Source organism: Pseudogemmobacter sp. TB195, from assembly GCF_058313095.1.
The window spans coordinates 1-51,441 of the sequence record NZ_JBZEGG010000034.1; the positions used below are offsets into that span (position 1 = coordinate 1).

The following is a 51,441-nucleotide window of genomic DNA, read 5'->3' on the forward strand; positions in this document are numbered from 1 at the left end:
CAGGTCACAGTCTGCGAATTGATCCCGGCGATTGCAGAATGGAATCGCGGGGTTCTGGCCCCGCTGGCCGACCATCCGCTGCGTGATCCCCGCGTGGACCTGCGGGTCATGGATGTTATGGACCTTCTTGCCGAAAGCGGCCCGGGCTTCGATGTGATCCTGATGGATACAGACAATGGGCCGGATTTTCTGGTCCGCGATGACAATCAGCGCGTCTACGGACAAAGCGGTCTGAACGCGGTATGGGACGCCCTCCAACCAGGCGGGATCGCGACTTTCTGGTCCGCAGAAATCTCCGATCCTTTTGAGGACAGGCTCAGCGAACTTGGCTGGGACTGGCAGCGCGAGGACGTGCAGTTGCCCGGCGGGCGGGTCGATGCATTCCACTATATCTATCTGGCGAGGAAAGACCGCGTAGGCTCGGTATCGCACCATCAGCGCGTTCCAACCGCCTGCCGGACGCGCCGCAACTTGTGCGATGCGGCGCAGGCTGATTGCGGTGACACGATCAGTGCTTTCCGATGCAGAAGAAGGATCTAATGCTGCTGCCTGAGCGTCATTGGGCATTGTAGAAGCAATGCGAAGGCCCCGGTCTTTCGACCGGGGCCTTGTTGTTGGGGGATCAGTCCCCCCGGTTGCCGTTGGGGCGCGACCAGATCAGGCTGTAGCCCTCGCCGTCCTCGTCATCGAAGAGGTTCGCGAAGATCGGGTGCGAGAAGCTCGGATCGTCCAGCTTCAGGCCCAGATAGTCCCGCCCCTCGGTCGAGCGCTTCGACCAGGCGGCGCCGATCTCCGCGCGGCCTACCAGGATCCGGTGCGAGGGCGCGTTCTCGCCCGAGGCCCGCAGGTCGGGGACGATGCGCACGCCCTTGGCCTGAACGCTCAGGGTGACGATTTCGCCGGTGTATTCGTTGCCGGTCTTCTTGAAGGTGCCGATGGTCGCCATTGTCTGTCTCCATTCTCTCGTGTTCGGGCCCGCTCCATTGCGGCCTCGATGGCGATCGACAGGCCGGGGACGACGGCCGGCGCAGTCCCTTCGGGACCCTGACAGCAAAGGCAGGGCTTTCTTGTCTTCCGCGAGGAATGGGCGAAGCCCAGGGGAAGAAAGTCCCACGACGCTGTTGCGCCGAGACGTCGAAGCGCGGCTTCCGCGCTGCTCTTCGGCCAGATCAGCCCATCACAGAGGACGCAGGCGAACGGTCCCGTCACCCCCAGAGAGACAGGAGACAGCGGCGATCCTGAAGGATCCGGCAGGAAGACCCGACAGGCAACCACCGGCGATTATCACCCGGGCTGCGAAAAGGCAGGCTTGCGCCCCTCCCTGCCGACCTGCCGCCATGGGCACCGCACCGCATCAGGCCGGATACTGGGCGGGCCACCGGATCGGCACCTGCCGCCCAAGTGCTCGACTGGGAAGAGGGACAGGGCAGGAAGCGCGATCAGAGCGCGCCACCGATCTGCGAACCCATGATCCAAGAGGCCGGAAAGAGGGAATGACTGATCCCTGCACGCTCATGACGACCCTGGGGAAAAATGCCAACCAAAACGGCCCGGTCAAACGGCCGGGGTGACCGTTTCAGGCCACCTCATCCCACAGCCCCTCGGCGATCTCGCGCGCAAGCATCGTTCGGGCTTGCAACAGCAGGTCCGCGCCACAAGTGTCTATGTGACCATAAAATCGGGCACGAAAACCGTCAGCCAGCCAGTCTGCATAGTGGCAGTACTCCCGCTGATCGAGCCGGAATACCCGCAAATCGTCCGCCCAGTGAGGCTTCGGTTCCACGACGACAGCAAGGCCATCGCGGGTCTCCTCCCAGGGCAAGCACCGCTCGGTAGGAGGGTTACTGCGATCTTCGGCGAAGATCGTGTCGATATTGATCGAACGCGACATGGGGACGTGCTCCAAAAGAAAAGCCCGGTCACGAGGACCGGGCAGGCTGGACTGAGAGGGCACAGGGCGGCCGGAGCCGCCCCGCGTGAAGGTCATTCGGCAGCGATGCGATGCGCCGGATCCTGCTCCTCATCTTCGGAGGGCTCTTCGTCCTCGCTGTCTCCCGAGAGGAAGTCAGGCAAGGCGTCGACTTCGGAACCGGCGGCATCCGCCGCATCTGCGATGCCATCCTGGGCGTCCATCCGCAGCGGCTCCGGCAACCAGCAGCTGCCTGCCAGCAGCCGTTCGGCTTCCGTGGCCATCTCGCCTTTCTTCAGATGGCCGATCAGTTCCACCGCCTGATCGCCCACACCTTCACGCACCGCCTCGAGGATGCGCGCCTTGGTCACGCGGCCGAAATAGTTGGCGACGGTCGGCTTCCAACCCATCTCGACCAGATCGAGGCTCGTCATGCGCGCGAGACGATCCGCCTCCTGCATCCGGCGATCCAGGCCATGCTGGCTGATGCCATTGCCGCTATAGGAGTTCGGCCGCTCATAGAGGGCGTTGACCCCGAAGCTCAGACAATGTGCCAGCAGCGCCTGACGGCTGGCCTCGTCCAGCGCATGCAGCCAGTCCCAAAGCCGGTCATCGCCATCATCCAGCGGGATATCCGCCCGCCATGCCGCATGGCGCTCGTCGATGGCCTGCGCCGGGATCGAGTCGCCAAGGTCAGGAGCCTGCACCGACAGATGCACTTCGCTGATGCGGGCCTGCAGCGCATTGCCCGCACTGCGGATGCCGAAGCAATCGAGCACCAGCCGGTGCAGCAGCGCCGTCATCGCAATGCGCGGGTTGTTGGCCACTGCATCACGCAGCGCCAGGGTCCGATGCGCGGTCAGTTCGATCACCAGCCGTTCCGGCAGCGGCTTGATCGCCTCGCCTTCGTCTTCCTCCTCTTCGGGCGCAGCGGCCGTTTCACCCCCGAGGGTGATGATTGCACGCTGATGGCTGGTTTCCAGCTCGGCGCGCGGCAGCACTTCGCCGGTCTCGGGATCAACGATCTCGGGCTCCGGTTCCAGCGGTGCCTCGTCCTCAGCCCGGACATAGCCGCGCTCGATCAGCAGCGTGCCGTCGACATCAAGGCTGACGAAGACCCCGGCCCGCGCCATCTGCGCCGGATCGTAGATCATCGGCCGCATCTCGAAGGCGCCGAGGATCTTCCCGATCTCGCCCAGCCGGGCATCGACCTCATCGGGGTATTCTTCCGCTTGCGCATATTCGGCCTCAAGCCGGTCGTATTCATCGCGCAGCGCCTCGCGGGTGGCGCGCTCGTCCTCGGTCAGATCGACCGTGGTGCCGATCAGCTGCCGCATGCCATAGGCGTGGCTGTAGGGGAAGCTGACGGCAACCTCGATCCATTTCCAGCCCTCGGCGGCGATGGTCGCCGCATCGGCCTTCAGTTTCTCGTTCACCAGCCGATCGAGAAGCACCGGATCCTGCAACCAGCCGCCATCGTCCTGCTGGAAGAGGTCGCGCAGCACATAGCCGCCCGCCGCCTCATAGGCATCGATGCCGACAAAGGTGACGCGCTTGTCGGAGGCCCGCACCGTGGTCTCGGTCAGCATACGACGGATGTTGAAGGGCTCCTTCGACCAGCTGTCCTTCACCGCATCCCAGACCTGAACCTGGCGATCATGGTCCGAAGAGATGGTGAAGGCCATCAGCTGCTCCAGCGTCATGCCGTCCTCAGCATAGATCTCGAGCAGTGCGGGTGCGACCGAGACCAGCCGCAGGCGCTGTTTGACCACTTTGGCATCGACGAAGAAGGCGGCCGCAATGGCCTCCTCGGTCATGCCCTTCTCGCGCATGGCCTGGAAGGCACGGAACTGATCCACCGGGTGCAGTGGTGCGCGTTCTATGTTCTCGGCCAGCGACACCTCGTCGATCAGCACATCGTCAGTAGCAGCGGACACGATGCAGGGGACCGGTGCGGTTTTGGCGAGGCGCTTCTGCTTCACCAGCACTTCCAGCGCCCGGAAGCGGCGGCCGCCGGCGGGCACTTCGAACATTCCGGTCTCGGTGCCATCCTCGCCCAGAACCGGGCGGACATGCAGGGACTGGATCAGCCCACGCCGCGCGATGGACTCGGCCAGCTCATCAACCGAAACGCCAGCCTTGACGCGGCGGACGTTGGACTGGCTCAGCACAAGTTTATTGAAGGGGATGTCGCGCGAAGACGACAGGGTGATCTTCTGAACGGCAGTGGCCATGTCAGATACTCCGAGGACGGGCGCCGGGGAGACCCTCTCTCCGGCTACCAACCCGTCATGGAAACCCCCTCCCCTCTCTCCCTCTAGCCGTCTGATCTCGGGAAAGGCCGTACAACGAAGGACCCGGATCACCATCGGCGGAAACAAAAGAATTATAGGCGGCCCGAGGAGAGAAGGAGCATGGAAATCCTCCCGGAAAGCGAGGGGCGGCCTCACGATGCCGTAGCAACGTAGAACCACCGCAGAATTGGCCCTGCTCGCGCGGGATCTGCGCGTAAGAGCGCCCGGCGGCGGCATTCCCTTGATCAGCGCCTTGCCGCGAGGGATAGTAATGTTGTCCCCCCGGCAGGTCCCTGCCGCGCATACCGCCGGGGCTTTCTTTTTACAGCCCGACGGGGCGTGCTCAGATATCCCCCCGTGCCCGCAAGCTGATTTCGCGGCCAGCACCGACGATGATGTGGTCATGCAGGGTAAGACCCAGCGTTTTGCAGCCCGTCTGGATCTCCTTCGTCATCTTCAGGTCGGCATCAGACGGTTCGGGATCACCACTGGGGTGATTGTGGACCAGGATCAGCGCCGATGCGTTCATCAGAAGCGCACATTTCAGCACCTCGCGCGGATAGACCGGCACATGATCGACGGTGCCGACCGAGACCCGAACATCGGAAATCAGCCGGTTTTTCCGGTCCAGGTAGAGTACGTGAAAGCACTCGACCTCGCCGCGCACAGCCAGAGCACAATAGTCCAGCACGGCCTGCCACGAGGAGAGCATCGGGTTCTGGTTGAAATAGCGCGCCAGAATCTCACGCGCCTCAAGGATGACGGTTTGCTCCTGCTCAGTCATCGGCCCGGCCTCCGGGCCCGCCGGCAAGCCTTGCGCCCCCATTGTCGTCATCATCTGACACGACGAATTGGAATTCCTGGGTGATGAAATCGTTGAGCCGGATCGCCAGCTCCATATTCGTGGCAACCGAAAGGCCAAGTGCCATGAAGGCGGCGTAAACAGCGGTATCCACTTTTTCGTCGAAGGTTTGCATCAGGGGTCTCGCGGAATGAGAAGCCCGCCGCCCGCGCCTATAGGACTGCGGGCCTTTAGGCCGGGATGGGAAGGCACGCGGCAACCGAGGGCCAGAAGCCGGGCTGCCGCGAGGTGAAGGGAAGAATGAGTGCGCGAGGGGCTTCAGACCGCGCGCTCGAGTAGCTTCTTGGCCTTGCCCTCCAGCTCAAGCCGGGTGTCCTGCTGAGTCTTGTCCCGCGCGAGGCGGGTAATCCCCTGAACAAAGTCAAAGATGCTCTCGGCCGGGTGACCCTCCTCGACCAGGACCTTGTCGATGATCTTGCCCGCCTCCAGCTTCGAGAAACCGCGCTTGCGCAGGAAGGTCTCGCGGTCCTCGTCGGTCCGGGCCACGATCTGTTGGCGGGCCGCCTTGATCCCGTTGATGAACCCCGAGGGCGAGGAATTGGCAAAGCGGGTCAGCGCCGGGGCTGCCTCATGCGCGAAGCGGGAGGCGGCGTATTTCGAATGGCGGATGGTGATCTCCTGGAATTCTTCCTGCCCCCAGATGTTCCGGTTCTGGCACACGGCGCGCAGATAGAAGCTGGCGATACCGAGTGTCTTGGCCCCGACCTCCGAGTTCCAGCAGTAGAAGCCGCGGAAGTAGAGATCCGGCGATCCATCGGGCAGCTTGCCCGCCTCGATGGGATTGTGATCATCCACAAGGAACAGGAATACATCGCGGTCCGAGGCATAGAGCGTGGTCGTGTCGCGGGTGATGTCCACGTCCGGGTTATAGACTCCCGTTGACCAGTCGAGCGTGCCGGGCACCTTCCAGCGGGTATCACCGGTGCCATTGCCCGCGATGCGTTGCACGGCCTCGACCAGTTCATGGTCATAGATCCGACCGTAATCCGGGCCGGTCACCGCCCGCAATTCCGTCCTGCCGTCCTCGGTCTCGAAAGTCTTGATCTGCTCGGCCCGATGGCCGGAGAGGCCATACTGCAGATTGATCCCCGCCAAAGGCGCGGGCAGCTGACGCAGATAAGAAGCCGGCGCGCCGACCAGGCTTGCAAGCTGACCAAAGGCCCAATGGGTCGGCGCCAGCGGCGCATCCGCCTTCGGCAGGATCAGTTGCAGCCGTTCAGCATTGTCCCGGCTGGCTTCAACCTGGATCTTGGCCGTCTCGACGATACGGGAGGTGCTGCGCTCCGAACGCGCCTTGACCGAGGCCCAAAGATCATCGAGCGAAAGATAGCGCTCATCATCGGGCCGGTTGAACCATTCGGATGACACCCGGCCGTTGCGCTCACCCCGGCTGACATCCACCTTGTAGCCGCCGCGCGACAGTCGCGCGGGTTCCAGAATTTGCATGTTGTTCATGACAGTCACTCCGCGACGGGCCGCCGGAGGCCTCTCCCCCAGCCCGGACCCGTCACGGGCAAACCACCCGCGCTCTCACTCTGAATCCGACAGGACTGCCCTCACCAGTATCGGCCGCACAATCCTTCCCGGATCATCTGTGCGGCCACGTCACGCCCATCGGGCAAGGTACAGCGCCCGATGCTGCGATCATAGCTGGTGCGACCATTCAGGGCGCAGGTGAGGGGCTGCCCGGCAACCAGCTCCCGCATCCGTCTGGTAGACGCGTCGCCTCGCACTGTTCCGCGCTCGGCACAGTCAAGGGATCCAAACCGGACAGGCGTGCCCGCCACCTCAATCGTATCGCCGTCGCGAATATGTCTGACCGGACCTTCAACCACACGAATGGCGGTCAATTCCGGCAGCGCCCCGAGATGCTCGGGAAAGCGCTCTACCGCCATAAAGCCAAACAAAAACACGCAACCAACAACGGCCAGACTTTGGAAAGGCCAGTGGCGCCTGCCCCTTGGTCTGCGAAGTCCAGATGCTGATCGTCGCGCAATGGCACGCGTGGATGGCCGGGACTCTCTTCTTCTGCTCATGCGGCAGCATTAGACCACACAGCCATGTCTGGCCATGTCCCCCATTGGGGAATTGCCTGTCACCGCGCCCTGCCCTATCAATGTTGCAGAACAAAGGGGACTTTGATGACCGAGATCAACCTCGACGCGCTTTCGCTGAGCGAACTGAAGCAGTTGGAAAAATCGGTGGCCAAGGCCATCTCCTCCTTTGAGGATCGTCGCAAGGCTGAGGCGCGCGCCAAGGTGGACGAGCTGGCCCGTGAACTCGGCTATTCTTTCGAGGATCTTGCGGAGGCCGCACCAACCCGGAAGCGCTCTCCTTCTGTCGCGAAGTATCGCCATCCTGAGAACCCGGAACTGACATGGTCCGGGCGCGGACGCAAACCCGGCTGGATCGGCGACGCGCTTGCCGCCGGAAAATCGCTCGAAGATTTCGCTATCTGATCAACAGGGCGGGGAACGACGGGCCCTCGCTCGCATTGCGAGACGAGGAAGCCATGCCCAACAACCTTGAGCGCAAAATTGCCTCTTTCTTATCAAAGGCCATGGCGCTGATTTGCGTTCGCAACACGTGCCTTGAAACTCTGCATGCGGGACCCGGTGTGGTCAGTCATACCGGGGACTATTCCGATGTAATTGTGACCGACGCCAATGGACGACAGATCCTATGGTCGGAGGTTTCCAGGATCAGCGATGACGAGATGCGTGACTTGATGCGCGAAATCGTCAATCGGCTCTACACATTCCAGTTGCGGGTCGGTGAGCAAGAGTTCCGCGACTACCTGGACCGCCAGCTCACCTCGACCCAAAGCTGGGATGAGCCCAGGCACGACTGGAACCTGGCAGGTCGAAAGCTGCGCGAGTCGCTCGGGCCTGATGCACCAGTTGCCCCCGCGACCGAAGACCCTGGCGCCTGAGCAGAGCACTCTGGAACCGAGCAACGCTACATCTTGCTCCTAACCCCCTGAAACCGATACACTGCCCTTGGGGACGCCACGCGTCGTCCCTGGGGCGTGGAAACCCCTGAACCTGTCGGTATTGGCGTCGGCCGAAACGGCGCCGATTCCTTGACCATGCGGTCGAGGAGCCTGTGACGTATGTCCAGGCGCTCCGGTGCTAAAGGTCATAGGGACCGGACAGGTTCGGTTTTCCAACTTTTATGTTCTCCTTGGCATTCGAAATCGATCCGCGTTGGATAAAGGATTTCGCCAAAGCGACAGGGCATCGTGCCAAGAACGATCAGCAAGATGCTCGGCTCATTGCCTTCTACGGCGCGATGATGAAACCCGAACCGAGCCGTCTCTCCGATCAGAAGTCCGAGATTTTCAAGGCTTTGTGCGCACGTCGGCGGCAGATAATCCACATGCGAAATCAGGAGCTGAACCGTCACCAGCAATCACGCGAACGCCAGATCAGTCTAATGATCAGGCAGACGCTGGCGTTTCTGGACAAGCAACTCGCGGCGTTCGAGGTCGAGATCGACGCCATGATCCAGCGGGATGAGGACTGGCGGCGCCGGCCCGAGATCATCGAAAGCATTCCCGGCATCGCAGCAACGACAGCCCGCACGCTGATTGCCGATCTTCCCGAGCTCGGCTCCTGGACCGACAAGCACGCCGCAACTCTGGTTGATGTGGCGCCGATCAATCGCGACAGTGGAAAGCGGCAGGGTGATCGCGCGATCCGCGGCGGTCGACCACGTGTCCGCCGTGTTCTCCACATGGCCACTATGGGCGCCGCGACACGCAACAAGCCGCTTCCTCGCAGATCATTCTGGCCAGGCATTCACCTATTCTTATGGCTGTTCCCGGGACGCGGCTCCTGCAACTGACCCGTTACGGCTTTGACACCGTGGCCTTGGAAGACACGCACCATTGCGGCCTTTACCGCGACTTCTGCCTCGCACCCGGACTTCATCGCCAATGAGTTGCAGCAACATCAGGCTGAGGATGATTTCTGAGCGCCCCCGTCCGGCGCGGGAATAGCCACGGCCGACAGATAAGACCGGCACATCACGACAAGCTGGCTTTGGACGGCACAGGCTGCATTGTCAGGAAGATTACGCTCGAACACGCTGCGGACAGCGCCAAAGATCGTGTTCAGGAGCGTGCGGTTGACAGTTGCCACATCTGGCACGCGTGCATCGGACGCGCTTGCCAGCATGGCCGCGGTTGCGACGTCGACGCGCTGCGCAAAGGCGGCGATCAGGGCCTCATTATCCAGGTCGATAACCGACCGGTAAAGCGCGCGGGTCACCTCGGGGCGCTCCATCTTTGCGGCCCAGTAGACTGCGATCAGCGCCTCGGCCATCCTGGCCAGGGGGGCACCCCGATGTGCCAGACAACAGGCCTCGATCTGATCGGCGAGCGCCACGAGATAGCGTTCGTTCAGGGCATAGAACAGCGCCTGTTTATGCGGGAAGTATTGATACAGCGTGCCGACCGAAACTCCTGCCCGCTCGGCCACGCGGGTGGTGGTCAGTCGGGCTGGTCCTTCCACCACCAAAACCTGAATAGCCGCCTCGAAAATCGCGTCCACCGTCACGGCGGCACGCGCCTGACGCGGTTTTTTCCTTGCGCTCAGCCGGGTCGGGGTCTGGTCGGTCATATGCGAATGCCATATCTGAAGCATCCTTCATATCATGAGCCTCTGTAACCGTCACCACTTCAGAGGACCAGATGACCCAGACAACCCCCATCGCCCTTGTCACCGGTGCCAACAAAGGCATCGGCCTCGAGATCGCCCGCCAGCTCGGTCAGTCCGGCGCGCATGTCGTGATCGGCGCCCGCAGCAGTGAACGGGGGCAAGCAGCCGCAGCGATGCTTCGGGCCGAAGGACTGCAGGCAGAGGCCCTGCTGCTTGATGTGACCGAGGCCCCCAACATAGACGCCGCCGCGCGGCGGATCGGGCAGGACCATGGGCGGCTTGATATCCTTGTCAATAATGCCGGTATCGTCGATCCGGCCGATGCTGCGCCCGGCAAGGCCTCTGTCGAAGCCGTGCGGCGCATCTTCGAGACGAATTTCTTCGGTGCACTGGCCGTCACCCAGGCGATGCTGCCCCTTTTGCGCAAGGCGGTTGCGGGCCGGATCGTCAATCTGTCCAGCTCACTCGGGTCGCTTGCCGTCAACGGCGATCCGAACTCGCCATATTATTCAGCCCGGCTGATCGGCTATAACGCCTCAAAGGCGGCCCTGAACATGCTGACGGTCCAGCTGGCGGCTGAGCTGAGCGACACGGCCATTGTGGTGAATTCGGTCAGCCCCGGCTATGTGCAGACCGATCTCACCGGCGGCTCCGGCTTCATGACCCCGGCGGAGGGCGCAAGGCTGCCCGTCGAATACGCGGTTCTGGGCCCGGGCGCGGCATCAGGCCGCTTTGTCGAACCCGGAGCGGAAACCCCCTGGTAAAGCCGCAGACAGATCAGCCCGTGCGGCGGATGGCGTGAACATGGTCCACCATTGCGCGCAGCTTGGGCGACAGATCGGCGCGACGCGGATAATAGAGGTAGAACCCGGGAAAGGGCGCAAGGTAGTCATCCAGCAAAGAGACGAGCTGGCCGCTCTCGACATAGGGCTGAAAGCTGTCGGCGGTGGCAAAGGTGATGCCGCCGCCTGCCAAAGCCGTGCGCAACAAAAACTGCAGATCGTTTGAGGTGATCTGCGGCTCCACCGCGATGTCAAAGGGCTTTCCCTCTTTCCTGAACTCCCATCTGTAAGGCGCCAGTCGAGGGGCAGGACGCCATCCGATACAACGGTGATGCAGCAGATCGCCCGGGGTTTCGGGCCTACCGTGACGCGCCAGATATGCGGGGGCTGCAACAACCATCTCGCGCTGATCGCCGGTCAGAGGGACTGCGATCATATCCTGTTCGATCACCTCACCCAGCCGGACCCCAGCGTCAAACCCCTCTGCAACGATGTCAAATTCCGCATCGGTGACGTTGATATCCAGCGTGACCTGCGGATAAGCGATCGCGAAGGAGACGATGAACTGCCCCGAGAGAAACCGCTCGGCAATCGAGGAAACCGCGATCTTCAGATGCCCACGAGGGATGTGATCATCCCCGCTCCGCTCCATCGCCCCGGCGATCTCTGCCAGTGGACGCACAATCGCATCACGGAGCCGTTGACCAGCCTCGGTGAGGGTGACGGCGCGGGTGGTGCGGATCAGGAGCGGCAGGCCGAACTGATCCTCCAGCCGCCGGATCCCCTGGCTGACTGCGGAACGCGTGACGCCAAGGCGGTCAGCCGCAGCCCGGAAATTGCACTCCTCGGCCACGGCGATGAAGAGAGGCAGAAGGTTGAGATCCGGCGTCATTGGTTAGCTACGCTTTACACAGAGGTAATAGGTGAACGGATAGCAGCGACAATTCCGGCAGTCCACTATGTCCCTCTGCTCTCCCACAAGAAAAGGACGCGATGATGAAAACGCTGATGATGACCGCCACGCTCGCGATGGGGTCAGCCGGTCTGGCGGCGGAGGCCCTGCCAAAAGGCAACCCGCATCAAGGCAAGGTGGGTGCCAGTGCCGGATCCGACAGCGGTCCGCCCGAAAGGACCGCCGAAGACTTCACCGGCCTCTGGCTCACCTTGGACGGCTATATCCGGCATGAGCTGCTGGCGAATGGCCGCTATGTCGAGGCCCGTGGCACCCGAGAGCGTGCCTATGAAGGCCGCTACGAGATCACCGGAAACCATATCGAATACTGGGATGATACCGGCTTTACCGCCGACGGCGACTTCATCGACGGTGTGCTCTATCATGCAGGCATGATCCTGCGTCGCAACTGAAACCCACCGCTGCCCGCCCGTTACAAGGCGGGCACAAATTCAGCCTTTACCCCCGATGCCACCAGACAAGACATCCGCCCGCAATCTGGAAAACTTCATCGCCGGTCGAAGCCTGTTCACGGGCGACGGTCCCGACTGGGGCGGCCTGTTCGTCCAGATCCATGCGCGCGATACCCTGCAACAGCCTTTCCTTGTCCCCGCAGTGGCCGAGCCGCTGATTGTCTGGGTCATGAGCGGTGAAGCTCTTGTTGAGGAACGCGAGCCCGGCGGCAGCTGGCAGGCAAGCCATGTCAGGGCGGGTATGTTTTTCCTTGTCCATTCGACTGCGCCTTATGAGTTGCGCTGGCAGGTCCGGGGCACGGCGCCGTTCAGGGTCATGCATCTTTCGCTCCCGATCCCGCTTTTCTCACGCGTGATCGCCGAGGTGCTGGGTCAGACAGTACCGGCAATCCTCCGGGAAATTTCAGGCGGACATGACGCGCAGCTGTCCTCGCTTTTGGGCCTGATCGCCCATGCGCTGGACAGGGATGCGCCCGGGGTTCAGCTCTTTGTGCAGGGCCTGGCCCAGAGCCTCGCAGTCCATCTGGCGCGCAACTATGTGGCACGAGCTGCGGGTCCACCTCGGCCCGCCGCCCTGCCGGGGTTCAGGCTCCGCCGCGCGATTGCCGATATGGAGCAACATCTGGCCGAGCCCTTCGATCTGGGGCGGCTGGCAGAGCTTGTCGGCATGAGCCCCTTTCATTTCAGCCGCCTCTTCAAACGCGCAACGGGGCTGGCGCCGTCGCGATATTTCATCGGTCTGCGCATCGCCCGGGCGCAGGCTCTGCTGCAAGAGACTGATCTGAGCGTGATCCAGATCGGCCTTGCCATCGGCTATTCCAGTCCAAGCCATTTCGCCATGGTCTTCCGTCGCGAGACCGGCCTTTCCCCTCTCGCCTATCGGCGCGGCTGAGCGATCCCGCGCAAGATCGCGACAGTTCGCACAAGGCTCCGCGAGAATGACCTGACCGCGCCGATTATCTTCTTCCTTGTCGAAACGCAACCGATTGCTGCCTCAGGAAAGAAGACAATGGCAAATCTAAACGGAAAAACGGCGCTGGTGACCGGCGCATCAAGCGGCATCGGTGCGGCCACCGCGATCAAGCTGGCCGCTGCCGGCGCAAGGGTCGGCCTTGCCGCGCGACGGGTTAACAGGCTGGAGGCCGTCCGGAAGGAGATTGAGGCCAATGGCGGTGAGGCCATCGTGATCGGCATGGATGTCACCGACCCCGCTTCGGTCGAGACCGGCATCGCGGGTTTGGTCAACACCTTTGGCGCGCTGGACATCCTCGTGAACAATGCCGGGCTGATGCCGCTGTCCGATATTGATCAGTTCAAAACGGATGAATGGAGCCGCATGGTGGATGTGAACATCAAGGGGCTCTTGAACACCACCGCCGCAGCACTGCCGCAGATGATCCGGCAACGCTCGGGCCATGTGTTCAACATCTCGTCTATTGCGGGGCGCAAGGTGTTCAAGGGCCTGTCGGTCTATTGCGCCACCAAACATGCGGTAGCGGCCTTTTCGGACGGGCTTCGGATGGAAGTGGGGCAAAAGCACAATATCCGCGTGACCTGCATCCAGCCCGGCGCGGTCGAATCCGAGCTTTTCGAACAGATCACTGACCCCGGCTATCGCCAGCAGATGGAAGCGCTCTCCGGTCAGATGACCTTCCTGCAAGGCGGGGATATCGGTGACACCATCGTCTTTGCGGCCCAGGCCCCGGCGCATGTCAATGTTGCGGAACTGTTCGTTCTGCCGGTTGAGCAGGGCTGGTAAAGGACAAATCCCGACCAAAGGCCCGGCATTCTGCCGGGCCTGCGTTCTGCAAAACTTCCAGCCATTGGAGCCGCGAATGCGTGCACTCTACACGGCTTGTACCGCAGGGTGCCCGGCGGAATTGCAACCCGATGCGGCACGATGCCAAATAGATTGACAGGATAAGAAACCGGTATTACCAAACAACTGATTGGTTGATAGGAGGGCGGCTATGACGGAGGGAGCGGGCACAAAAAGGGCCCTTCGATTCACGCAGGAGAGAATCGTGATCGGAACGGCCGCACTGCTGTTCGTAGTCTTCTCAATCTCGGCGAGCGGCTTCCTCTCTGTCGGGAATCTGTTGTTCCTGCTGAAGAATGTGGCCATACTTGGCGTGCTCGCCCTCGCCATGGCGGTGGTCGTGATCGGCCGGGGCATTGATCTTGCCCTTGTCGCGACGATGGTCATCTCAACAGCCTTTTTCCTTGTCCTTTACAACAAGGGAGTGAGCCCGGTCCTCGCGATGGCGGCGGGCCTGGGAATTGCGCTCGCCGTGGGGCTGTTGCAGGGCTATCTGGTCGCCTATGCCGAAGTGCCGGCGATCTTTACCACCCTCGCCGGGGGGGTGGCGGTCTATGGATTTGGGCAGTTCTTCCTGATCGAGCAGGATGTGAACTATCTGCCCGAGGGCGCAATTGCCTTCAACTGGGCCGGATCGGCGACGATTTTAGGCATTCCCGTCATCATCTATGTTGCGGCCCTCATTGCCGCACTCTTTTACGTTTTCCTGAAATTCACACGGCAGGGGCGCTTCATTTACGCTCTGGGCGACAATCCCGCCGCTGCGCGGCTGGCCGGCATTTCGGTCCGCCTGGTTACCGTTTTCCAATACGTGCTTTCATCGCTGATCGCCTTTCTGGCGGGGCTGATGACCATAGCATCGGTTTCGAGCATGAGCACCCGCATCATCAGTTCGACCATGGTCTATGACGTTATCCTTGTCGTCGTGATCGGAGGTATCGGCCTCTCGGGTGGCAAAGGCGGCATTCGCAATGTGGTCGTGGGGACGATCCTGATCGGCATCCTGCTCAATGGCCTGACGCTGCTCGACGTGCCCTATGCGACGCAAAGCATCATCAAAGGCATCACCCTTTTGATTGCGATCATCATCGATTCCCGGATCAACCCGCGCGACGAGCAAACCGAAAAACAAGGCGATATCTGACGGATCCCGACTCACCCCGGGGAGGGGGTGGCGGCATCTCAACACCAAGGAGGGGAGGACTTCGTGTCAAACTGGAAAACCATTCTGGCCACCGTTCTGGCAACGGCGACCTGCGCAGGCACAGCCGGCACGGCGCTTGCCGAACGGCCGGACGACGGCATCAGCGCGGAATCCTACGCTGCACTCGCAGGCAAGCGGGTCTATTACATCCCGATTGCCATGAGCTATGACATCGCCCAGGCTTGGGGCGGCGGGCTGCAACACGAAGCCGAACGCCTGGGGTACGAGATCGTCATCCGCGATCCGAACTGGAACACCGACAACTTTGTTCAGGCGATGCAAAGTGCCATCCGCGAGAAACCCGATCTCATCGTGATCCAGCCGCCCGATGTTACCTCGCTGTCACGCATGGTAAAAAAGGCACAGGACGAAGGTATCCAGGTGATCGAGATAAACCAGATGACATCGGCCCTGCCTGATGTCTTTGTCGGCACCGATTTCTATTCGATCGGAAAGCAAAACGGGGAGCTGGTTGCAGCCGCCTGTGGACGCGACGGGCGCAGCAACAAGGTCGCGGTCATTACCGGCCTTGCAACTGCACCGGCCAGCATCAATCAGATTGCCGGAATCAATGACGCCTTTGCCGGATCAGAGATCGAAATCGTCGCCACCCAGGCAGCCGACTGGGACCCGAGCAAATCGAACGCCATCGCAGCCACCGTGTTGAAACAGCATCCGGACCTCTGCGCGATCATCGACGCATGGGATGGTCAGGCCACCGGTGCCGCAGCCGCCATCGCCAGCGCCGGCCTGAAAGGCAAAGTCCTGCTCGCGACCGAGGGCGGCGGTGAATCCGGCGCCTGCAAGCTGGTCAGCGACGGCTCCTATGACTTCTATGTCAGCATGGATACCGCCATGCAGGCTCGCGACCTGAACACAGTCACAAAATTCCTGCTGCAGAATGAATTCGGGGCGGGATCCATCAATACCGTCATCTATTCCCGCAACAAGATCATCACCAAAGAGAACCTGCGGCCGGATTCATGCTGGACGGTCGAGGACATCCGCGCGAACGGCGGCTGAAACGGCTCCGTCCAATGCTCCCTGGGCGGATTCGGACCGGAGCGTGCCCCGGAGAGGGTGCGCTCCGGTAACGACTGCCATCTGCCGGAATCCTCCCTGTGTCCCTCTGAGAGGCTGAAAACATGTCGCTGGCCACAACTATCAAGAAATTGCGCTATAAATACGTGCCCGATCACCAGCTGGGAGAGGCACTTTCAAAACCATGGATCGACACTGCGATCCCGGTGACGATCCTGCTGTTGATACTCGCCGTTTTTTCGACCTTTGTTCCGGGGCTTTTCGATCCCTATGCCATCTCGGACACCGCCCGACAGCTGGGCGAGACCGGGCTGGTGGTGCTGGGACTGGCAATTGTTATCCTCTGCGGCGGCATTGATCTCAGCGTTGGCGCAATTTTCGGTCTGTGCAATTTCACCGCCCTCGCGCTGATCCAGGGCCTCGGGCTGCCGATCCCGCTGGGCATCGCCGGCGCGATTGCCGTTGGCGGGCTAATAGGGCTCTTCAACGGAGTACTGATCGGATATCTGCGGCTGCGCGCCTTCCTGACCACTCTGGTAACGCTGATCATCGGGCGTGCGCTTTTGCAGAACCTTGTCATGGATTACGGCAGCGAAGTGATCCGCGAGCCCGAGAACTGGCAGCTCTGGGCCTTTATCGGAGAAGGAGAGGTTCTCGGGCTGCCGGTCAGTTTCATCGTGCTGATGATCGTCGCGGTCTTTGCCCATATCCTGCTGACACGGATGAGGCCCGGCTGGCATATGCAGGCGGTCGGCGGCTCGCGCCGTTCGGCACATAATGCGGGCATCAATGTGCGCTGGACCGTCTGCCAGAGCTATATCATCTCGGGCCTTTGCTGTGGCGCGGCCGCGTCCCTCTATGCCGCGAGACTCACCAATGCCGGGCCGGATGTCGGGAACGGACTTGAGATCCTGGCGCTGACGGCGGCGGTGCTGGGCGGCAACAGCCTCGGCGGAGGGCGCGGATCGGTTTCAAAAGCCATCATCGGCACCCTGATCGTTCTGATCATCACGAATTCGATCATTACGCTTGGCCTGCGCAGCGGCGGCACCAATCTGGTGATGGGCATCGTGCTGTTGCTTGCGGTGGTGATCGACGTGCGATGGGTCAAGAATCGCGAGAAAATCCTGTCGCGGATCTATATTTCACCGACCTATTACAAGGCCGAGACCATCCCGGAAACGCGGCAGGGCACGGCAAGTGTCTATGCGATCAACGACCGCCTGGCCTCGGCCGAGGCGCTGATGCTGGACAAGGTGGATGGCGCCGAGGATGTGGTCTTTGACAGCAAGGGCTACATGTATACCGGCAGCCGCCATGGGGATGTGCTGCGCCTTTCGCCGCCGCATTTCGACAAGGCTGAACATTTTGCGCATATTGGCGGCGCAACGCTTGGCTTTGCGGTTGACCGCAATGACCGGATCCATGTCTGCGTCTCGGGGATGGGGCTCTACGCCGTCGATCAGGATCGCAGCGTGCTCAAGCTGTCCGACCAGACCAATCGCAGCCTGCTGTCGATCCGCGATGACAGTCGGATCCGCTTTGCCGATGACCTCGACATAGCACCTGACGGCAAAGTCTATTACAGCGAAGCCACCGTGCGTTTCGACATTTTCGAATGGGCCTCGGACTCGCTTGAGATGCGAGGCAACGGGCGAATCCTGTGCTACGATCCGGCGACCGGGCTGACCCGAACAATGGTAAAAAACCTGATATTCCCGAACGGGATCTGCGTAACCCATGACGGCCAGTCACTCTTGTTCGCCGAAACCTGGGCTTGCCGGGTGCGCCGTCTGTGGATCGCCGGCCCGAAGACGGGGAAGGTCGAAATGGTGGTCGACAACCTTCCCGGCTACCCCGACAACATCAACCGCGCCTCAGACGGGACCTATTGGCTCGCCTTGATGGGGATGCGGACCCAGGCACTGGATCTGGCGCTGGAGATGCCGGATTTCCGGCGACGCATGGCGCAGCGTGTCGCTTTTGACGAATGGATCTACCCCAATCTCAACACCGGCACCGTTCTGAAAATCAACGAAAAGGGTGACGTGTTGCATTCGCTTTGGGACAGCACAGGCGAATATCACCCGATGATCACCTCGATGCGCGAACATCAGGGTCATCTCTATATCACGGGCATCTTCAACAATCGGATCGGGCGGATCCCGATACCCGGCGCCGATCCTGCGTGGACCGGGGTGAAATCCTACTGGGAGGGGGCGTGATGTTTACACGGCTGATGGATCGCATCCGGGGCGCCGGGACACATGCCGTCACCATCCCTTCGCTGGATGGGATGCTGAAACCCAATGCAGCACTTGACCAGGCCGAAAGCCTGACAAGGGTCACGGCCCCCGACAATCTGGTGTTGCACAGCGGAGAGGCGGGCGGGCAAGTCCTGTTCACCACCGGCGACGCAGTGTGCGGCATAGCCGACGGGGCCGCGAAGACGCTTTTCCGACTGGAGGCCGATATTGCCTCAATGGCCAGCGACGGCGGCGCGGCACTGGCCATCGGTCTGGAAAAGAACGGCGTCATCATCCGCGGGGGCCACCATGACGGGAAGCGGTTCGGAAACACCGGTGACCGGCCCCTTCTGTGCCCGACGGCGCTGATGTTCGACGGGCCGGACCATCTGTTTATCGCTTTGGGCAGCCAGGTCCACGCGCCGGCCCGTTGGAAACGCGACCTGATGGAGCGCAATGCGCAGGGGTCTGTCTGGCGTCTCGATCTGGCTTCCGGACAGTTCGAACAACTGGCGGATCGCCTGGCCTGGCCAGCCGGGCTCACGACAGATCGCCATGGCAAGGTCGTGGTAGCTGAAAGCTGGAAGCACCGACTGCTGGCGCTTGGCAAAGATACTCCGCAGGATATCATCCAGGACCTGCCAGCCTATGTTTCGCGCATCCATAAAACCGGCAATGGCTATCTTTTGGCCGCTTTCGCTCCAAGGCGGCAGATGGTCGAATTCGTCCTCCGTGAACCGGCCTATAAGAAGCGCATGATGGCCGAAATCCCCGAAGAGTACTGGATGGCACCCGCCTTGAGCAGCGGCTTTGACTTCCGCGAGCCATTGCAGGGCGGGCAGATCAGGCATCTTGGCGTTCTGAAGCCCTGGGCTCCGACCAAATCATACGGCTTGGTCATCACCACCGACCCCGATTTCCGTTTTATCAGCAGTTTACACAGCCGCGCCGGCGGGCGACGGCACGGTATTACCAGCTGCCTGCAACAGTCTGGCCGCATCATCTGTACCTCGCGCGGCGGCGACGAGGTCTTGTCTTCACCCGTAGCCGGGGAAATCAACCATGACTGAGCCAGGCAGCCTCGCAGGCGAAACGATTGTCGAGCTTTCGCAGATCACCAAGGAATATCACGGCGTGCCGGCGATCCGTAATGTTGACTGGACATTGCGGCGCGGTGAAATTCACGCGCTGCTTGGAGAAAACGGCGCGGGCAAGTCTACCCTGACCAAGGTCATCAGCGGGGTGACCGGCCAGAGCGCGGGCCGGTTGTCGGTCTTTGGGCGGGAGGTGAAATTCGCATCTCCAGGCGACGCGCTGGAATGCGGTATCGCCATGGTGTTCCAAGAAACCAATCTCGTGCCGACGATGACCGTCGCGCAGAATCTCTATCTCGGCGATGAAAGGGCGTTCAACCGGTTGCGCGGTCTCTATATTCAGGCGCAACAATTCATGCAGTCGCTGAATTTCGACGTGGATCCTTGGGCGCAGGTTTCAACCCTGGGCGCGGCCAAAAAGCAAATGGTTGAAATCGCCCGCGCCGTGCTTAAGCAGGCAAAGATCATCATCTTTGATGAACCTACGGCCACACTGACCCCCGAGGAAAAGAAACATTTCTTTGCTTTGATCCGCCGGCTGCAAGCTCGGGGCGTGTCGATCATTTTTATTTCGCACGCGTTGGAAGAAGCGCTGGAAATTTCTGACCGCATCACCATTCTGCGCGATGGCCAGGTGATCATCAGCGATCAGACCTCTGCCTTTAATCGCCATTCGATCGTCACCGCGATGGTGGGGCGTGAGATCAGCGAGGGTTTCGATGATGGCCCCCGCATCAGCCGCAAGCCGGGTGAGCGGATGCTCTCGGTGCAAAACATCTCCATGGGGCGCTTTGTGCGCAACACCTCGTTTTCCGTCTATGGCGGGCAGATCACCGGCATCTTCGGCCTGATCGGCTCGGGCCGCAGCGAGACGGCGAAGATCATCGCCGGGGCCTATAAGCGTAATTTCTTCTTTGGGGGCGAGGTCAGCTTCTTCGGGCGCAAGATCCGCTACGCGATACCCCGGCCCGGGGTGCGCGACGGGATTGTCTATGTCACCGAGGACCGAAAGCTGGAGGGGTTCTTTGAGCATATGTCGATTGCAGAAAACCTCTATGTCAACGAGCTCGCCGCCGAGCCCCAGGCAGGAACGGTGGTCAAACTGGCTGATATGCGGCGGCTGGCGAACCACTGGATCGGCAAGCTGAAGGTCCGGGCGCTGAACGCAGCCGAGGCGAAGGTGATCGAGCTGTCGGGCGGCAATCAGCAGAAGGTGGTAATTGCCGCTGCGCTGGCGAAAAAGCCGAAGCTGATCATCTTCGACGAACCGACGCGCGGCGTTGATGTCGGCGCGATTGCGGATATTCATGCGCTGATCCGCGAACTTGCAGACCAGGGGCTGGGCGTGGTTGTGATCTCTTCCTACCTGCCCGAAGTGCTGAAACTGTCTGACCGTATCCTCGTGTCCCGCGGTGGTCGCGTCGTGGAGGAATTCTCGGGCGAGGATGCCAGCGAGGAAAAGATCATGTTTGCGGCCGTGCATTGATCGCCAGGCAGGACAAGCGCCCGCCCCGGAGCCGATGGCGCCGGGGCGGGCTTTCGCTTGTTGTATCATTGCCCGGCTTCCCGGTGCCGGGACGACCTGGCAGTCCGAGTTTCTGGAGGAGTGCCAAAAAAACGCCCACCGGACATAGTCGGCGGGCGTTGGATCATGACCGGGACTGCGGTCGTTTCGTCAGCTTCAGGCGATCCCGAGAAAGGACTCGCGGATCCTCGGATCCTGGGCGAGTTCCTTGCTGGGCCCGCCCATTGTGACCATTCCCTTTTCGATAACGAACACCTGTTCGCTAACCTCAAGGCCGCGTCCGACATCCTGTTCGACCATCAGGATCTGCATCCTCTCGCCCGCCATGGCGGGGATCAGCTCGAAAATCTGGTCAACGATGATCGGGGCAAGCCCTTGCGATGGTTCATCAAGGATCAGCACCCGGGGATCACTGATCATAGCACGACCAATCGCCAGCATCTGCTGCTCACCTCCCGACAGCAGGCCGGCAGTCTGGCTGCTTCTTTCACGCAGCCGGGGAAAGCGCGCGAATTCGCGCTCGATCCGGTCGGCCACGACAGAACGCGGCAGCCTGTAGCCCCCGACCTGAAGGTTCTCCAGCACGCTCATGGAAGGCAGGGTACCACGCCCGCTGGGGACCATCCGCACGCCGCGACGGGCGATTTCATGGGCAGGTTGCTGGTCGATCCGCTGGCCATCAAGCGTAACCTCGCCGCTGTGCCATTCCAGCAAACCGCAAAGCCCGCGCAGCAAGGTCGTCTTGCCGGCACCGTTCGAGCCGACAATACTTGTCACCGGCGTCTTGCCCAGATCCAGCGTGATGTCCGACACAATGGGCGCGCCTTTTTTATAGCCTCCGGTGAAATTAGATATTCTGAGCATAGCGCCCCCCCAGATAGACCCGAATAACCTCGGGTGAGCGGGCAACCTCATTTGGGGCGCCCTCCGCCAGTTTTTCGCCCTGAGCGATCACGATCACCCTGTCAGACAGCGCCATGACCGATCGGACATCATGTTCGACAAAAATGATACTGATGCCGCGCTCGCGCACTTTGCGCAAAATCGCAAGGATCAGCTCGCCATCCGCAGGATTAAGACCCGCAAGGATTTCATCAGTCATCATGAGACGCGGATCAGAGGCGACAGCCCGCGCGATTTCGACCCTTTTCTGGTCACCGATGGTCAGGGAGTCTGCAAATTCATCCTTCAGGTGCTGCAGGCCGCAAAGCTCCAGAGCCTGGCGGGTGCCCTCTTCGGCACTGACACCTGGCCTGGCACTCTGGCCGCGAAACAGGCTCGCAACATGGACATTCTCCCAGACCGTCATGCCCGACAGCAGCGAGGCCGCCTGAAAGGTCCGGACGGCCCCCAGCTCACAGATCCGGTCAGGCCTGGCCGAGGTGATCGAATGACCATCCAGAATGATCTCGCCCCCGGAGGGCGGAAATATCCCTGAAATAAGATTGAACAAGGTGGTCTTGCCTGCACCATTGGGGCCGATCAGGCCGACAACCTCATTGCGGCCAATGGTGAAAGACACGTCCTTCAGCGCGATCACGCCGCCGAAACGCCGCGAGACCTGACGCACCTCAAGCAAAGGGGAAGCACTCGCCATGGTCATTTCTCCGTGTTCGGGGGGATCGGCGCGGATTTGCTGCGCCGGGTAACCGACCAGAAAATGCTCATAAGACCGCCGGGAGCAAAGGTGATGATCGCGACGATCAGTGCTCCGTAGATCAGCCGGTGATATTCAAGAAAATTACCCCAGGTGAACTGATCAATTACGCTGAGACCAATCGCCCCGATAATCGGTCCGATCACGGTTCCGGCTCCGCCGAACACCGTTGCCAGGATCATGTTCAGGGTGAATTTCATGTCGAGCACGCTTTGCACCGAGACAAAACTCAGGAAGGGTGCAAAGGCTGCTCCCAGCACACCAGGCCAGGCCGCGCTGAAGACAAAGGCGATGACTTTGTACTTGAGTATCCGGATGCCCATCGACTCGGCAAGCGTTTCGTCTTTGCGAAGTGCGTGGAGCGCAAATCCAATCCTGGATTTTGCCAGCCACATGACCGAGGCAACCAAGAGGCTGACAGTAATCAGAAAGATATAGAAATAGGTCAGCAGGCTGTAATCAAGATGCACGCTCCAGCCGACGTCATATTCGTTCAGACCTCTCGTGAAGGTCCAGCGCTGCAGGATGTTCTCGAAAATCAGCATCACCGCCAGGGTCGACAGCGCAAAGTATAGCCCCCGCTGCTTGAAGATCGGCGTAAAAAACAGCGCGATCACGCCCGAGACCATACCCCCCAGCAGCATGACAACAGGTAAAGGCAGGCCAAAGCGAACGATGCCAATAGCGCCCGCAAAGGCACCGATCCCAAAGAACACTCCATGACCAAAGCTCGCATAGCCGGCAAAGCCACCGATCACATTCCAGGCCGAAGCGAGGCCGATATTGATCAGAATAAAAACTGCGACCCGAATCCAGTAATCGTTCACAAAGAGAGGCAGCAGAGCGGCGGTGGCAGCGCTAAGAACAAGTACCGCGATCTGGACGGCAAGCCTGCTCTGTCGCAGCGACCAGGCAAGTTTTCCTATTTTTTCGAGCATGGGATCACTTCCTTGTAGCGTGGCCGGTTCCAAACAGGCCTTGCGGCCGGAACAACAGGAACAGGAGAAGAACCGAGAAAGTAACGGCGGGGGCGATGGTCGGAGTGAAGAAGGCCGCCGCGAATGACAGAACGCCAAAGATCAGCCCGCCTACCAGAGCGCCGGCCATTGAGCCAAGACCCCCGATGACGATCACAAGGAAAGAATCCACCGTCCAGTGAAAGTCCATGTAAGGGGCGAGCGGCGAGAGGGTGATGAACATACCGCCCGCAAGCCCGGCCCAGACCCCCGAGACGAACATGGTTTTCTCGAAAGTTGCCGCGAGGTTGATGCCGTTCAGCTGTGCCGACTGGCGCTCATCCCGGCAGGCCCGGACGGCGCGACCGAACCCGGTCTTTTGCAGCAGGAAATAGAGTGCGGCGGCAGACAGCAGGCTGATCACGAAGATCACCAGATCGAAGGAGGGAATGAAAGTCTTGCCCAGGAAGAACCCCGGCGGCAGCCCGATATCGATGCGCAACATCCGCTCTTCGGAGCCCCAGTAATGTATCCCCAGTTCGGTGATCACCGTCGCGATGCCGAAGGTCTGGACGAGGACCATCAACGGCTCCAGCTGAAAAGTTCTGGCGATAAACAAACGCTGGGTGATGGCTGCCAGCACCCCGGTGCCAAGTGCACCAAGGCTCAGCGCCAGAACGAAATGCAGGCCAAAGCGGGTCGCAAGGTAATGGGTCAGCAAACCTCCGAAGACGACCAGCGCGCCATGGGCAAAGTTCACGATACCGATCACGCCCAGCACCAGGCTGAAGCCAAAGGCCGCCAGCGCATAGATGCCGCCGCGTAAAAGCCCATAGATGATCACATCTTCCATCGGGGAATAGTCCTTTCGGTATTGTCAGATCCAGAGCGTCCGCTCCCGGAGCAGTGTGCGGGGCTGTTCAGAACGCGGCCTTGGGATAGACGCCCTGCGCCTGCGCCAGCTCTGCCGGATAGACAACGAATGGGGCGGGCCCCGTACCCTGCCATTGGATCACCGGCATCACCTCGCGCTGGATACGACCCTTTTCGTTGAAGGTGACGGGCCCCCAGACTGTCTCTGCGTCGATCGCGAGCAGCGATTGCCGGATCGCCTCCTGATTGAACGGATCGGCCGGATCGGCATCCCTGAGCACCAGCTCGTAGAGCAGCGGAAGCGCATAGGCCATTGCTGCGTGATAGCCGGGCGCATAGCCGTATTCTGCCTCAAAAGCCTGGTAGAAGGCTTGGGGCGAGGCGAAATGCGGATCACTATAGGCGAGCTGCGGAGTCCAGAGAGTGGCCCCGATTACATCCGTCAGCATGGGACCGAGAGTTTCCCGCACCACAGCATTCGTGGTCAGGTGCCCGCCGATAAATGCCTTTGGCTGCACCCCCAGGGTGGCGAGTTCCTGCACCAGTTTGATGCAAACGACATCCCAGGCCGGAGTGGCGATAATATCCAGATCGCCCGCCGATTTGAACCTCAGCGCGGCAGGCCGGAAATCCTGGGCATTCATTGGCAGGACGACTTCCACAACGATCTCGATCCCCGCCGCCTCGCAACGCTCTTTGAGACCGGCAGCGTGTTCGTGATAGACAGGATCATCCATCACCAGAAGACCAAGCGTCTTTGGCGCAGGCGACAACCCGGCAAGGTAGTCAATCGAGGACTTGTAATAATTACGGGCATTTCCGACCAAAGTAAAGGCGGTATGGCCTCCGATCTCTTCATCGACCCTGACCGAGGCCGCGCCGGCCTGTACCAGAACGCGCCCATAGCGGCTGGCGATGGCCCCCTGTGCCAGAACGGTATCGGTACCATAGGCGCCGACGATACAATCCACCCGATCATCGCTGATCAGCTTTTCTGTCAGCTGCGCGGTGCGAGAGGCATTGTTCTCGTCATCGTAGATGGTCCATTTGACACCCATCTCACGGCCGCCGACAGAAATAGCCCCTCCGACCGTCTTCTCCCAGAAATGCCAGGCGTCGCGGTAGATCCGGGCGACTTTTTCATAGGTACCGGTCAGGGGCAGCGATGCACCGAAATGCACGGTCGATCCCTGTGCATGGCCCTGCCCCGGCGGCAGCGCGAGAGATGCCGCCGCCGCGCCCGCCGCTCCGATCAGGGAACGGCGGGAGACTATGGCTTGCGCCAGCTTATATGTCATATGGGTCCTCCTCCCCGGCAGACAGATCTGAACGGTTGCCCGGGTTACCAGGCGGGTTTTGGATAGACCCCCGCCGATTGCGCCATCTCAGAGGGCGCGATGATACTGTATTGCAGGTCCTCACCAAGGAACTGGACAGCGGGTGCCAGATCGCGCCTGATGCGCCCGACCTCGTCAAAGGAGACCGGCCCCCAGATGGTGTTCTCGCGGTTAAGCGAGGCAAGACCATCACGCAGGAAATCCTGGTTGAAAGGATCAGCCGGATCAGCGTCTTTCAACACCTCCTGATAGATCCACGGCAGGATATAGGTATAGGCGACGTGATAGGTGGGGTCGTACCCATATTCCTCTGCGAAACGGGCGGCAAAGGCCCGCCCGGAGGCAAAGGTTTCATCCTTGTAAGGAAACTCCGGCAGCCAGACCGAGGTTCCGATCACACCCTGCATCCTGGGTCCGAGCGCCTCGCGAACAGCGGGATTGGTCGCAAGGTGCCCCCCGACAAAGGCACCCGGATTCACGCCGAGCGCCGACATCTCCTGTGCGAGCTTGATACAGATGGTATCCCAGCCGGTATTGTAGACGATCCCAAGATCACCCGCGCCTTTCAGCCGCAAAGCTGCGGCCCGCAAATCCTGCGCGTTCATCGGCAGAACAATCTCTTCGACAAGCGCGATCCCCAGTTCGGCGGCCTTATCCTTCACGCCTTGGGCGATTTCGTGATAGACGGGATCATCCATTGTGACGATGGCGAGCGTTTTCGGCCCATCGGCAAGGCCACTGAAAAAGCTCATTGCGCCAAGCCCGTATGTGCTGGTCCGGTTGATACAGGTGAAGGCGGTTTTTCCGCCGATCTCATCATCGACCCGCCGCGACGCCGCGCCCGATTGCAGCAGGACGCGGTTGTATTTCTGCAAGATTGAACCCTGGGCCAGGATCGTATCGGTGCCATAGGTTCCCAGAACAAGATCAACATTATCGTCGCTGACCAGTTTCTCCGTCAGCTGTGCCGCGCGTGAGGCGTTATTCTCATCGTCATAGATGGTGAGTTTGATCTCACGCATCTCACCCGCCACGTTCATCCGGCCCTGATTCACCTTCAGAAAGAATTCATAGCCATCGCGGCAGATCCGCGAGACTTTCTCATAGGTTCCCGTCAGTGGCAGTGATGCGCCGATATGCACGACACCGGAATTGGCCGAAGCGTGCCGGGCATAAAAGGGCGTAGTGAGCGCAGCGGTGGCGGCCGCAACCACAGAACGATTCACAAAGGCGCGGCGGGTCAGACCCCGCGCTGTCTCGATTTTTGTCATTTCATTCCTCCCGGTCTGGCACCTCATTTTGGTTCGTGGCGCCTTATAAACCAAACGATAGTTTGTTTTTTGTCCCAGGTCAACAGATCTGAGCTTTATAGCTTATATATAGCTTATATTCTGTAGTGACTTGGATTCGCAGAGCCACGGCATTGCAACTTAAGATAAAACATTGGTTTGTTTGATATCTCCTGGCAGTGGTGCCCTTGCAGCCCGCGTCAGGACTCAGCGATCCGCGCGTTGATCAACGTAATCGCGCCAGATTTCCAGTCGCGCTGCCAAGTATCGCAATCGGTTCCAATGCCACGCATACGATTCTTCTGGACCTTCTGATTGGCGGTCCGCGGCATATTCTCGCGGATCTCGAGATAGGACGGCACCCAGAACCGTGGCAGCCTCAAGATGCAGAACTCCCAGAAATCACCCGGGTCAAGGCTTTCGCCAGGAACAAGGCAAAGCACAATTTTCACATCGTCCTCGCCCATGTCAGAGACCACAGGCACAGCCGCGCTTTCCAGCACCGCCGGGTGGCGGTTGATCGCATATTCCAGCTCGAAAGATGAGATATTCTCACCCCGCCGTCGGATCGAGTCGGTCATGCGGTCAATGAACCAGAGGTTTCCCCCGGCATCCAGCCGACAGGTATCGCCCGTGTGGAACCACAGATTGCGCCAGGCCTTTACCGTGGCTTCAGGTTTGTTGTGGTATTCGCTCAGCATAGCGGAAGGCTTACGCGGCCGGACCAGCAACTCGCCTGCCGTCCCTGTCGGCAGTGGCCGGTCGTCCTGATCCACGACCTGCACCTCAAATGTCTCGCTGTTCACACGCCCGCATGAGGTTCCCAGCCGAGGCGCTCCAAACGGGGTTCCCGCGACGATTCCTGTTTCGGTTGCCCCGTAAGCTTCGATGATCTGGCACCCGAAGCGGGCTTCGAATTCCGGGTTCATATTGCCATTGTAGAAGGCACGGGCGGGCTGGCTCGCGTCGTCGGGCCGTGACGGCTGCTTCAGAAGGATTGGCACCATCGAAAAGATGCCATGCGCGATGGCGGCATTGGCCGCGCGCACCTCATCCCAATAGGCCGAGGCGGAAAAGCGCGGTGCGACAAAAACGCTGTTCCCGAAAAGCAGCGAGGGCAACACGCCCATCCAGGCACCGATCGCATGGAAAAGCGGCAGCGGCGTATAGATCGTCTCGCCCGGTTGCAACTGCATCAATGCGCTCCAGTCCAGCGCATAATTTACCAGATGCGCGTGGCTCGACAGCACGCCTTTTGAAGGTCCGGTAGTGCCCGAGGTGAACGAAATCGCCACCGGGTCGGAGAACCTCAGGTTTGGGCCCGCAAAATGGGCTTCTCCGGTGAGAAGATCGGCCAGTGTCACGAAGTTGAAGCGCATGGCCAGATCTGCAGGCACATTGGTGGCCCGAGTAAGTACGATATGACGCAATCCGGGCACCTGATCGACGATTTCCGAAAGTCGGGGCAGGTATTCGTCATCAATGACAAGATGGCTCACGCCGGTGCTGGCCAGCTGATAGGCAAGAATTTCGCCCATATAGGCGGTGTTAACCGGCACATAGATCGCGCCGAGCCGCGCTGCCGCAAACCAGGCCAGAACGAAGCCGAAGGAATTCTTCGCCAGAATACCAAGCTTACCGCCCTGGGTCAGGCCAAGCCGGGCCAGCGTTGCCGCCGTCTGCCTTGTAGCAGCCTCAAAACTTCCGAATGTATGGTTCCCATCGGGAAACATAAGAAAAGTCGCGTCCGGCGTTTTTTCCGCCATCCGGGTGAGCTGCAAAGGCAGCACCCGATCGTCGTAGTCAATTTCCAATCGCGTCATCGCGGTTCGCTCCTCCGGCCCGCCACTGGGGTTCACAGCCTCAACTGCGCCCTGCGGGTCTGTTTCAGTGGACAGCCGCATACATGATGCGTTTTTCACTCGCGGTATGGGCGGTCATTTCCTCGACAATCTTGCCTGCCCGCGCCACGAGGATACGGTCAGAAAGGGAAAGGATTTCGGGGAGATAGGAAGAAATCACGATGACCGCGATCCCCGAGTCTGCCAGCCTGTTGATCAGATTGTGGATCTCGACGATGGCCCCCACATCCACGCCCCGCGTCGGCTCGTCAAAGATCACCAGTTTCGGCTTTTGGATCAGCGCTTTTGCGATGACCACCTTCTGCTGATTGCCCCCCGACAACTCGATCACTCTGGCCGAAGGGTTGATCGCCTTGACATTCAGATCGCCGATCCACTGCCTGGCAACCTTCTGCGCTTCGGCCATTGAAACCAGGGAGACCGGGTTCATCCGTGTTGCCAGCGCGCCCATATGGATGTTCTGCGCGATGGACATCGTCTCGAAGAAACCCTCGATCTTCCGATCCTCGGTGATGTAGACAATGCCGTCGCTGATGGCCCTGCGCGGGACGCGGTAGCGCACCGAGCGGTCATTCAGCCGGATTTCGCCACCGTGGAAAAGATCGCGTTTCAGCACCCCCGCCACGATCTTCATGGTTTCGGTCCGCCCCGCCCCGACGAGGCCAAACATACCGGTGATCTGGCCACCATAGATTGAGAATGAAGTATTCCGGACGATCTTGCCCATCGAGACATTGTCAACGCTAAGGACCTTGCGACCGCGCGGTCTGATCGGCAACTCGACCCCCTTTCGCGCCCCGTAGAGCTCGCCGGACAATGATCGCCCAACCATGGCCTGAATGATCTTGTCGCGGTCCAGATCCCGTGTCGGCGCTGTCAGCACCTTCTCACCGTCGCGCAGGATGGTGATACGGTCAGAAAGTGAAAGCGCCTCTTCCAGGGCGTGACTGATAAAGATGATCGAGACGCCGCGCTTTTTCAGCCTGCCGATCAGACCAAAGAAATGATGTTTCTCTTCGGGCGTAAGGGTGGCGGTCGGCTCGTCAAATATGATGATCCGGGCCTTGTGATGGGTGGCACGGGCAATTTCAACGAGCTGTTTTCGGGCGGCACCAAGAGAGCTGACCAATGCTTCAGGATCAACCTCGAAGTTCATGCTGTTCAGGAATTGCTGCGCCTCGATATAAAGCCCGCGCAGGCGGTTGAAGACCTTTTCGCTCCCAAGATAGATGTTTTGCGCGACGGTCATACCACCGACCAGGTTCGTCTCCTGAAACACCATCGCGATACCGCTGCGCAGAGATTCCGCAGGGCTGTTCAGCGCCAGCGGTTTTCCATCAAGCAATATCTGCCCGCGTGTCAGGCGATGCACCCCGGCCAGCGCCTTGGTGAGCGTTGACTTACCTGCGCCGTTTTCGCCCAGGATCGCATGGACCTCACCCTCTTCGAGGGTGAAATCAACATTGCTGATCGCCGCCACACCGCGAAACTCCTTGGTCGCGCCCCTCAGTTCCAGAATTGCCGCCATGTCAGGCCTCCTCGAGTTCGGGATGTGCGAATTCCACCTTTACCGCGCGCCCCCTGCCCTTCGCCCCGACAAGAAAACCGGTGCCGTGTGACACAAGGGAAACCGTGCCATGCGCCTCGCCATCGGCGCGACTATGCCAGCTCAGCATCGGCTGCATCGCAGCGTCGCAAAGGGCCACCAGTCCGTAAGACCGGGGTGGTGCCCAGGGTTTGAGCACCCCCATCATTTTCACGGAGTCGCCCTGGATTTGTTCCTTGAAGGACAGATTGCTTTTGAGTGCCGGGGCCATCCAGTAGTCTTCGTGGATTTCGGCCATCATGCGGCGGCAATAAGCACGCTCGCGCAGAACGAATTCATAAAGCTGATTACGAGCGGACAGAAAGCTGAGCAAATAGCCCTGCGCTCCGACCGGAATGATCCGCGCGGGGTAGCCGGGCAGATTGCCTGCCACAAGCTCGGGCCCGCCCTTCCCCTCGCAGGACAGCCGGGAGATCTGATATTTCCAGCTTTCCGACACATAGACCCCCCCGTCAGGGGCCAAAGCCAGCCCGTAGGGGAATGCCAGCCCATCGCCAAGCAGTCTCCCCGAGCCGGTTCTGAGGTCAATTCGCCATACCGAGCCAGAGCGCCCCAATCCAACCATGTCGAATTTCCATCGTGCCGCAGGATTGCTGGCCGAGCCATTCGCGACCAGCACTTCATCGGCGGACAGAAACAGTATCGCCGTGATGCAATTCAGCGCGTGACCGCCCTCAAGGCTGTTGACCCGGCGCCCATCATGCGCGCCACCTCTGATCAGCAACCCCTGACCGTCCAGCCCGATCGCAAGAACCCCCTCTCGCAGCGCCAGAGCCGAGATCGGCGCAGGGCCGGCGTATTCAGCCTGAGGTGACGCCCCGAGATCCGCCTCGGGCACGCTGAACACTGCCATTCCGGTCGAAAACCAGACCCTGCCGCCGTCAGAGCTAAGATTGTCGAGACCAGGTGCTTCGAAAACCTGTTCGCCTTCCTCTAACAGCTGATTGGGCAGGAACGGGCCATCCATTACGGGAATGGTCACAGCATATTCCCCACGTCCCAACAGAGCGTTGAAACGCTCTCTGGCAAAACCGATCATGGTGTAGTCCCCCAGTAATCTGCCGGTCCGCTCCAGTCGGGGTCAGCGCCCGGGATCTTCCATTTCCCGATACGGTTGTTCGAGATACCGCCAAGATAGAGATAGCCCTTATGTTCTTTGACCGAGCAGACCATCGGATGATTGGTACCCACTTTGTCCCAAAGCACATCAAGCACGCGGCCATCGGCGGTGATTTTCACGGCACAGCCGACATTGATATTCGGCATCATCCAGTTGGATGGCCCCATCCGACGGGTCATACGGCGCCGGAAACCCGGCATGGTTGCGGCCAGATCCCAGGCGGGCGAACGCATTCCGACCAGCGTCGTCCAGTAGTGCCCGTCAGAGGCGCGGTTGATATTGTCGGGCAGACCCGGCAGATTTTCCAGTACGCGTTCGACCCGGCCTTTCTTTGGCCCGTCGAACCAGTACCGCGAGATACGGCAGGCCCAGGTCTCGGCGAAAAGCAGCGATTCCTGGTCGGGCATCACGCAGACCCCGTTCGGGAACATCAGGTTTTTCAGGACGGTGCGGGTGGTTTTCGTACGGGGATCATAGCAGATCAGTCGCCCGTTCCCACGCATCTCAAGGGAATCGAGCGGCCAGTCGACATGGTTGTAGCGGATGGTGGCCTCAGAAAAGAAGATACGGCCATCTGCCGCGATATCCAGGTCGTCGGCCAGTCGCATTCTTGTGTCATCGACGATGGAAAAACGCGAACGGTTGGTCTCATCGGTCAGTTTGACGACCTCGCGCCCTGGTGTGATCATGTACAGGCCCATGCCAGAGACACAGCAGACCAGGTTACCCGCGCGGTCAAACTGCATACCAAGGGGATGGCCGCCAATATGGGCATAGACCTCCCAGGTCTTATGATCGGGAGCGTTGAACTTAATGACCTCGCCCTGGCGATTGCCGGCATAGACATTGCCTTCCCGGTCGATCAGCGGATCCTCCGGGCCTTCGATCTCGCCGAGGCCGATCAGTTCTACATCATGCAGGCGGTTGTTCACCGCCCAGACACTGTCACTGCCCTCATCGGTCTCGGGAACGGGGGGCAGCTTGCAGAAAGTTGGCGAGACATAGAGCTTGTTCAGCAACTTGTCGCGATGCTTCAGCCAGTGCACATCCACAAAGACGGCAAGGATAAGAACGACACCAAGGATCAGAGCCGCAGTCGGGCCGGGAACCGCCATCTGGATCATGCTGTTCGACAGAACCAGGAAGATGACGACCCCCATCAGTGCTTTGGGAACCGAACCGCGCCCCCCGCCCAGAGAATTGCCACCCAGAACCACTGCCGTCAGCGCAGCGATCTCAATTCCGACACCGGTATCTGACCCTGCACTGCCAATCCGGGCAGAAAACAGGATTGCCGCGACAGCGCAAAGCACGCCCGAAAGCACATAGGTCAGAAAGAGCGTCCGGCGCACATTGATCCCGGCATTGTAAGCCGAACGGCGTTGGCCGCCGACCGCGAGGATATGCCAGCCCGGACGCATCCTCGAGAGCATTATGTGCAAAACGACCGCTATGAACGCGAAAATCCAGATCGCAGGCGGCAGACCCAAAATCCGCTCATAGCTGAGAAAGTCCCAGATCACGGAGTCACTGGATCCGGTGACGATCTGTGTCGAGACCATTGGCCAGAACAGTTCAAAGACCGAGCGATAGATGATCAGCATCACCAGCGTGGTCAGGAACGCCCTTAACCGCAGATAGCCGATCAGATATCCGTTGATCGCCCCGCAGATCGCGCCCAGGCCGATCACTGAGAAGAGCGTTGCCGGAAAACTCCAGCCCAGGACGTTCAGGCAGGTCAGGGTCGCCAGAATGGCAAGCCCATAGATGGCACCAACCGAAAGGTCGATGCCGCCCGACAGCATGACAATTGCCAGCGCAATCACGAGCAGTCCGAATTCCGACCCCTGCTGACCAAGGTCGATCAGACCGCTGGCGCTGAGAAACGCCGGATTCAGGGTCGCAAAAACCGTGATCGCCAGGACCATGGTGGTGAAGGGGATGGCGTTGTCGATCCAGCGCTTGGCGAGCACTTCCCCGACCAGATGGTCGGGAAAAAGCCGGTAGCGCAGCCGCGTAATCGCCTCGGCGGTGGTCATGGCATTCCTCCGATAAGGGAATTTCGGTCAGCGCAGATCGTCCATCGTCCAGCAATTGCGGCCGGTGTTGTTGCTGGCATCGACGACATTGAGCAGCGAGAAATAGGTCACCTTGTGGTCGCCGGCCGGCAACGCTGACTGCAACAATTCGGCGATCTGCTGGTTGAGAACCGGGCCCTGCGCAGGGAGATCATAATTGACGACCTTGGTCAGCAACCCCTTGTCGATATTGTCGCAGGTGGTCTTGCTGCCCGCGCCAAAGGTCGCGATCATGACCTGACCCTGTTTGCCTGCCTCGACCACAGCGGAGCCCGCGCCGATATCGGAATTGTCCCAGGGACCCCAATAGCCGCAAAGATCGGGGTGCTGCTGCAGGACCGTCGCCATAATCGAGCGGGTCTTCACCGGATCGTAATTGGCCGATTGCTGCGCCACGACCTCGATCTCGGGGTGCTGATCAATAACATTATAGAGGCCACGCACCGAATAGAGAGTGCTGGCACCCGTGGGCGGGCCCAGAATGATCGCAATCTTGTTCGACGGGCCAGCTCCATCCTTGCCGCAATATTTCGCCAGCTCTTCGCCACCCTTCTCGCCAACCGCGATCCAGTCGCCGCCGACATAGGAATCGGATTTGACCATCGATTCCATGTTCAGCTGCAAGACCTTGATGCCAGCGCGCTGAGCGCGCTCAACCAGTTTCGCGTAGGACTGCACATCGGGATTGTGCAGGACGATAAGATCGACGCCATCGGAAATGGCGGAATTCATCGCGCGGATGCCGGCTTCGGTACTCCAGTTCGGATCGCGGACCTCAAGCGTGTAGCCAAGCGCCTCGGCCTGACGCTGCATCATCAGATACCAGGCTTCAGTCAGGTCAAATCCCATTGCGATCGGGATAAAGACCACGCGTTTGCCCCTGAGCGCCTCGTAATAGGGCTCGCGGCCCGGATTATCGAGACCCTTGTCCTGCGCGAGCAACGGCGCAGTGGACAGGGTCATGGCAGCGACCGTCAGGCAGGCCTTTAGTGACCAGTTCATGATTAGCCTCCCAGATGTTTGTTTTTTAGATATCGCCCTGCTGAGCAGTCTGCTCGTCGCGAGGATTGATGATTGTATCGACAATCAGCGCCCCCAACAGAATGACGCTTTTGATCAGATTCTGCACCGTGTAGCCGATATCCATGATCGTCATGCCGTTTTGCAAAATGCCGACCATAAGCGTGCCGACCATGACATTGCGGACACCGCCCTTACCGCCGCTGAGGCCAATGCCACCCAGCACCACGACCAGCAACACATCGTAGATCATGGTCGAATTGTAGATGCGGGTATTTATGCTGGAACTCGAGGCCGTCATGACAAGCGCCGCGAGAAAGGCGATGACCGCAGCGAGCACATACTGCGTCACAATGACCGGGCGGACGGGAATTCCGCTCAGTTTTGCGGCCTCGGGGTTATCTCCTACCGCATAGACAAAGCGCCCGAACAGGGTTCCGCGCAAAATCAGGGTCAAAAGCAGCGCTGTTCCGGCAAAGGCAAGTATCACCCAGGGAATACCGAACAGCGAGCCATAACCCAGTGCCTCCAGCCAGGCGATATTTGCGGGCGTGTTCTGGACGTCGGTATTGAAGAAGAACGCCCGACCGACGCCGAATACAATGGAACCCATCGCAAGTGTCGTGAAGACCGCCGGGATCTCGGCATAGGCGACCACCACCCCGATCACGACGCCAACAAGCGCCACAAACAGCAGCCCGAAAAGCAATGCTTGGGTCAGGCCATAGCCCGCAGCCGAAATGGCAAGCGCGACTGACATACCCGTGACAAGCGTGGCCACCATCGAAAGGTCAACGCCGCGGCCAATCACCACGAGTGCCATACCAAGGCTCATGATCCCAAGGATCGACACGCTCTTCAGCAGAGCAGAAAGATTTCCAGTAGTCAGGAAGCCATTAAGAATAATAGAAAAAATGATGAAGAGTATCAGTCCGAGCAGCAGGACCACACCCTCCTGCGTCATGGCGGGTAATCGCATAACGGCCTCCCTTTCCGTTTTGATGCGTCAGATCATGAAGGTCGCTCCCCGTCTCAGGTCTGCGCGACAAAGGTTTTTGACGCGTTGGTCGCAAAGCTTTTCTCGGCGATGAAGCCGCCATCGACCGGCAGCACGGCACCGGTGATGAAAGCCGCCGCCGGTGAGCACAGAAATGCCACGACATCGCCGATTGCCTCTGGTGTGCCAGCGTTGCCCTGCGCCACCGCGTGGTTGAGATCATTAAGAAAGACCTCGTCAGAATAGTAACGCTCGGTCATCGGGGTCGGAATCGCTCCAGGGGCGACCGCATTCACACGGATGCCGTATCCCGCCAGATCATAAGACAAGGTTTTGGTGAGCCCGATCACTCCATGCTTGCTTGCGCAATAGGCGGCACGACTCCGAATGCCGATCATGCCGGCAACGGAGGCAATGTTGATGACGCTGCCGCCCCTTTTCTTAAGCAAGGGCAATGCGCCTTTCGTACAATAGAAGGGTCCATTCAGATTGACCGCGAGAACCTGATCCCATTCAGCGGCTGGCAGGGTCTCGATGCTTTTGATCTCACGGATGCCGGCGTTATTGACCAGAATGTCAAGCTGACCGACCTCTTCCCCGATCCGGGCAAAGGTCTGTGAAACCGCATCCCATGAAGCGACATCCAAAGCGGCGACATGCCTGATTTTGCAACCAGCATCAGCCAGCCGCCGAGCTGCGGCCTCCGCCCGTGCCTCGTCAAGATCCAGAACGACAAGCGCGGCACCGGCCTTTGCAAGGGAAGAGGAGATCGCGTGACCGAGCCCCCCGGATGCGCCTGTTACGGCAGCAATTACGTCCGTCATCATTTCCTCCCGAAATGCTACCAAACGATGGTTTGTTTTATTTATTGATGCCGATCAGTGTCAATGCCTTTGTCGCAACAGCAACGGTGTCGCAAACAATCTGATGCCCGAACACGGGCGTTCCGCGGCGCGCTCTTGCCGCAATGACGCGATCACCCAACAAGAGGAGGGTCCTGGTCCAACCCGCCTGTGGATCAGCTTGCCCCCTCGTCAGGTCGGTGCGCCGATACCCCGGCGGCTGATCCGAAATCCGGCGCGTTCACAATCCCAGCACCCTGGGCCGTTGCCCTCATTGCGCAACTCGGTCTTGAGCACTTTCATCGTCGGAGTTCGCGGCAAGGTATCGCGGAACTCGATAAAGCGTGGAACCATGAAATAGGGCATCGCCCCGGCAGCGTAGCGGAACAGCTCCTCTTCGCTGATTGAGCCGGGCTCCTTCAGGACAACAAAGGCCTTCACCTCATCTTCCTGCAGCTCGGAAGGCACCGGTACGACCGCAACTTCCGCCACATGCGAATGCCCATTCAACATCCGCTCGACCTCGAACGAGGATATATTCTCACCCCGGCGCCGGATGGCATCCTTCATCCGGTCAAGAAAGAAAAGATAGCCTTCGCTGTCGATCATGCCACGATCTCCGGTATGGAACCAAAGATCTCCCAGCACCTCGAGTGTTTTCGCTGGCATACCGATATAGCCGGTAAGGATTGTTCCGGGGTAGCGAGGCCGCACACAGATTTCACCCGGTTCACCCGGACCGGCGGCAAAACCGTCTTCCTGCTGGATCTGGATCTCGAAATGTGGGCTGGCACGCCCGATCGCGCCCCGCGGAGTCGGGTCTTCCGGACGGGTATAGGCGACAAGATTGGTTTCGGTGCCGCCATACCCCTCGACAAAATTCAGGCCGAAGCGAGCCTCGAATTCTTCCCTGAACTCCCAAGGAACCGGCACCGCGTAGATCAGGCGCAACGGGTTGTCTGCATCATCGGCCAGGCGCGGCTGGCTATTGAGCATGTGGCAAAGCCCGCCCACCGCCGAACAGACCGTCACCCCGTTTTCCCGCACGTCACGCCAGAAATTCGACACGCTGAACCCATTCCGCAGCAGCATTTTGCCGCCGGCAAGCATGGTGCCCAGGGCCACGAACTTCGCCGCGATATGGAAGAAGGGCAGGAAGTTATAGGTGGTGTCTCCGGGTCCGAGGCGCGTGATCTCTGCATAGGCAAGGCTGAAGGACAGCTGATGTCTTTGGCTCAGCATCACGCCCTTGGACCGGCCAGTCGTTCCTGAAGTGAAAATGATCGAGGCGATATCCCTGGGCCCGACTGCGACCGGCACGACGGCCAGATCTTCTGCGCCGATCAGATCTTCGGGTCTGCAGATCCGGTCAGGCGCGATCAGACCGGCAACCGCCTCATCGAACTGCGCCCGGTATTCTTCAGCAACAATACATAGCGACGGATCAGCGGTTTCGACCAGTTGCCGCAGCAGAACCCCCTTATACGCCGGGTTAATCGGCGCCTCGGTTGCACCGATCCGCGAGATTGCGAACCAGAGCCCGAGATAGGCCTCTGACGCGGGCATAAGAACCAGAACGCGGCTTCCGGCGATCGCCCCGAACCCGGTCAGCGCGGCTGCAAAGCGCCGGGACAACCCCGCCAGCTCGCCATAGCTCACCTCGCGCCCGTCACAAATCGCATAAGTCCGGGTCGCAAACGCCACTTCGCAATGATCCAGCGCGTCATGCAGAGACAGCGGCAAGTCAGCAAAACTGTATTTCATTCCGGACATGCCATCTCCTGTTCCTTCATTCCTGCACTCACGCTGGCCCTGCGACATGACGTCCGTTCCCCGGACAGAAACTGTTCTCGGCAAAGCGGTGAACCGATCATCAGCTATCATCATCAGCCCGCGCAACCAGAGCAAGAATTGACATCTGGAAGATCATCTCATCGCTCTGATTATACGTCTCCACACGCAGCCGGACCTTGCCCGAACCAGGCCTTGAGGACATCATTTTTTCCTCCACGAGAACCCGAACAGAGATTGTATCGCCAGGAAGAAGCGGCTTGAGAAAGCGGATTTCATCTATTCCGAGGCCCGCCAGCGCCGTATTGCGCAACAGGCCCGAGTCGAAATAGAGCCGGTAGCTCAGCAGCAAAGTGTGCAACCCGCTGCCGACCAGCTGTCCGAACAGACTGTTCGCTGCGGCGATCCGATCAATATGGAAGGGTTGCGGATCCCAGGTGGACGCAAAATCCATGATCGCGGCCTCGGTCACGGTCATTCCCGGACCCTGGAGCCATTGTCCCGGCTCCAGATCGTCGAAAAAGCGGCCGCGAAGCTGTTCAATCGGTTTCGATGACAGCAAGCGCGCCTCCCACCTCGACCATGTCACCCACCGCAACGAGCAGCTCTTTCAATGTGCCGGCGGCGGGGGCGGTGATCTCATAGTTCGCCTTGTCCGCTTCGACAGTTGCGATCAGCTCGTCGAATTCGACGCGATCACCAGCGGCCTTTTCCCAGGAAGCAAGGCTGACTTCCTCGATCGTCAGGCCAAGTTTTGGCACCTTTACCCGCAGTTTCATGCCTAACGTCCTTTATATTCAGGTTTGCGTTTTTCGAGGAAAGCCAACATGCCTTCCTGCTTGTCCTCGCTGGAAAACAGTCGGACAAATTCCTGCAACTCATATTCCAGCGCCACGTCGAAACTGGCCTCGGCGCCGATGTTGACGGTCATCTTGGCCGCGCCGAGTGCGAGCGGCGCTCGGGCGTTCAGATCCTCTGTCAGGCTGGTGACCTCAGCGTCCAGATCGGCCTCGGCCACGCAGCGATTGGCGAGCTGCCAGTCAACAGCCTCACGTCCCGACAGAAGTCGGCCAAGCATCAGAAGCTCCTTGCTGCGCATCCGGCCAAGCCAGCGCGTCAGTCGAACCCCCGCCCCTGCGCCAGGGATGACGCCGATATTGATCTCGGAGAGGCCAAAGCGGGCGCTCTCGGCCGCGATGACGAAATCGCAGGCCAGAGACAGTTCAGTGCCACCGCCGGTCGCCCAGCCTTTGACAGCTGCGATCACCGGCTTTCGACAAAGCTCAATGCTGCGAAACAGGTCCAGCCAGTCGCGATTGTAGCGCAGCACCTCTTGCGGACCGAAATCCCGCAGCTCGGCAATATCAGCCCCTGCAGTGAAGGCCCGATCTCCGGCGCCGGTAAAGACGATGCTTCGGATGGCGGGGTCGTCATCCGCCTCCTGCAAAGCCTCTCTGCATTCATTGACGCAGCGTCGGTTCATCGCATTCAGTACCGCAGGGCGCGATAAGGTGATCCAGCGACTCGCCCCGCGGGTCGCGGTGACAATCGTGTCATATGTCATGCGGGAACCCCCATCAGGCCCTCCACCGCCGCATGAACACGGTCAGGGGACGGCAGATAGAGCGCCTCAAGTCCCGGTGCAAAGGGGCTGGGTGCGAAAGGTGGGGTTACGCGCAGCGGCGGTGCCTTCAGGCTGTGCAGCGAAGTCTCGGCAATCCGCGCCAGGATCTCCGCGCCAATACCGAAGGGGCTGTGCCCCTCATGCACAATGCACAGTCGCCCGGTTTTTTCGACAGATGCGTGGATGGCATCGAAATCAAGCGGGCTGACACTTCGTGGGTCGATCACCTCAGCGGAAATCCCGCTGGCCGCAAGAGTGTCGGCCGCCTTCAGCGCAACCTGCAGCATCTGCCCGACAGCTACGATCGTTACATCGTTGCCGGCGCGAGCGACGCGGGCCAGACCAAGCGGCACGATGGCCTCTTCACCGTCAGGAGCCTCGCCGGTGGTGCCGATCAGCTTTTTGCTCAGAAGACAAAGCACAGGGTTGTTGTCGCGGATCGCACTTTTCATCAGGCCCAGCACATCGGCAGGGGTCGCGGGTGTGACCACCTTCAGGCCCGGCACATGCGCAAACCAGGACGCCAGGCTCTGCGAATGCTGAGGCCCTGCATTCACCCCTCCGCCGCCGAACGTATAGAGCACCAGCGGAATGCTGACCCGCCCGCCAAGCATATAGCCCAACTTTGCCGCCTGATTGACCAGTGGCTCAGTACAGCAGGTCAGAAAGTCCTCGAACCCGATTTCAACGATCGGACGCATCCCGGTCATAGCCGCTCCGACCGCTGCCGAGACGAAACCGTTTTCAGCAATCGGGGTATCGCGTACGCGGTCCGCACCGAATTCGGCATGAAGGCCGCGGGTCTGCGCGAAGATTCCGCCGCTCGCGCCGACATCCTCACCCATCAGGAAGACCCTCTCATCGCGCTGCATCTCCTCACGGATTGCCCGGGTCAATGCCTGGTAATATTTAATCCTGGCCATCGGTCAGCTCCGCATAAACATCCTGGGTCATCGTCTCCGGGGCGGGGCTTTGCAGGCCCGCAGCCCAGGCTTCCGCATCGGCGATTTCGGCATTCGCCGCCGCCTCAATTGCATCAAGCTCTGCCAGCGTAAGACCGCCCAGCTCTGGCACGCGCTCACGCATCCGGGCGATCGGGTCAAAGCTCTGGCCATTGGCGCGTTCGTCCTCGGTCTTGTAGACTTGGGGATCCCCTTCATAGTGACCGTGCCAGCGGAAGGTCTTTGCCTCGATCAGGGTTGGCCCTTCGCCACGCCGCGCGCGTTGGGCTGCGGCAAGAGTGGCCTCATAGACCGCCACGACATCCTCGCCGTCGATGGTCACGCCGGGAAAGCCATAACCCGCTGCCCGCTGTGCGACATCAGGAACAGAAACATGGGTTGCAAAAGGCGACAGTTCGGCAAACCGGTTGGCCTCGCAGAAAAAGATAACCGGCAGCTTCCAGATCGCCGCCATGTTCATCGTTTCATGCGCAATGCCGGTGCCCGACGCGCCCTCGCCGAAAAACGCCACGACCACATTGGGCAGTTTACGGATCTGCACCGACAGCGCGGCACCGATGCCAAGGCCCATCGACTGCCCAACGATTCCGTTCGCGCCGAGCACCCCCGCCGAGACATCGGCGATATGCATGGACCCTGCGCGCCCCTTGCCATAGCCCGGCGCCCTTGCGAAAAGCTCGGCCAGCATCAGGCGCGCATCGGCCCCTTTCGCAAGACAATGTCCATGACCGCGATGCGTGCTTGTAATGTAGTCGCCCTGCTCCAGCGCAGCGCAGACACCGGCGGCACAGGCCTCCTGGCCCAGCGACAGATGGATAAAGCCCGGCAGATCGCCCTCTTTATAGCGCCGCGCCGCCGTCAGTTCAAAAGCACGCACCTCGCACATCAGGCGAAACATCCGGGCCGCAAGGTCGCGGTTGACTGTGTTTCCGGTCATCGTCAGCACCCCAGTGACCGGGCAATGACGAGTTGCTGGACCTCGTTCGTGCCCTCACCGATTGCGAGGATCTGTGCCTCGCGGTAGAGCCGGTTTACCCGATACTCATGCATGAAACCGTACCCGCCATGCAGCTGATAAGCTTCTTCGGCGGCGCGGATTGCGAGACGGGTTCCGACAAGTTTCAGCATCGCCGCCTCAGCATGGCAATCCTGTCCCTGCGCGAATTTCCACGCGACGGACCGGCTGAAACAGCGGATTGCCTCGGCGTGGGCAGCCATATCGGCAAGCTTGGCCTGGGTCATCTGGAACGAGCTGAGCGGTGCGCCGAATTGCCTTCGGCTTTGCGTATAGCTGAGGCTTTCTTCAAGACAGGCCCGGGTCAGCGCGCAACCAAGCGTGCCAAACACGATCCGGCCCAGGTTCAGCGCCCCAAGCGCTTGTTTGAGCCCGGAACCCTCGGAACCCAGCAAATGTTCATCGCTCAGCCGGACATCGTCAAAAACAAGCTCGCGGTTGTCCATACCGTGCCAGGCCATTTTGTCAAAGGACTGGCCAAGCGTATAACCGGGCGTGCCGGTCGGCAGGATGAAGGACGAGATCGACTTGCGGCCATTTTCCTTTTCTCCGGTCACCGCCATGACAACAGTACCATCGCTGATGAGGGTTCCGGCATTCGAGATGAAAATTTTGTTGCCGTTCAGCTTCCAGCCCTGATTGCCATCCCGCGCGGCCCGGGTGCGCAACCCGCCGGCATCAGAACCTGCCCCCGCCTCGGTAAGAGCAATCGCGCCAAGTTTTTCGCCACGTGCGAAATGGGGCAGCCAGTCCTGTTTTTGCTGCGGCGTACCAAGCAAGGCGTACATGTTGGAAACCATGACATGGACCTGCCAGATCAGGGCAAAAGTCTGGCTGACAGTGCCGACCTCCTCCATGGCGAGAACATAGGTCAGGGCATCCAGCCCTGCGCCACCATATTCCTCGGGGATCATGATCCCCGCCATCCCCAGATCGCTCCATTTTTGCCAGGTTTCGTAGGGGAAGTCATGGGTTTCATCCATGGCCACCTGAGCGGGGGCGATCTCTTGTTCGGCAAAGTTTTTGACCATTGAGATCAGCTCTGCCTGCTCATTCGACAATGCAAAATTCATCGTCACTCCTCTCTTTCGTGACGGCCAGATCGGGGATCCGGTCGGATGTTCCTGTGGCGTTGCGATCCGGACGGGACAAAGGCAACTGCGATTTATCAACCAAACCCTTGTTTGGTATTAAGTTTGAAATTGAGTCTGTCAAGCCATTTCCTGGCCTGCACCTACACCGCGCGCACAAACGTATTGAGCTGCCCTGTCAGAGCAATTCGACCGCGACAGCAGTCGCTTCGCCACCACCGATGCACAGCGATGCAATCCCAGTTCTTCCACCCCACGCCTGAAGGGCGTGGATCAAGGTCACCAGGATGCGTGCGCCGGAACATCCAATCGGGTGACCCAGGGCGCAGGCGCCGCCATTCACGTTGACACGCGCATGCGGCAGATCCAGTTCTCGCATGGCGATCATCGCGACCACTGCAAAAGCCTCATTGATTTCAAAGAGATCGACATCGTCCGCCGTCCAGCCGGTTTTCGTCAGAACAGCGCGGATCGCATCGACCGGCGCGGTGGTGAACCAACCGGGAGCCGTGGCAAAGGAGGCGCTGCCGGTGATCCGCGCCATAGGCGCAAGGCCGCGTCGCAGCGCTTCGGATTCCCGCATCAGCACCAGGGCCGCGCCACCATCCGAAATCGAGGCCGAGGTTGCTGCCGTCACCGTGCCGCCCTCGCGGAAAGCCGGCTTCAGGGTCGGAATCCGCTCTGGCTTTGCCTTTCCCGGCTGCTCATCGACCGCGACGCCCCCCAGTGGCACGATCTCATTGCGAAAGGCGCCGCTCTCAATCGCGGCTCTGGCGCGGCTCAGGGACTCCAAAGCATATGCGTCCTGCTCTTCACGCGTAAAACCGAAATGCGCCGCGCTGTCTTCAGCGAAACGGCCCATCGGACTGCCGGCTTCATAGGCGTCCTCCAGCCCGTCCAGAAACATATGATCGAGCACCCGACCATGCCCGATCCGATAGCCCGACCGCGCCCGGTCCAGAAGATAAGGCGCGTTGCTCATACTCTCCATGCCTCCGGCAACGACGATCTGCGCGGCACCTGCGATCAGCGTATCATGCCCCGCCATCACCGCGCGCATCCCCGAGCCGCAAACCTTGCTGATCGTGGTGCAGCAAGCGCTTTGCGGCAGCCCTGCCCCGAGTGCGGCCTGTCGCGCCGGTGCCTGGCCAAGCCCCGCCGGCAGGACGCAGCCCATCAGGACCTCTTGCACCTGGTCGGAGGCAATTCCCGCGCGCGCGACCGCCGCACGGATGGCCGCAGACCCAAGTTCGATGGCAGTGACGGATTGCAGAGCGCCCTGAAAGCCCCCCATTGCCGTGCGCGCCGCAGAGACGATGACCACCGGATCATGCTGTGGCATGACGTTTCTCCATATTGATCTGGCGTTTGTGAAATCGGCCCCTGCCCTTTATTTAGTGCAGCAGGCCCATTGCTCGCTGTTTCAGATCGCCCCGCGCGTTCTGAGGGCTTCAAGCGTTTCGACCGGGACGCCAATTGCTCCGAGGACGCTGTCGGTATCGGCACCCAGAAGCGGAGCGGGTGTCAGGCTGTTCGGCGTCACCCCATCAATCCGCAGAGGATTGCCGATGTGACGAAGCCGGCCCTCTCCGGGATCGTCTATCGAAATCATCGTGCCGCGCGCTTTGGCATGTTCGGTAGCGAGAGCCTCCCGCGCCGTATAGACCGGGGTCACGCAGGCCTCATTCTCGCTGAAAATCGCGACCCATTCCGCCTGGGTTCTGGTCTTGAAAATGGCCGCCATATCTTCGCGCATATTCTCTTCGGCGGCGCCTTCGGCCCATTGCTGATCCAGCCAGTCGGGCCGCCCCAATACCTCGCACAAGGTTCGCCAGAATTTTTCCTCATAGGCACCGGTGACCATATGGCGCCCGTCGGCGGTTTCAAAAATGCTATAGAAGGGCTTGTTAAAGGGCGCATCAAAGGGCGTATCCACGCTCGCTTTCGCCGGCACGTTCCACCCCGCCGCCATAAAGCCGATCCAAGAATAGAGCCCGTCAATCACTGACACATCGACATAGTGCCCCCTGCCCGTTCGCGCGACATCATTCAGCGCTGCAAGGATGCCGGTCAGGGCCATCAACGCCCCGCCGCCGACATCGCCCAAAGGCAAGCCAGTCGGGTGCGGGCTCTCCTCGCGGCCATTCACAAGGTGCAAGAGCCCCGCCATACCAAGATAGTTCAGGTCGTGTGCCGCTACCTGAGCCCAGGGGCCGGTCTGACCAAAGCCCGTCATAGAGCACATTACCAGCCGGGGGTTTCTTGCCTGCAAGGTCGCGGGTGACAGTCCAAGGCGATCCATCACACCTGGCCGAAAACCCTCGATGACGACATCGGCCTGCGCGACCAGGTCAAGAAAAATCGCTCTCGCATCGGCGTCCTTGAGGTTGAGAGTAATGCTCTTCTTCCCGCGATTCAGCGCCAGAAACTGCACGCTTTGCTTCCGTACGGAAGGCGGTGACCAGCGCCAGTAATCACCGAGGCCGGGCTGTTCGATCTTGATGATCTCGGCCCCCAGATCCGCGAGAAACTGGGTGCAGAATGCCCCCGGCAGCAGTCGGGTCAGATCAAGGACGCGAACCCCTGCCAAAAGGCTCCGGCGCTCGGACTGTTCGGAACTGCATGGGTTGTTTTGCGCATCGCTCTCGGATCCATATGTCACCATGGCTCTTTCTATTCAATCAAACGTAGGTTTGGTTAAAGAAACCCACATGAACGATTACATGTCAATATAGATCATAAAATATTCGAAGTCTCGGTGTTGACGGTAAACACTATTCTAACTATCGTTTGACTCATGTGAGGCGCTATGCCGGAGCCACTATCCCGCCGCGCCCGGCTTCCACGCTCAGAAAGGAACCCCGACATGCAGCAAGTCCAGGAGGCAAACAGCCCGGCGCTGTTTTCCAGCCTCACCCTTCGCGGGGTTGAATTCAGGAACCGTTGCATGGTTTCGCCCATGTGCATGTACAGTGCGACGGACGGACTGGCCGACGACTTCCACCTCGTCCATCTCGGGCGCTTCGCACTTGGCGGAGCCGGTCTGGTCTTTGTCGAAGCCACATCGGTCAGCATCGATGGCAAGATCACCCATGGCTGTCTCGGCCTGTGGAAGGATGATCAGATTGCCCCGCTCGCAAGAATTGCGGAGTTCCTGCACCGCCAGGACTGTCGCGCCGGGATTCAGCTTTCCCATGCCGGATTCAAAGGGTCGAGCCAGCGCCCCTGGGAGGGGCTGGGGCCGCTCACGGCCAAAGATGCCGAGGATCGCGGCGATGCCCCTTGGGACATTCTCAGCGTCTGCGACCAGCCCTGGGACAGCGGCTGGGGAAATGTACGCCAGATGACCACCGAGGATATGGCACGCGTGGCCGGCGATTTTGCAGCGGCGGCGATAAGGGCAGACAAGGCCGGGTTCGACATCATCGAAATCCACTGCGCCCACGGATATCTGCTGCATTCCTTCCTGTCGCCACTGTCGAACCATCGTGATGACGGCTATGGCGGCGATCTCGACGGACGGATGCGCTGGCCACTTGAGGTGATCGCCGGAGTGCGCGCCGTCTGGCCCGTGCACAAGCCGATTTCGGTGCGGATCTCTGCGGTGGACGGAATCGACGCGGGCACCACGCTCGCGGAGTCGACACTTTTCGCAGCCCGTCTGAAAGAGATTGGCGTCGACCTTGTCGACTGCTCTTCGGGCGGAATGAAGCTACCGCGCGAAAAGAACCTCCTCCAGCGCGAGCCAGGCTTTCACCTGCCCTTTGCTGAAACCATCCGCCGCGAAGCTGGCCTGCCGGTGGTGGCAGTAGGGCTGATCCGCGACCCGCTTCTGGCGGAAGAGATCATTGCCGGCGGCAAGGCCGATTTTGTGGCCGTCGCCCGCGAGGCGCTGTTCAACCCGAACTGGCCGGTTCTCTGCGCGCTGGAATTGGAAGGCAACCCCGGCTGGGCTCGCTGGCCGCAGCAATTCGGCTGGTGGCTGCGTCACCGCGCCCGGCAGCAAAAAGACCTCTTCGGCCCCGAGACCATGGGAAATCAATGACACGCAAACTTGTACATCTGCTGAAGCGCCATCAGGGTGATCCTCTGCAGGACTTCCACGACGCCCTCAAGCATCTGCGCGGCATAGACCCCCCGACCCCTGGTCGTTACGTGCAGAGCCACACACTTGCGCGCGGCTATCTGCGTGGCGAGTTGCTATTCGACGCTGTCGAGGAGTTCAGCTTCGATACCGCCGAGGCCTGCGCAGCGTTTCTGAGGTCCGATGAATACGGTGTTATCTCACGCCGGAGACTACCGGTCATTGATCACCATGCGAGCCTGATCTTCGAGGTTGATACATACAGAGTAAAAGATGAACCAATCAGCAAAGACGGCGTAAAAAACATCGAGTTCGTCAACCGCCGGCCGGGCATGGATATCGACCCTTTCCGACATTACTGGCGCGAAGTTCATGGTCCGATCGGCGCGCGGATCCCCTCGATCCAACGCTATGAGCAGAACCACACCGCAGCCAGCGAATATACTGGCGGAAGACAGCCACGTTTTGACGGCCTGGCTATAACCTGGTTCGAATCCACCCAGGCGATGCGCGACGGCGCCTCAACCGAGGCCTATGAGATCACCCGCTCCGACGAGGCGAATTTTCTTCCCGATGGCCATTTGCCGATCATCATCACCAGGGAGGTGCTGACTTCATGACAGGCCCCGCGCCGCGCGAGCTCGTCAAAAAGGCAGTATGGATTGAAGATCGGGCGGGAAGCGCATATACCTATCCCGATCAAACGTTTGGGTAAACAATGGCGCGCACTGCAAAACAAGCTTCCACCAGTCGCCGCGAACACGTGATTGAAGCGGCCTCTGTCCAGTTTGCGAAACAGGGTTACGATGCCACAACGATGCGTGATATCGCAGCCGAATGCGGCATTCTGCCGGGATCGCTCTATTATCACTTCGCCTCTAAGGAAGAGATGTTTGCCGCCGTGCATGAACGGGCGATCAACCATATCTGTACGGGCGTCCTTCGCCGCATGGATTCCAGCGGCGATCCCTGGACCCTGTTGCGGCAGGCCTCGGAAGGCTATCTTGCGACCATGCTGACCAGCGCGACGGAAGCGAGCCTGATCATCACCGAATTCCCGCGCCGACGGGCCACCAAACTGCGGGAAAGGCTGCTTGCCGACCGCCGCCGTTTCGAAAATATTTTCAGTGATATCGTCGATACTCTGCCCTTGGCCCAGGACGTGAATCGCAGCTATTGGCGCCTCGCGCTTCTCGGGATGCTTGCCTGGACCTACGTCTGGTATAGAAATGACGGCGATCCACCGGATGTCGTCGCAGCAAATCTGATCAATCTGCTACGCTACCAAACGGATGGCGCGTCAACCCTGAGTTGACCGATGAACGGCTCCGATGGAGATGGGTAGTCTGGGCACGTTCGAGAACACCTCCGCCAGCGGCGACAGGCTTTGTCGCCAGATGCGCGCGGCCGGTTGCGAGTGCTCCGTTCTGACGGTCACTGATCCCGCTCTGCTGCACAAGTCGGCTAAAGGCCGGACTGCGCCATATCCCGGACAGACCTATCCTGCGACCTTCGTGACTGGGATGCCGAGCGCGGTGTAGCCGTTCAGCACGGCAACACGGACCTGGAACTCCGCAACCTGGCGTTCGAAGTCCCGCGCCATGAGGCGTTGACCCAGGGGTTTGACGCAGTGCAATTTCGTTTCTGCACGGCTTCGGCGGTGATAACCGTTACCGCGCGCAGACTTGATCCAAATGGCGTCCTCCTCGCACATTCCCTTCACCTGCCGGAAGCCGAGCCGAAGAGCGTATGAGCCATCGGCCCGGCGCTCGATCATGCAATCCCAGATCGAGTCATTTACCGAGACTGGCCGCACCTCGACCCCGTGATTGCGGGCATCGCGCACCAGTTGCGCGAGCGCGCAGAACCCCATCGGCTGAGGAACCAGATGGAAAGCAGCCGCCTCGCGATTCCAACTCACATCGTAGATTCCGATTACTCCCCTATTGTTCTTATTGGGGCCAACGATGACGAGTCGAGTCCGGAGGTGACGGCCGCGGATCACATTTCCAGCGGGTTTCGGCGGCGTTGCTCCCCCTGCCCTCCTGGATCAGTATCAGGCCTGTGGTCTCGCCAGACACCGCCTGGTTGCGATCCTGGCACTGGCAGATCAGGGTCATACATCAGTACGATCCAGAAAACCGATCCCGCTAATCTTGCGGTCTGGAATAGAGCGAAGCAGCTTCGCCCTCGTCCTTCGACTTCATGGACGCGCGCCCTCAGAAGTTGAAGCGGTTCATCATTTCCGGCCTATGGCCGGTCATGCAGGGTCAGCACCGATGCCCTCCGCTACGATCTGAAGCTGCCCATCGGGCAACGGTCGCTGGAGTTTCAGGGCCTCTTGTGTGTCCGCAGTCAGCCAGCAGCGCCATTCGTCTGGGCTGGTTAGCAGGTCGCTGAAATAGTCAGTGCTCGACCTGCGGCGCAGAACATGATTCACCCCGAGCAGTTAGGCGGGGTGGTGAAGATGCGTGGAACGGACGAGGCGAGCGGATCGCTGTTCAGCTATGTCGACCTTGAAGCCCGGATTCCTGCGGGCCACTCACTTCGGAAGATACGGCGGGTGGTCAACGAGGCGCTGGCCAGCCTCGATGCCGCGTTCGATGCGCTTTATTACATCGGCTTCGGTCGTCCCTCGATCCCGCCGGAGCGGCTGATCCGGGCGAGTCTGCTGCAGATCCTTTATTCCGTTCGCTCCGAGCGCCAGCTGATGGAGCAGATGAATTACAACCTTCTGTTTCGCTGGTTCGTCGGCCTTGGCGTGGATGACCCGGTCTGGGTGCCCACGGTCTTCACCAAGAACCGCGATCGGTTGCTGATGACCGAGATGTCGCGTGCAGTGATGGCCGCGATCTTGGCCCATCGCGACGTGGCGCCGCTGCTGTCGGAAGATCATTTCTCGGTCGATGGCACGCTGGTGAAGGCCTGGGCGTCGATGAAGAGCGTCCAGCCCCGGGCAGACGGGGCCTCGCCCGATGATGATCCAGGCGATCCGTCCGGGCCAGATGTCGCCATCGATCCCACCGTGTCGACCACCACTGAGACCGATCCTATGCCCCGCCCAGCCCGCCACAGCCGCAATGCCGAGGTCGATTTCCGGGGCCAGAGACGGACGAATGCCACCCATTGTTCGGTCACCGATCCGGACGCCCGGCTTTACAAGAAATCGCCCGGAACTGGGGCGATGCTGTGCTTCATCGGGCATGCGCTGATGGAGAACCGCTCCGGCCTGATCGTGCAGGGCGACCTCACTCGCGCCGATGGTAGGGCCGAGCGGCGCGCGGCGCTCGACATGATCCACCGTCATTCCCCGGGATCGACCCGAAGGCTGACGCTCGGCGCCGACCGCGGCTTCGATGCCGCAGGCTTTGTCACCGACCTGCGCGCGGCCTGCGTCACGCCCCATGTCGCGCAAAGATCAAGGCATTCCGCGATCGACGGGCGCACTACCAGGCACGACGGCTACGCCAAATCCCAGCGTCACCGCAAACGGATCGAAGAGGCCTTGGGCTGGGCCAAGACCATCGGCGGCATGGCACAGACCGTCTACCGTGGCCTCGAAAAGGTGCGATCCCGCTTTATCCTCACCATGGCCGCCAACAATCTCGCCCGGCTCCCAAGGCTGATCGCCGCCTGAGCATGGAACTCGGCAGGGCCTACGCGACCACCAAAACAGCTACAAGCGCTAGGCTCTTGGCGGCCGGAACAGGAAAACTTCCCGGCGGAGCGACTATTTCAGCGACCTGTTAGGATCACAGGCATCGCTTTGGGATGTACCGGGCGCACTGCATCATTTGGCTCGCAGGTCAGGAAGCCAAAAAGCCAAAAAGCTCAGCGGTCACCTCGCCCTCCTTCAGCTTTCTGACCGAGGTCCATTCGGTGCGTATCCCGGCAAAGAAGGCGAGTGGTCGATCCTGGCCAAGGGCAAACCAGACCGGGTGGTTACGAGGCGCGCCGGGTCGGGCATCAAGTTCGGAGAAGCTGGTGAAGGGAATGAGACAACGGTGTTCGACCCCGAGCCATCTGCGCCAATGCGGCGAGCTGAGATTTTGGATGTCGTGACGCTGGGGTCTGTGCGCCTGGCCGTAAGGTATACGGGAGGCGTCGGCATACCCCATCGAGCCGTGGTCAGTGTCCAGTTTCGTCCCTCGCTGCGGCGAATGATCGGCGCAGAGTAGTCGGGGAAGGTGCTGGATGCGGGCGCTAGGTTGCCTGCGGTATCGATCAGTTCCTCATCCTCTTCCAGCACGTCACGAAAGACCTGACGCATCGCGTCTTGGCTTTTAGTCTGGGCGTAAAGGTTGCAGATGTGGACGGCCCCTCTCTTGTCAGGATTGCAGAAGACTTTTGACCAAATCGTTTGCTATCAGATGTC

48 protein-coding genes and 1 pseudogene are annotated in these 51,441 nt (G+C 60.3%); 17 read left to right on the forward strand and 32 right to left on the reverse strand.

The features are described 5' to 3' along the window. Positions 1 to 540 (forward strand): annotated as a pseudogene (locus AC4FS3_RS25330) (hypothetical protein); the annotation flags it as partial. 82 nt (positions 541 to 622) lie between these two features. Here the strand turns inward: AC4FS3_RS25330 and AC4FS3_RS25335 are convergent. The 6 genes from AC4FS3_RS25335 to AC4FS3_RS25360 all read right to left on the reverse strand — a co-directional run bounded on the left by AC4FS3_RS25335 (position 623) and on the right by AC4FS3_RS25360 (position 6,520). Further along, positions 623 to 946, reverse strand: a complete 324-nt coding sequence (locus AC4FS3_RS25335) for a DUF736 domain-containing protein (protein WP_491022800.1) — start codon at positions 944 to 946, stop codon at positions 623 to 625. Between the two features lie 630 nt (positions 947 to 1,576). Further along, a complete protein-coding gene (locus AC4FS3_RS25340; RefSeq protein WP_491022801.1) occupies positions 1,577 to 1,891 on the reverse strand; it encodes a hypothetical protein in 315 nt (104 codons plus the stop codon). 92 nt (positions 1,892 to 1,983) lie between these two features. Continuing rightward, a complete protein-coding gene (locus tag AC4FS3_RS25345) occupies positions 1,984 to 4,143 on the reverse strand; it encodes a ParB/RepB/Spo0J family partition protein (RefSeq protein ID WP_491022802.1) in 2,160 nt (719 codons plus the stop codon). A 403-nt stretch (positions 4,144 to 4,546) separates the two neighbouring features. Further along, positions 4,547 to 4,987 carry a JAB domain-containing protein gene (locus AC4FS3_RS25350; RefSeq protein WP_491022803.1) on the reverse strand — a complete coding sequence of 147 codons (441 nt, stop codon included), beginning with the start codon at positions 4,985 to 4,987 and terminating at the stop codon, positions 4,547 to 4,549. Beyond that, positions 4,980 to 5,180: a hypothetical protein gene (locus AC4FS3_RS25355; protein WP_491022804.1), complete on the reverse strand. Its 201-nt coding sequence runs from the start codon at positions 5,178 to 5,180 to the stop codon at positions 4,980 to 4,982. The genes AC4FS3_RS25350 and AC4FS3_RS25355 overlap by 8 nt, the downstream gene beginning before the upstream one ends. Positions 5,181 to 5,323: 143 nt before the next feature. Then, positions 5,324 to 6,520 carry a DUF932 domain-containing protein gene (locus AC4FS3_RS25360; protein WP_491022805.1) on the reverse strand — a complete coding sequence of 399 codons (1,197 nt, stop codon included), beginning with the start codon at positions 6,518 to 6,520 and terminating at the stop codon, positions 5,324 to 5,326. Between the two features lie 686 nt (positions 6,521 to 7,206). Between AC4FS3_RS25360 and AC4FS3_RS25365 the strand changes: the two genes are divergently transcribed. From AC4FS3_RS25365 to AC4FS3_RS25375, 3 genes are all read left to right on the forward strand, one after another. Beyond that, a complete protein-coding gene (locus AC4FS3_RS25365; protein ID WP_491022806.1) occupies positions 7,207 to 7,524 on the forward strand; it encodes an H-NS histone family protein in 318 nt (105 codons plus the stop codon). A gap of 53 nt (positions 7,525 to 7,577) precedes the next feature. After that, on the forward strand, positions 7,578 to 7,997 hold the full coding sequence (locus tag AC4FS3_RS25370; RefSeq protein ID WP_491022807.1) for a hypothetical protein: 420 nt from the start codon (positions 7,578 to 7,580) through the stop codon (positions 7,995 to 7,997). A gap of 251 nt (positions 7,998 to 8,248) precedes the next feature. Continuing rightward, on the forward strand, positions 8,249 to 8,911 hold the full coding sequence (locus AC4FS3_RS25375) for a transposase (RefSeq protein WP_491022808.1): 663 nt from the start codon (positions 8,249 to 8,251) through the stop codon (positions 8,909 to 8,911). A gap of 107 nt (positions 8,912 to 9,018) precedes the next feature. Here AC4FS3_RS25375 and AC4FS3_RS25380 read toward each other — a convergent pair whose 3' ends face one another. Continuing rightward, a complete protein-coding gene (locus AC4FS3_RS25380; protein ID WP_491022809.1) occupies positions 9,019 to 9,687 on the reverse strand; it encodes a TetR/AcrR family transcriptional regulator in 669 nt (222 codons plus the stop codon). A gap of 71 nt (positions 9,688 to 9,758) precedes the next feature. On the opposite strand from AC4FS3_RS25380, the gene AC4FS3_RS25385 reads away from it, so the two are divergent. Further along, on the forward strand, positions 9,759 to 10,490 hold the full coding sequence (locus AC4FS3_RS25385; protein ID WP_491022810.1) for an SDR family oxidoreductase: 732 nt from the start codon (positions 9,759 to 9,761) through the stop codon (positions 10,488 to 10,490). 13 nt (positions 10,491 to 10,503) lie between these two features. On the opposite strand, the gene AC4FS3_RS25390 is transcribed toward AC4FS3_RS25385, so the two are convergent. Continuing rightward, entirely contained in the window at positions 10,504 to 11,400 is an 897-nt protein-coding gene (locus AC4FS3_RS25390) for a LysR family transcriptional regulator (RefSeq protein ID WP_491022811.1), read from the reverse strand. Positions 11,401 to 11,504: 104 nt separating this feature from the next. On the opposite strand from AC4FS3_RS25390, the gene AC4FS3_RS25395 reads away from it, so the two are divergent. The 8 genes from AC4FS3_RS25395 to AC4FS3_RS25430 all read left to right on the forward strand — a co-directional run bounded on the left by AC4FS3_RS25395 (position 11,505) and on the right by AC4FS3_RS25430 (position 20,823). Next, positions 11,505 to 11,873, forward strand: coding sequence for an Atu4866 domain-containing protein (locus AC4FS3_RS25395; RefSeq protein ID WP_491022812.1), 369 nt, complete (start codon positions 11,505 to 11,507; stop codon positions 11,871 to 11,873). Positions 11,874 to 11,928: 55 nt separating this feature from the next. Continuing rightward, complete coding sequence (locus tag AC4FS3_RS25400) at positions 11,929 to 12,825, forward strand: helix-turn-helix domain-containing protein (protein ID WP_491022813.1); 897 nt, start codon at positions 11,929 to 11,931, stop codon at positions 12,823 to 12,825. 117 nt (positions 12,826 to 12,942) lie between these two features. Next, on the forward strand, positions 12,943 to 13,692 hold the full coding sequence (locus AC4FS3_RS25405; protein WP_491022814.1) for an SDR family oxidoreductase: 750 nt from the start codon (positions 12,943 to 12,945) through the stop codon (positions 13,690 to 13,692). A gap of 265 nt (positions 13,693 to 13,957) precedes the next feature. Then, on the forward strand, positions 13,958 to 14,896 hold the full coding sequence (locus tag AC4FS3_RS25410) for an ABC transporter permease (RefSeq protein WP_491022815.1): 939 nt from the start codon (positions 13,958 to 13,960) through the stop codon (positions 14,894 to 14,896). Between the two features lie 63 nt (positions 14,897 to 14,959). After that, positions 14,960 to 15,979, forward strand: a complete 1,020-nt coding sequence (locus AC4FS3_RS25415; RefSeq protein ID WP_491022816.1) for a sugar ABC transporter substrate-binding protein — start codon at positions 14,960 to 14,962, stop codon at positions 15,977 to 15,979. Positions 15,980 to 16,101: 122 nt separating this feature from the next. Beyond that, positions 16,102 to 18,222 carry an ABC transporter permease gene (locus tag AC4FS3_RS25420; protein ID WP_491022817.1) on the forward strand — a complete coding sequence of 707 codons (2,121 nt, stop codon included), beginning with the start codon at positions 16,102 to 16,104 and terminating at the stop codon, positions 18,220 to 18,222. Next, positions 18,222 to 19,313, forward strand: a complete 1,092-nt coding sequence (locus AC4FS3_RS25425) for a hypothetical protein (protein ID WP_491022818.1) — start codon at positions 18,222 to 18,224, stop codon at positions 19,311 to 19,313. Before AC4FS3_RS25420 ends, AC4FS3_RS25425 begins: the two co-directional genes overlap by 1 nt. Further along, on the forward strand, positions 19,306 to 20,823 hold the full coding sequence (locus AC4FS3_RS25430) for a sugar ABC transporter ATP-binding protein (RefSeq protein WP_491022819.1): 1,518 nt from the start codon (positions 19,306 to 19,308) through the stop codon (positions 20,821 to 20,823). The genes AC4FS3_RS25425 and AC4FS3_RS25430 overlap by 8 nt, the downstream gene beginning before the upstream one ends. Positions 20,824 to 21,018: 195 nt before the next feature. Here AC4FS3_RS25430 and AC4FS3_RS25435 read toward each other — a convergent pair whose 3' ends face one another. The 22 genes from AC4FS3_RS25435 to AC4FS3_RS25540 form a co-directional block, all read right to left on the reverse strand. Continuing rightward, entirely contained in the window at positions 21,019 to 21,726 is a 708-nt protein-coding gene (locus AC4FS3_RS25435) for an ABC transporter ATP-binding protein (protein ID WP_491022820.1), read from the reverse strand. Then, positions 21,710 to 22,459 (reverse strand): ABC transporter ATP-binding protein, encoded by a 750-nt coding sequence (locus AC4FS3_RS25440; protein WP_491022821.1) that lies wholly within the window; start codon positions 22,457 to 22,459, stop codon positions 21,710 to 21,712. Before AC4FS3_RS25440 ends, AC4FS3_RS25435 begins: the two co-directional genes overlap by 17 nt. Positions 22,460 to 22,461: 2 nt before the next feature. Beyond that, positions 22,462 to 23,457 (reverse strand): branched-chain amino acid ABC transporter permease, encoded by a 996-nt coding sequence (locus AC4FS3_RS25445; RefSeq protein WP_491022822.1) that lies wholly within the window; start codon positions 23,455 to 23,457, stop codon positions 22,462 to 22,464. 4 nt (positions 23,458 to 23,461) lie between these two features. Further along, positions 23,462 to 24,328 (reverse strand): branched-chain amino acid ABC transporter permease, encoded by an 867-nt coding sequence (locus tag AC4FS3_RS25450; protein WP_491022823.1) that lies wholly within the window; start codon positions 24,326 to 24,328, stop codon positions 23,462 to 23,464. Between the two features lie 67 nt (positions 24,329 to 24,395). Next, positions 24,396 to 25,646, reverse strand: a complete 1,251-nt coding sequence (locus tag AC4FS3_RS25455; RefSeq protein ID WP_491022824.1) for an amino acid ABC transporter substrate-binding protein — start codon at positions 25,644 to 25,646, stop codon at positions 24,396 to 24,398. 44 nt (positions 25,647 to 25,690) lie between these two features. Then, a complete protein-coding gene (locus tag AC4FS3_RS25460; RefSeq protein ID WP_491022825.1) occupies positions 25,691 to 26,956 on the reverse strand; it encodes an amino acid ABC transporter substrate-binding protein in 1,266 nt (421 codons plus the stop codon). A gap of 218 nt (positions 26,957 to 27,174) precedes the next feature. Next, complete coding sequence (locus AC4FS3_RS25465) at positions 27,175 to 28,797, reverse strand: AMP-binding protein (RefSeq protein WP_491022826.1); 1,623 nt, start codon at positions 28,795 to 28,797, stop codon at positions 27,175 to 27,177. 64 nt (positions 28,798 to 28,861) lie between these two features. Then, positions 28,862 to 30,364, reverse strand: coding sequence for a sugar ABC transporter ATP-binding protein (locus AC4FS3_RS25470; RefSeq protein WP_491022827.1), 1,503 nt, complete (start codon positions 30,362 to 30,364; stop codon positions 28,862 to 28,864). 1 nt (position 30,365) lies between these two features. Beyond that, positions 30,366 to 31,424, reverse strand: coding sequence for an SMP-30/gluconolactonase/LRE family protein (locus AC4FS3_RS25475; RefSeq protein ID WP_491022828.1), 1,059 nt, complete (start codon positions 31,422 to 31,424; stop codon positions 30,366 to 30,368). Positions 31,425 to 31,477: 53 nt separating this feature from the next. Beyond that, complete coding sequence (locus AC4FS3_RS25480; RefSeq protein WP_491022829.1) at positions 31,478 to 33,601, reverse strand: ABC transporter permease; 2,124 nt, start codon at positions 33,599 to 33,601, stop codon at positions 31,478 to 31,480. Between the two features lie 27 nt (positions 33,602 to 33,628). Further along, positions 33,629 to 34,642 carry a sugar ABC transporter substrate-binding protein gene (locus AC4FS3_RS25485; RefSeq protein WP_491022830.1) on the reverse strand — a complete coding sequence of 338 codons (1,014 nt, stop codon included), beginning with the start codon at positions 34,640 to 34,642 and terminating at the stop codon, positions 33,629 to 33,631. Positions 34,643 to 34,667: 25 nt separating this feature from the next. Continuing rightward, positions 34,668 to 35,639 (reverse strand): ABC transporter permease, encoded by a 972-nt coding sequence (locus tag AC4FS3_RS25490; protein WP_491022831.1) that lies wholly within the window; start codon positions 35,637 to 35,639, stop codon positions 34,668 to 34,670. A 53-nt stretch (positions 35,640 to 35,692) separates the two neighbouring features. Further along, positions 35,693 to 36,481: an SDR family NAD(P)-dependent oxidoreductase gene (locus AC4FS3_RS25495; protein WP_491022832.1), complete on the reverse strand. Its 789-nt coding sequence runs from the start codon at positions 36,479 to 36,481 to the stop codon at positions 35,693 to 35,695. Between the two features lie 210 nt (positions 36,482 to 36,691). Then, on the reverse strand, positions 36,692 to 38,272 hold the full coding sequence (locus tag AC4FS3_RS25500) for an AMP-binding protein (protein WP_491022833.1): 1,581 nt from the start codon (positions 38,270 to 38,272) through the stop codon (positions 36,692 to 36,694). Positions 38,273 to 38,372: 100 nt separating this feature from the next. Further along, on the reverse strand, positions 38,373 to 38,879 hold the full coding sequence (locus tag AC4FS3_RS25505) for a MaoC/PaaZ C-terminal domain-containing protein (RefSeq protein WP_491022846.1): 507 nt from the start codon (positions 38,877 to 38,879) through the stop codon (positions 38,373 to 38,375). Continuing rightward, the gene (locus AC4FS3_RS25510; protein ID WP_491022834.1) at positions 38,830 to 39,069 is read right to left on the reverse strand and encodes a lipoyl domain-containing protein; all 240 of its coding nucleotides are present in this window, start codon (positions 39,067 to 39,069) and stop codon (positions 38,830 to 38,832) included. The genes AC4FS3_RS25505 and AC4FS3_RS25510 overlap by 50 nt, the downstream gene beginning before the upstream one ends. Before the next feature lie 2 nt (positions 39,070 to 39,071). After that, the gene (locus tag AC4FS3_RS25515; RefSeq protein WP_491022835.1) at positions 39,072 to 39,854 is read right to left on the reverse strand and encodes an enoyl-CoA hydratase/isomerase family protein; all 783 of its coding nucleotides are present in this window, start codon (positions 39,852 to 39,854) and stop codon (positions 39,072 to 39,074) included. After that, positions 39,851 to 40,837, reverse strand: coding sequence for an alpha-ketoacid dehydrogenase subunit beta (locus AC4FS3_RS25520; RefSeq protein WP_491022836.1), 987 nt, complete (start codon positions 40,835 to 40,837; stop codon positions 39,851 to 39,853). The genes AC4FS3_RS25515 and AC4FS3_RS25520 overlap by 4 nt, the downstream gene beginning before the upstream one ends. Further along, positions 40,824 to 41,813: a thiamine pyrophosphate-dependent dehydrogenase E1 component subunit alpha gene (locus AC4FS3_RS25525; RefSeq protein WP_491022837.1), complete on the reverse strand. Its 990-nt coding sequence runs from the start codon at positions 41,811 to 41,813 to the stop codon at positions 40,824 to 40,826. Before AC4FS3_RS25525 ends, AC4FS3_RS25520 begins: the two co-directional genes overlap by 14 nt. A gap of 2 nt (positions 41,814 to 41,815) precedes the next feature. Beyond that, a complete protein-coding gene (locus tag AC4FS3_RS25530; RefSeq protein ID WP_491022838.1) occupies positions 41,816 to 42,964 on the reverse strand; it encodes an acyl-CoA dehydrogenase family protein in 1,149 nt (382 codons plus the stop codon). A gap of 196 nt (positions 42,965 to 43,160) precedes the next feature. Next, complete coding sequence (locus AC4FS3_RS25535) at positions 43,161 to 44,324, reverse strand: acetyl-CoA C-acyltransferase (protein ID WP_491022839.1); 1,164 nt, start codon at positions 44,322 to 44,324, stop codon at positions 43,161 to 43,163. A gap of 81 nt (positions 44,325 to 44,405) precedes the next feature. Beyond that, on the reverse strand, positions 44,406 to 45,647 hold the full coding sequence (locus AC4FS3_RS25540) for a CaiB/BaiF CoA transferase family protein (protein WP_491022840.1): 1,242 nt from the start codon (positions 45,645 to 45,647) through the stop codon (positions 44,406 to 44,408). Positions 45,648 to 45,848: 201 nt separating this feature from the next. Between AC4FS3_RS25540 and AC4FS3_RS25545 the strand changes: the two genes are divergently transcribed. The 3 genes from AC4FS3_RS25545 to AC4FS3_RS25555 all read left to right on the forward strand — a co-directional run bounded on the left by AC4FS3_RS25545 (position 45,849) and on the right by AC4FS3_RS25555 (position 48,381). After that, complete coding sequence (locus tag AC4FS3_RS25545; protein WP_491022841.1) at positions 45,849 to 47,027, forward strand: NADH:flavin oxidoreductase/NADH oxidase; 1,179 nt, start codon at positions 45,849 to 45,851, stop codon at positions 47,025 to 47,027. Further along, positions 47,024 to 47,686 (forward strand): EthD domain-containing protein, encoded by a 663-nt coding sequence (locus AC4FS3_RS25550; protein ID WP_491022842.1) that lies wholly within the window; start codon positions 47,024 to 47,026, stop codon positions 47,684 to 47,686. The genes AC4FS3_RS25545 and AC4FS3_RS25550 overlap by 4 nt, the downstream gene beginning before the upstream one ends. A 98-nt stretch (positions 47,687 to 47,784) precedes the next feature. After that, positions 47,785 to 48,381 carry a TetR/AcrR family transcriptional regulator gene (locus AC4FS3_RS25555; RefSeq protein WP_491022843.1) on the forward strand — a complete coding sequence of 199 codons (597 nt, stop codon included), beginning with the start codon at positions 47,785 to 47,787 and terminating at the stop codon, positions 48,379 to 48,381. Between the two features lie 183 nt (positions 48,382 to 48,564). Here the strand turns inward: AC4FS3_RS25555 and AC4FS3_RS25560 are convergent, their stop codons facing one another. Beyond that, a complete protein-coding gene (locus AC4FS3_RS25560) occupies positions 48,565 to 48,939 on the reverse strand; it encodes a helix-hairpin-helix domain-containing protein (protein WP_491022847.1) in 375 nt (124 codons plus the stop codon). A 594-nt stretch (positions 48,940 to 49,533) separates the two neighbouring features. Here AC4FS3_RS25560 and AC4FS3_RS25565 point away from each other — a divergent pair. Beyond that, the gene (locus AC4FS3_RS25565; protein ID WP_491022844.1) at positions 49,534 to 50,703 is read left to right on the forward strand and encodes an IS5 family transposase; all 1,170 of its coding nucleotides are present in this window, start codon (positions 49,534 to 49,536) and stop codon (positions 50,701 to 50,703) included. 169 nt (positions 50,704 to 50,872) lie between these two features. On the opposite strand, the gene AC4FS3_RS25570 is transcribed toward AC4FS3_RS25565, so the two are convergent. Beyond that, positions 50,873 to 51,184, reverse strand: coding sequence for a hypothetical protein (locus AC4FS3_RS25570; RefSeq protein WP_491022845.1), 312 nt, complete (start codon positions 51,182 to 51,184; stop codon positions 50,873 to 50,875). Between the last annotated feature and the right edge of the window lie 257 nt (positions 51,185 to 51,441).

Excerpts from the sequence above, each read along its gene's own strand:
- AC4FS3_RS25570 (WP_491022845.1), bottom strand. The coding sequence starts at position 51,184 with ATGGGGTATGCCGACGCCTCCCGTATACCTTACGGCCAGGCGCACAGA.
- AC4FS3_RS25555 (WP_491022843.1), top strand. The coding sequence starts at position 47,785 with ATGGCGCGCACTGCAAAACAAGCTTCCACCAGTCGCCGCGAACACGTG.
- AC4FS3_RS25545 (WP_491022841.1), top strand. The coding sequence starts at position 45,849 with ATGCAGCAAGTCCAGGAGGCAAACAGCCCGGCGCTGTTTTCCAGCCTC.
- AC4FS3_RS25470 (WP_491022827.1), bottom strand. The coding sequence starts at position 30,364 with ATGGCGGCAATTCTGGAACTGAGGGGCGCGACCAAGGAGTTTCGCGGT.
- AC4FS3_RS25420 (WP_491022817.1), top strand. The coding sequence starts at position 16,102 with ATGTCGCTGGCCACAACTATCAAGAAATTGCGCTATAAATACGTGCCC.
- AC4FS3_RS25510 (WP_491022834.1), bottom strand. The coding sequence starts at position 39,069 with ATGAAACTGCGGGTAAAGGTGCCAAAACTTGGCCTGACGATCGAGGAA.
- AC4FS3_RS25360 (WP_491022805.1), bottom strand. The coding sequence starts at position 6,520 with ATGAACAACATGCAAATTCTGGAACCCGCGCGACTGTCGCGCGGCGGC.
- AC4FS3_RS25485 (WP_491022830.1), bottom strand. The coding sequence starts at position 34,642 with ATGAACTGGTCACTAAAGGCCTGCCTGACGGTCGCTGCCATGACCCTG.
- AC4FS3_RS25560 (WP_491022847.1), bottom strand. The coding sequence starts at position 48,939 with ATGGGGTTCTGCGCGCTCGCGCAACTGGTGCGCGATGCCCGCAATCAC.
- AC4FS3_RS25480 (WP_491022829.1), bottom strand. The coding sequence starts at position 33,601 with ATGACCACCGCCGAGGCGATTACGCGGCTGCGCTACCGGCTTTTTCCC.
- AC4FS3_RS25460 (WP_491022825.1), bottom strand. The coding sequence starts at position 26,956 with ATGACAAAAATCGAGACAGCGCGGGGTCTGACCCGCCGCGCCTTTGTG.
- AC4FS3_RS25530 (WP_491022838.1), bottom strand. The coding sequence starts at position 42,964 with ATGAATTTTGCATTGTCGAATGAGCAGGCAGAGCTGATCTCAATGGTC.
- AC4FS3_RS25400 (WP_491022813.1), top strand. The coding sequence starts at position 11,929 with ATGCCACCAGACAAGACATCCGCCCGCAATCTGGAAAACTTCATCGCC.
- AC4FS3_RS25385 (WP_491022810.1), top strand. The coding sequence starts at position 9,759 with ATGACCCAGACAACCCCCATCGCCCTTGTCACCGGTGCCAACAAAGGC.
- AC4FS3_RS25345 (WP_491022802.1), bottom strand. The coding sequence starts at position 4,143 with ATGGCCACTGCCGTTCAGAAGATCACCCTGTCGTCTTCGCGCGACATC.
- AC4FS3_RS25425 (WP_491022818.1), top strand. The coding sequence starts at position 18,222 with ATGTTTACACGGCTGATGGATCGCATCCGGGGCGCCGGGACACATGCC.
- AC4FS3_RS25340 (WP_491022801.1), bottom strand. The coding sequence starts at position 1,891 with ATGTCGCGTTCGATCAATATCGACACGATCTTCGCCGAAGATCGCAGT.
- AC4FS3_RS25450 (WP_491022823.1), bottom strand. The coding sequence starts at position 24,328 with ATGGAAGATGTGATCATCTATGGGCTTTTACGCGGCGGCATCTATGCG.
- AC4FS3_RS25500 (WP_491022833.1), bottom strand. The coding sequence starts at position 38,272 with ATGTCCGGAATGAAATACAGTTTTGCTGACTTGCCGCTGTCTCTGCAT.
- AC4FS3_RS25355 (WP_491022804.1), bottom strand. The coding sequence starts at position 5,180 with ATGCAAACCTTCGACGAAAAAGTGGATACCGCTGTTTACGCCGCCTTC.
- AC4FS3_RS25445 (WP_491022822.1), bottom strand. The coding sequence starts at position 23,457 with ATGCTCGAAAAAATAGGAAAACTTGCCTGGTCGCTGCGACAGAGCAGG.
- AC4FS3_RS25395 (WP_491022812.1), top strand. The coding sequence starts at position 11,505 with ATGAAAACGCTGATGATGACCGCCACGCTCGCGATGGGGTCAGCCGGT.
- AC4FS3_RS25370 (WP_491022807.1), top strand. The coding sequence starts at position 7,578 with ATGCCCAACAACCTTGAGCGCAAAATTGCCTCTTTCTTATCAAAGGCC.
- AC4FS3_RS25335 (WP_491022800.1), bottom strand. The coding sequence starts at position 946 with ATGGCGACCATCGGCACCTTCAAGAAGACCGGCAACGAATACACCGGC.
- AC4FS3_RS25565 (WP_491022844.1), top strand. The coding sequence starts at position 49,534 with ATGCGTGGAACGGACGAGGCGAGCGGATCGCTGTTCAGCTATGTCGAC.
- AC4FS3_RS25490 (WP_491022831.1), bottom strand. The coding sequence starts at position 35,639 with ATGCGATTACCCGCCATGACGCAGGAGGGTGTGGTCCTGCTGCTCGGA.
- AC4FS3_RS25365 (WP_491022806.1), top strand. The coding sequence starts at position 7,207 with ATGACCGAGATCAACCTCGACGCGCTTTCGCTGAGCGAACTGAAGCAG.
- AC4FS3_RS25535 (WP_491022839.1), bottom strand. The coding sequence starts at position 44,324 with ATGCCACAGCATGATCCGGTGGTCATCGTCTCTGCGGCGCGCACGGCA.
- AC4FS3_RS25455 (WP_491022824.1), bottom strand. The coding sequence starts at position 25,646 with ATGACATATAAGCTGGCGCAAGCCATAGTCTCCCGCCGTTCCCTGATC.
- AC4FS3_RS25405 (WP_491022814.1), top strand. The coding sequence starts at position 12,943 with ATGGCAAATCTAAACGGAAAAACGGCGCTGGTGACCGGCGCATCAAGC.
- AC4FS3_RS25435 (WP_491022820.1), bottom strand. The coding sequence starts at position 21,726 with ATGCTCAGAATATCTAATTTCACCGGAGGCTATAAAAAAGGCGCGCCC.
- AC4FS3_RS25430 (WP_491022819.1), top strand. The coding sequence starts at position 19,306 with ATGACTGAGCCAGGCAGCCTCGCAGGCGAAACGATTGTCGAGCTTTCG.
- AC4FS3_RS25515 (WP_491022835.1), bottom strand. The coding sequence starts at position 39,854 with ATGACATATGACACGATTGTCACCGCGACCCGCGGGGCGAGTCGCTGG.
- AC4FS3_RS25525 (WP_491022837.1), bottom strand. The coding sequence starts at position 41,813 with ATGACCGGAAACACAGTCAACCGCGACCTTGCGGCCCGGATGTTTCGC.
- AC4FS3_RS25380 (WP_491022809.1), bottom strand. The coding sequence starts at position 9,687 with ATGACCGACCAGACCCCGACCCGGCTGAGCGCAAGGAAAAAACCGCGT.
- AC4FS3_RS25495 (WP_491022832.1), bottom strand. The coding sequence starts at position 36,481 with ATGACGGACGTAATTGCTGCCGTAACAGGCGCATCCGGGGGGCTCGGT.
- AC4FS3_RS25350 (WP_491022803.1), bottom strand. The coding sequence starts at position 4,987 with ATGACTGAGCAGGAGCAAACCGTCATCCTTGAGGCGCGTGAGATTCTG.
- AC4FS3_RS25390 (WP_491022811.1), bottom strand. The coding sequence starts at position 11,400 with ATGACGCCGGATCTCAACCTTCTGCCTCTCTTCATCGCCGTGGCCGAG.
- AC4FS3_RS25540 (WP_491022840.1), bottom strand. The coding sequence starts at position 45,647 with ATGGTGACATATGGATCCGAGAGCGATGCGCAAAACAACCCATGCAGT.
- AC4FS3_RS25440 (WP_491022821.1), bottom strand. The coding sequence starts at position 22,459 with ATGGCGAGTGCTTCCCCTTTGCTTGAGGTGCGTCAGGTCTCGCGGCGT.
- AC4FS3_RS25520 (WP_491022836.1), bottom strand. The coding sequence starts at position 40,837 with ATGGCCAGGATTAAATATTACCAGGCATTGACCCGGGCAATCCGTGAG.
- AC4FS3_RS25550 (WP_491022842.1), top strand. The coding sequence starts at position 47,024 with ATGACACGCAAACTTGTACATCTGCTGAAGCGCCATCAGGGTGATCCT.
- AC4FS3_RS25465 (WP_491022826.1), bottom strand. The coding sequence starts at position 28,797 with ATGACGCGATTGGAAATTGACTACGACGATCGGGTGCTGCCTTTGCAG.